Raw genomic sequence first — 55,259 nt, forward strand, 5'->3', positions numbered from 1 at the left:
TTCCTGGACGTGCTGGCCGACGGCAACAACACGGCCGTGCGCTGACGCGTCCCCCCCCTTTCCCTCCGCTTTCCCACCCGCCCCACCGCCATGCACCACCGACCCTTCGCCCTGCGCCTTCCCGCCCTGCTGCTCGGCAGCCTCGTCCTGGCCACGGCCTGCGGCGGGGGCGGCGGGGACGGCGCGGCCTTCGTTGCGGCCAGCACGCCCGCATCCACCACCTCCACGACTTCCTCCGACAGCAACACCCCGGCCGGCACCAGCGCCGCGGCGTCCCCCGAGGACGCGCCGCCGGTCACGCCCGCAATGAGCTTCGACGTGCAGGCCGCGGGCAGCCAGAGCCTGATGCCGGCAGACCCCAGCACCGCGCAGGATCCGACCAACCCCGCCAACAGCCCCTCGGGCACGACGCCCTACTTCGTCGCCCGCACCGGCATCACGGTGGACACGCTCAAGGCGCTGATGGCCGATGCCACCACCTTCCCGGTGGCGGAAAGCCCGGTCACGGTGAAGGTGGGCCCCGACAGCTACACCGGCTTCCGCCTGGCGGACGTGGTGGTGCGCGCCACCCGGTTCCGACCGGCCGACTACAACACCGGCGCCTTCGGCGTCACCACCGCGGTGATCGCCAGTGGCGCAGGCGGCGACAAGGCCGTGTTCAGCTTCACCGAGCTGATCCGCACCACCAACGGCAACGCCACCGTGGTGGCCTACCTCAAGAACGGCGCCACCCTGCCCGATGCCGAAGGCCGCATGGCAGTGCTCGCCGCCAACGACACCGACCCGGCGCTGCGCAAGGTGGCACGCCTGCAGACGATCGGCGTGCGAAAAGAGTACGCGGCCACCAGCTACACGCTGTCTTCCCCCGCCTCGGCCGCGGCGGTGACGCCCGACGCCATCGCCTTCCAGGTGAGCGGGCGGGTGAAGCGGCCCATCGCCGTTACATCGCCGGCCCTGTCCACCAGTTCCAGCCAGGGCTACTACGCCGTCACCATGGTGGGCGACAAGGACGCCGCCAGCCTGCCCACCTACTACTTCCACACCTACGGCCCGCGCCACACGGTCTACCTGTGGGGCCAGGGCGTGCGGCTGACCGACGTGCTGGACGCGGCCGGCCTGGAACTGCCGGCGCAGAAGAACCGCTGCTTCGTGGTGCTGACCAGTGCCAACAACCAGCCGGCGCTGTTCTCGTGCGGCGAGCTCTACAACTCCGTGGTGGGTACCGGCGGCGGCAGCCCCGGCAGTGCGAACCGCAGCCGCCACCAGGGCGTGCTGCTGGTCACCGACGACCTGCGTGCGGGCTCCGGCAACAACATGATGATGAATTGCTGGGTCAGCCTGGACAACTGCACCAAGACCAACAGCGCCGACCCCACGACCTACACCAGCGCCATGGACGCCAACGGCGACAAGGTCAACTACATGTCCGTGGCGCTGGTCTCCACCGAGGACGCCCAGCCCTTCATCCCCTTCGGCCGCTGGTATCCCATGCCCGCCACCTGTGCCAGCACGGTCTGGCCATGCAATGCCTGGATCGACGTCGGCGAGCGGCTGCAGCAGAACATCAAGAGCCTGGCCGTGTACTACGCCGACTGACCCGTGCCCGGGCGCGCGTCATCCCGCTTTCGACGCTTTCACCGCTTTCCCTGCCATCCCCACCAGGAGTGCACCATGAACCCCCAGCCCTCATCCCCCGCCTGGCCGGGCCCCGGCCCGATGTGCGGACATGGCCTGCGGCGCCCCGCGCCGCCGCCACGGCCACAGGTCCACATCGGCGGCTGGGTCCGCCGGTCCGTGGCCCTGGATGCCCAGGCCCTGGAGGCCATGGGCGCCGAGGACGTGCCGGGCTTCGTCGTCCGTTGCACGCTCGACGGCGCGCACGGCGGTCCGCGGCCCATGCGCGGCGTGCCGCTGCGCCGGCTGATCGAGCATGCCGAGCCCGCCTTCGGCGAGCGCACCGACTTCAAGCGCACGGCCGTGGTGGCCGAAAGCGCGGACGGCTACCGGGCCCTGTTCTCGTGGGGCGAGCTGTTCCACACGCAGGTCGGCGAGGGCGTGTACCTGGCCTTCGACTGCGCCCGCGCGCCGCTGGACGCCCACACCGCCCCCTTCGCGCTGCTGAGCCTGCACGACACCCACACCGGCCCGCGCTTCGTGCGCCAGTTGGCGTCGGTGGACCTGCACCGGCTGTGGTGAGACCCTGGCGAAGGACCGTTCCATGCCCCGCATCGACCTCTCCCGGCGCCTTCGCGGCGCCGCCGCCATCGCCCTGCTGGGCCTGTCCACGCTGGCCGGCGCTGCACGCGCCGTCGAGCTGGTGGACGACCTGGGCCATCGCCTGGACCTGCCCGCGCCCGCGCAGCGCGTCTACGGCAGCGCGCCGCCCTTCATGGTGCTGCTGGCCAGCCTGGCGCCCGAGCGCGCCATCGGCCTCAACTTCGCGCTGCCGCCCGGGGCGGCGGCCTATGCGCCCCCCGGATTCGCCGCGCTGCCCGTGCTCGGCGGCGTGGCCGGGCACGGCCTGCTCGCCGACCCCGAGGCCCTGATCGTCCTCAAGCCCGACCTGGTCCTGGGCTGGCACTTCAGCCTCTCCAACGACGAGGAGACGCTGGCCCTGGGCCGCCGCACCGGCGCCCCGGTGCTGATGCTGCGGCTGGAGCAGCTGACCGACTGGCCGCGCGCCTATGCCCTGGCCGGTCGGGCGCTGGGCCTGGACGAGCGCGCCCGCCTGCTGGGCGACTACATCCGCGACGCCCTGGCCCGCGTGCAGGGCGCGGTGGCCGGCGTGCCGCCCGCGCACCGCGTGCGGGTGTACTACGCCGAGCAGACTGACGGCCTGGCCACCGAATGCGACCAGTCCTTCCACGCCGAAGCCATCGCCCTGGCCGGCGGCGTCAACGTGCACCGCTGCCTGCAGTCCTCCGTCCAGGGCCTGGAACGGGTGAGCCTGGAGCAGGTGATGCAGTACGACCCCGACGTGATCGTGGTGCAGGAGCCGGCCTTCATGGCCCGCCTGCAGGAGGACGCGCGCTGGCGCGGACTGCGCGCGGTGCGCGAGGGCCGCGTGCACCTGGTGCCGCGCCTGCCCTTCAACTGGATCGACCGCCCGCCCTCGGCCACGCGCGCGCTGGGCATCCAGTGGCTGGCAGGCCTGTTCTATCCGCAGCGCTTCGCCTTCGACGCGCAGCAGGCGGTGCCGGCCTTCTACCGGCTCTTCTTCGGCATCCCGCTCGATGCGCAGCAGGTGCGTGCGCTCATGGCGGCCTCGTCGTCCGCGCCGGCCGAGGCGCCGCCCCACATGCACCATGGCGGCATGGCGGCGCCATCCAGGCCATAGCCGCGTGCTGCCATGTTCACCGGCTGGACCCATGAGGACGCCGTGTGCGACCCGCAGGCACCCGAGGGCGCGGCGGCCCGTCGCCCTGCATGGCCTGAAGCCGGCGCGCCCGCGGCCTGTGCCGCGCTGGCCCTGGCCGCCGCCCTGTTCGCGCTGGGCAGCGGGCGCTACCCGCTACCGCTCGCGGACGTGCTGCGGGGCCTGGGCGCGGCCCTGGGCCTGGTGCAGCTGCCGGACATGCAGGCGCAGTTGCTGCACCGGCTGCTGATCGACATCCGCCTGCCGCGCGTGCTGGCGGCGCTGGCGGTGGGCGGGGCGCTGGGCCTGTCGGGCGCGGCCTACCAGAGCGTGTTCCGCAACCCGCTGGTCTCGCCCGACCTGCTGGGCGTGATGGCGGGCGCCAGCGCCGGCGCCGCCCTGGGCCTGGTGGCCGGCTGGCCCTGGCCGGTGGTGCAGGGCCTGGCCTTCGGCGGCGGGCTGCTGGCGGTGGGCCTGGGCGTGGCCATCGCCCAGGCCTTCGGCGGGGCCACGGTGCTGATGCTGGTGCTGGGCGGCATCGTCAGCGGCGCCCTGTTCACCGCCCTGCTCTCGCTGGCCAAGGTGCTGGCCGATCCCTACAACCAGCTGCCGGGCATCGTCTACTGGCTGATGGGCAGCCTGGGTCACGCCGGCCTGGGCGAGCTGGCCCTGGCCGCGCCCCTGCTGCTGCCGTGCGCGCTGCTGCTGTGCCTGGCCGGCCCCTGGCTGGACGCCCTGGCCATGGGCGACGACGAGGCGCGCAGCCTGGGCCTGCCGGCCCCTGCGCTGCGGCTGGCGGTGATCGCGCTGGCCACGCTGCTGTCGGCACTCACCGTGGCGCTGGCCGGCATGATCGGCTGGGTGGGCCTGGTGGTGCCGCATGCGGCGCGCCTGCTGGCCGGCCCGACCAACGCCCGACTGCTGCCGGCCTCGGCCTGCCTGGGCGCTGCCTTCCTGGTGGGCTGCGACAGCCTGGCGCGCAGCAGCCTGCGCGCCGAGGTGCCGATCGGCATCGTCACGCAGCTGCTGGGCATTCCGCTCTTCCTGGCCGTACTGGGCCGGGCCCGCCGGGGTTGGAACGGATGAGCACCCGACCGCCCCCGAGCGCGCCTGCCGACGGCCGCGACGCGGATGCCGAGGCCCGGGATGCGGATGCCGAGGGCCGTGGGAGCGCCGGCCCGCTGCTGCAGGCCAGCGGCCTGCGCTGGTCCCGGCGCGAGGGCCTGTGGGGCCCGCGCCGCGAGGTGCTGCGCGGCGTGGACCTGCAGGTGGCGACCGGCGAGGTGCTGGCTCTGATGGGTCCCAACGGCGCCGGCAAGAGCACGCTGCTGCGCCTGCTGCTGGGCCTGCTGCCGCTGCAGGCCGGCATGCTGCAGCTGGAAGGCCGGCCGCTGGCGCAATGGACGCGCCGCGAGCTCGCGCGCCGCGTGGCCTACGTGCCGCAGCAGCACGAGCCGCCCTTTCCCTATACCGTGCATGACGTGGCCGCCCTAGGCGTGCTGCCGCATGCCGGCACGCCGGGTGCGGCCCGGGCGCGCGGGCGCATCGGCCCGGTGCTCGCGGAACTGGGCCTGGCCGATCTGGCGCAACGGCCCTACACCCGCCTGTCGGGCGGACAGCGCCAGCGGGTGCTGATCGCCCGGGCGCTGGTGCAGGGCGCCCGCCTGCTGCTGTGCGACGAACCCGACAGCGGCCTGGACCCGGGCCAGCAGCAGCGGCTGCTGCAGATCCTGCGCGGTCTGGCCGCGCAGGGCCGTGCCGTCGTGCTGTGCACCCACCACCCGGCGCATGCGCGCGCCATCGCCGGGCGGACGCTGCTGCTGCGCGACGGCCGCGTCATGGCCCAGGGCAGGACGGAACAGGTGATTGCGGACGACTGGATGCGACGGACTTACGGGTAGCGTCCCGGGCCGCTTCGCGGCGCGCGCGGGCCTGCCGCCGGGGTCGCGTCAGGGCACCATCTGGAACAGCTCGGGCTGCCCCTGCCGGTACACGCGCAGCCACAGCAGCGTGGCCGGCAGCACGGCCTCGCAGCCGAAGGCCAGGGCCTCGTCCAGCGCCGGCCCGGGCGGAAGGGCCAGGCGCTGCGCGAGCGACTGCCAGCCGTCCCAGTCCAGCTCGGGCATGCGGGCGCGCACGCCCGGGGCCAGGGTGCCCAGCGCCGCCGCCATCTGGCCCAGCAGGCGCTGTACCTCCTGTCGGGTCAGGCGAGAGCGCAGCAGCTCGTCGCGGGTGAGGCCCTCGACGAGCGTGGCGATGCCGGTGCCGGCCTGCTCCACGATGCCCAGCAGGGCGCCGGTCTCGATGCCGCCGCCCGCCGCCTGTACGCCCTCTTCGGGCACGGCGCTGGAAGGCCCCGGCGAGGCATTCATGCCAGGCACTCCCCCGCGGCCTCGGCGGCGGCGCACAGGCGCGCGTTGAGCTCCAGCGCAAAGGCCTGCCAGGCCGCGGCCAGCGCGCGGGCGATGGCACGCCGGTCCTCGTCGTCGGGCCGGTGCTCGTGCGGCAGGTTGGACAGCGCGCAGGAGCGCGCGTTGAAGCCCAGCGCCTCGTCGACCAGCGACTGGCTCCAGCCCGAGAAGGCGGCCAGCAGCGGCGGTGTGAGCGGATGCCGCCCCTGCGCCGGCACCCCGGCCTCGGCCGCCAGCACGGGCAGCAGCGCGTCGAGGCAGGCCAGCGCCTCGCCGTAGCACTGTTCGGCACTCGCGCGCAGCGCGCGGGCGCTCAGGCCGCCCTGCAGCTCCGCGCCCTCGGCCGTGCCGGACAGCATCCGCACCAGATGGCGGCGGTAGTGATCGGGGCCCTGGGCGCGCAGGCCCTGCACGGCCTGGCAGAAGGCGGCGACGGCGGCCGGCGCGTCCACCGCCGCGGCGAAGACGGTGCCATCCGGCTGCAGCAGCTGGTGCGAAACGCGTTGCGCACTATCCAGCGCGCCTTCCATGTGGCCGGCGCCGTGCAGGGCGGTCTCGGTGCCGGCGAAGAACAGCCGACTACCCCACCAGGGCTGGCGCAGCCGCGCGTCGGCCCGCGGCGGCTCGGCGGGGCCGGCGCGGTCGGCCTGCGCACAGGTCCAGGGCTCTTCGGCCCAGTCCTGCAGGTGAAGCTCGCCGTCCTGCGCCTCGGCGCCGTAGAGCTGGCTGAGCTGGCTGTGCACCAGCAGCGGCAGGCCGCGGCGGAAGTCCTGGCGCTGCTGCGCATCCAGTGCCACGAAGCCGGCCAGCGTGCCCTGCGGCCCGGTGCCCGCGTCGAACACCTCGCCCAGCACGGCCTGCGGATGGCGCACGAAGGCATTGCCGGAATGGCCGGCCTCGCGCCAGAAGGGCCGGCCGAAGGCGCTCGCCGCCTTGGCCTGCGCAGCCATCCAGGTGGGCACGGCCGCCAGGGCATCCGCCAGCGCATCCGGCAGGGCCGGCACGAAGCGGATGCGCTCGGCGGCCAGCCTCGGCGGCAGGGCCAGCACCAGCTGCGCGACGTGCAGGCGCTGGCCATCGGCCAGTTGCAGCAGCACGCCGCCGCCTTCCGCCCGGTGCACTTCGCACACCGCGGCCGTCAGGCACAGGGCCTGCGGCGGCAGGGCGTCGGCCAGCGTCTGCGCCAGCCGCGCGCTGCCGCCCTCGATGCGGCGCGCGCCCTGGTGCACCTGGCCGGGGGCGGCATCGTGCCGTTCGGGGGCGCGCTCGGGATCGTCCAGCCAGAGCGCGTCGCCCGGGTCGTGCTGGGGCACGCTGGCCAGGCCCAACTCGGCCAGCAGCGCCACGACGCCGGGCTCGGTGGCGGGCCAGAACCACGCGGCGCCCAGGTCCAGCGGCTGGCTGGTGGCGGTGCTGACGCGCGTGAGCAACCGGCCGCCGATGCGCTCGCGTGCCTCCAGCACGCGGACCTGGCGGCCGGCCAGGTGCAGGCGGCGCGCCAGCGCCAGCCCGGCCAGGCCGGCGCCGACGATGGCGACGTCGCAGAAGAGAGGGCCGGCAGCGCCAGCCTCGGAAGTCCTGGCGTGCATGGCAGTCAGGGATGACAGACGCCCAGGGGCGGGACTCAGACGAAGCTGAGCACTTCCACCGTCACCGGCTGGTCGCCCAGCACGGCGCGGCAGGCCAGGCGCGACTTGGCGCCGACGCCGACGATGGCGTCCAGGCGCTCGTTCTCCTCGCGCGTGGTCTTCGACAGGCTCTTGCGGCCTTCGAGCACGAAGAGGTGGCAGGCGTCGCTGCACTTGGCGCCACCGTCGCATTCGTGCGTGAGCACGCCGGCGCGGCGCAGGGCCTCCAGCAGCGTGATGCCAGTCTCGGCGTCGAAGGTCTTGCCGCTGGGCATGACGGTGAGGGGAACGGTGGTGGTGACGGTGTCGCTCATGGCGGGTCTCGTGGTGGTGGTGGTGGTGAAAAAGGGATGGCTGGACGCTCAGAAGGTGTGAATGAATCCGGCGTGGCCGAGCGGACTGCGAAAACGCGGCCAATCAAGGCGCAAAGCGCAGCCATAGCTCGGGCTATGGCGAGCATTTGCAACGCAGAGTGGGCGTGTTTTGGCAGGACGAGCGGGCATGACGGGTTCGTTCACACCTTCTCAGGCCGCCAGTGCCGCAGGCGCCAGGGCCTGCACCAGCGCATCGGCGAAGTCCGGCAACGGCATGGCGATGCGCTCGATGCCCTGCTCTTCCAGGAAGCGCGCCTCCATGCGCGTGGGCGGCTCGGCCAGCACGGCCCAGTGCCGGTCGCCGGAGCGCTTCATGATCTGCCGCGCGAAGCTGCGCGTGAGCTGGTCGTCGAAGCGGCAGCCCACGAACAGGAAGCCGCGCCCCGCGCGCTGCTGCTGCACGATGGCGGGGATGGGTGTCTGGATGTCGATCTCGGTCAGCACCTCGACGTAGTCGCTGTCCGAGACCAGGTAGTTGCTGGCCGGCCGGCGGCTGCCGATGGGCTGGTAGAGCACGCGGACAGGCTCGGCGGGCAGCTCCGCCAGGTGCTCGCCATCGTCGGCATAGACGCCCGTCCACTGGCCGAAATGTTCGGACTGCGACAGGCCCTGGATGCGCACCCAGCCGCCCTCGGGCCGGGCCATGGCGAGCGCGCGGCCGAAGGTGTCGTCGTACCAGGTGGCGATCCACAGGGGCGCACCGCTGGCGGCCAGCGCCGAATGCAGGGCCGAGGGCTGGGGTGTCGCGGCGAAGGCCTCGTCCATGATCGACACCAGCGACTTGCGGTGCTTGAAGTTCTCGATGAACTGCGCCGCCTGCGTGAGCCGCTTGCGGATCTTGTGCGGCACGCTGACCTTGGCGGTCATGATCTCGGCCAGGGCGAGCGAGGTGCCGGGCACCTTCGCGTCGTTGCACAGGGCGAGCATGCCGGGGCCCATGTAGGGAATCAGCCCACCGGCGTCGAGGCGGCGGGCGAGGTCGTGGATCAGGTCGGTCATGGGTGTCCTCTTCAGAGATAGATCGCCGCTCCGGCACCCACGTTGGTGGCGGTGTCCTTGAGCGTCTTGACGATGTACTTGACCTGGTCCGCATCCAGCTGCGTGTGCAGGGGCAGCGCCAGGGCGCGGTCGCCGATGCGGTCGGTGTCGGGCAGCACGCCGCGCTTGCGGCCGATGGCGTCGCCCGCGTTCATGTAGAAGAACTGCTGGTGCAGCGGATGGCTGTAGGCCGCGGTTTCGATGCCGCAGGCCGCCAGGTCCTCGATCATCTGGGTGCGGGCGCTGGCGGTGAAGCGCTTGCCCAGGTGCACGACGTAGAGCATCCAGTGCACCTCGTCCACGTCCTCGCCCAGGTAGGGCGGCTTGATGCCCTCGAAGCTCTGCATCTGCTCGTGGTACCAGGCTTCCACCCGCTTGCGCACGGCCAGCCGGTCGTCCAGGCCCGCCAGCTGCGCCAGGCCCAGCGCGGCCGTGAGTTCGCTCATGCCGGCCTGCAGCGGCACGCGCGCGCCCACCGACACCGAACCCCGGTCGGACAGCCGGCGCTGGCGCAGGTAGCGCAGCTCGTGCGCCAGGCGCTCGTCGTCGGTGACCAGCATGGCGCCCTCGCCCGTGCACAGGGCCGAGGGTGCGGAGAAGTCGAACACCGCCACATCGCCGAAGCTGCCCACCGCCTGGCCGCGATAGCGCGAGCCCAGGGCCTCGGTGCTGTCCTCGATCAGAGCGATGCCGTGCGCCGCGGCCAGCTCGCGCAGCGGCCCCCATGCGGCGGGGTGGCCGTTGGTGTTGCCGGCCAGCAGCGCGCGGGTCTTCGGGCCGATGCGCGCCGCCGCCTTCTCGGGGCTGAGGCAGCCGCTCCAGTAGTCGATGTCGGCGAAGACGGGCGTGGCCCCGGCGAGCGTGATGGCCTGGGCGATCTGGTGCCAGGTGTGGGCGGCGCACACCACCTCGTCGCCGGGGCCGATGCCCTGCGCCCGCAGCACCATCCACAGCCCCAGCGTGCCGCTGGCCACGCCCACCGCGTGGTCGCGGCCGGCCCAGCCGGCAAAGGCCTGCTCGAAGGAGGCGAGCATGGGACCGTCGCCCCAGCGGGCGGCCTCGAGCACGGCGTTGACCAGCTCGATCTCGCGCGGGCCGCAGTCGGGTTCGGCCAGGCCGATGGCTTCCATGTCCATGGCGGTGCTCCTGCGAGGTTCAGCTTTGCGTGAGGATCAGCACCGTGGCCTCCTCGGGCCGGGCGGTGACATGCCAGCAATGGCCCTGGCTGGCGGCCAGGTAGACGTTGCGCGCGCCCAGCTGCAGGGCCGGCGTCTCGTCGCGCATGTCCAGCGCATCGACCACGATGGCACGCACCTCCGGATGGCGGGCGCGCCAGAGCGCCGCGGCGTCGCGCACCGTCGGCGCTGCGCCCACCACCTCGCAGGCTGTGCGCAGTTGTTCGCTGGTGAGGGCCATGGCCGCCTCACTCGTCCGCGGCGATGCGGCGGGCTTCCACCGTCACCGGCAGCGTGGTGCCCTCGGGCATGGCCGGCAGGTCCAGCTGCCAGCCGTTGCCCAGCGTGACCAGGCCGCCCCATAGGCCGGGCTGAACCATCGACACGATGGGTTCTTCCAGATCCTTCTTGGGGACATAGGCCGAGAGCAGGCCCTTGCTGTCTTTGCGGATCATGACTTTCATCGGTGAGCTTCCAGGTTCGGTGAGGGACGGGATTCGGTGTCAGGCCGCAGCGGCCTGCGCTTCCTGCAGCAGGGGGCGCAGCAGGCGCGGCAGGCCGGCGAGCAATGCATGGATGTCGTGCGCCTGGCTGCCCTGGCCCAGCGACAGGCGCACGGCGGCCAGGGCCTCGTCGGCCGGCACGCCCATGGCGCGCAGCACATGCGAGGGTTCGCTGCCGCCGGAGGAGCAGGCCGCGCCGGAGGAGGCGGCGATGCCCAGGCGCTCCAGGCGCTGCAGCAACACCTCGGCCGACAGGCGGCCCACGCGCAAATAGCTGGTGCCCGGCAGGCGCGGCAGGCCGCGGCCCCACACGTGCACGGCGTCCGGCAGCGCGGCCATCAGGCCGGCCTCCAGCGTGTCGCGCAGGGCGGCCTGGCGTGCGGCCTCGGCCTGGATCGCCGCGTCGTCGCCCAGCCGCTCCAGGGCGGCGGCCAGGCCCACGATGCCGGGCAGGTTCTCGGTGCCGCCGCGCCGGCCGCGCTCCTGGCTGCCGAGGGTCTGCGGCGCGAACGGCGCACCCTGGCGCAGCAGCAGCGCGCCCACGCCCTTGGGGCCGTGGAACTTGTGGGCCGAGAAGGAGACGGCGTCGGCACCGCAGGCATCGAAGCCGAAGGGCAGCTTGCCGACGAACTGGGTGGCGTCCACATGCAGCCGCGCGCCTGCAGCGCCGGCCAGCGCGGCCACCTCGGCCACGGGCATGAGCAGACCGGTCTCGTTGTTGGCGGCCATCAGAGACACCAGCGCCACGTCGGGGCCGATGCGTTCGGCGGCGGCCTGCAGGTCGAGGCGGCCGTCGGGCAGAACGGGCAGCAGTTCGACCGGCACGCCGGCCTCGGCCAGGGCCCGGGCCAGCCGCAGATGACCGGCATGCTCGATGGCGCTGAACAGCACCCGCGTGCGCCCGACGGGCGCTGCGGCCAGCAGGCCGCGCACGGCCAGGTGGTTGGCCTCCGTGGCGCCGCTGGTGAAGATCACCTCGGCCGGCTTGCTGCGCAACACCCGCGCCACCGTGGCGCGGGCGGCGGCCAGCGCACGCCGTGCGTCCTGCCCCGGCGCATGCTGCGACGAGGCATTGGCCCAGAGCCGCTCGTAAACGGGCCACATGGCGGAGAGCACCTCGGGTGCCGGAGCCGTCGTGGCGTTGTGGTCCAGGTAGATCGTCACTGACAACCTCCGGCTTCGCCTGCGGTGCGAGCGCCCTTCGGAACGGCCGGGCGGGCGCTCATGGCCAGTACACCCGTTCGGTGTCGGCGCACAGCTGCGCCAGCAGTTCCGGCAGCGGCGCGGCCGGGCCGGGTTCTGCCCAGCAGCCAGCGGCATGGTCGCGGGCCTGCAGCTGCCACAGGGCCTGGCCCCTGTGCGCGAGGGCCAGGCCGGACGCATCCGCTGCGGGCTGCAGCCGGGCGATGTCGATCACGCCGCCGTTTGCATCCACGTTGCGCGAGCAGCAGGGGCTCTCGATTCGGTAGCCCAGTCCGTCGCGTAGCACGCTCGGGCGCACGTAGCGGTAGCGCACCCGCTCGCGCAGCGCCCGCTCCAGTCGGTGCAGGAGAAAGTCGGCCACCCCGCCACGGGGCGGTGTCGGGCTCTCGGGCATGGGCAGGCTGCAGGCCATGGATGGGCTCATGGCTGAGGTGAAGTCGCGGCGGCAGCGGCTTCGGAGGGCTCGTCGTCCTCCGGCAGCAGGCCGGCCGGCGCGGGCGCGATCTCTTCCTCGAAGCAGCCCACCACGCGACGGCCAAACTCGACCAGATAGATGGGCTCGTTGGTCTCGGTGGAGTGGCCGATGTTGACGATCTCGCCCACCGCGCCCTGCGGCGCCAGCACGGCGCCCTCGTCCAGTTCGGGATGGCTGCCGTCGTTGAGCAGGTCGTCCAGCGCCACCACGCGCAGGCCCCAGCCGTATTCGGGCGCGCGGGGTTCGGCGAAGGCGGCGACGTCGGCGGGCAGCGTGTTCATGGGGCGTTCTCCGGAAGGGACGAGGGGTCGGTGTGGCCTGTGGGCTGCTGCGGGCGGCCGAGCGCGTGCAGGGTCTGGGCATCCACGCCCAGGCGGGCCAGCACGTCCTCGGGCAGGTGGTCCAGCGTGCACAGCTCCTTGGCGCGCATGCCCACGCGGTGGCCCGTGTCCACGAAGTCCACCGCGTAGATGTAGAACTGCTGCAGGAAGGTGTTGATGCTGGTCACGTAGCCGATGTCGCCCTTGTTGACCAGCACTTCACCGATGTCCTTGCCGTTGTAGGTGCCGTCGTTGCGGATCACGCTGCGGGCGATGACGCGCTCGCCGTAGTTGAAGCGGGGCGGAAAGGCGACCTCGATGAGGTCGTCGTCGCGGTTGATGTCAGCCATGGGCAGCTCCCTGGGCCGGCGCCTGGGCCAGCCGGTCGATGGCGGCGCGGCGCACCTCGGGGTCCGCGTCGTCCAGCAGGCGGCGCACCGCCTCGGGTGCGGCGCGCAGGGCCACCTCCCAGCGCACGCGCCAGTCCTCGTCGTCCACCAGCCGCGCCAGCAGCGGCGCGGGCAGGCGCTCGGCCACGATGCGGCGCACCTCGGGCTCGGCATCGCTGGCCAGGGTCAGCAGGGCCGGCATCTCCAGCCTCTGGGCGACCCGCATGCGCACGCTGCGGTCGGTGTCGTGCGCCAGGGTGGCCAGCAGTGCCAGCGGCAGGCGGCGGGCGACCAGCTCGCGCACGCCGTAGTCCGGGTCGTGGCGCATGGCGGCCAGGGCGCTGCCTTCGAGCCGCTGCGCGACGCGGATGCGCACCTCGCGGTGCGGGTCGTGCATCAGCCGGATCAGCTGGCCCTGGGGCAGGCGCAGGGCCACCTGCAGCCGCACGGTCTCGTCGGGGTCGCCGATCAGCGCCGTCAGCCGGAACAGGCTGGCATGGCGGGCGGCGATGGCGCGCACCTCGAAGTAGGGATGGGTCAGTTCGCCATCGGCCAGTCCCGGATGCCAGCGGAAGAAGCGGTCGATGCGGCGCGCATAGGCATCCTGCATGCAGGCGTGGCCGGGTTCGCAGCCGTGCGGCTCGGGCCGGCCACGCAGGGCCTGGTGGGGGCAACGGCCGCAGTCGACGGGACCGCCGCGCCAGTACAGCGGCGCGATGTCGCCGGCGGGGGCGCGCGCGGCCGGGCTGGCGGCGTTGGTCACGGACGTGCCTCCGGCCCCCAGCCGTAGGCGGGATAGGCGCCAGGCCCTTCGGCAGGGTCGACCAGGCCGGCGGCCAGCGCCTCGTGCCGCTGCAGCACATGCGCCAGCAGGGCCCCGCCGACGCGGTCGCCCGGGTCGAGCCGGCGCAGCTCGCCCAGCATCAGTCGGGCCTCCTCCAGCTCGCCCAGCCGCAGGTTGAGGTAGGCCAGGCCCTTGAGGGTGAAGAGGTAGAAGCGCACCGCGGCGTCGTGGCGCGCCTCGTCGTCGGTGGGTGGCCGGTCGCCGAAGTCGGGGCCGAGGGCGGTGCGGGCGACGGCGAGCGCGTCTTCGCCCGCCGCCTTGGCGCGCTCCAGGTCGTGGCCGTAGAAATGGAAGCGGTAGAGCGCAATCAGCGGCACCGGATGGCGCGGTGCCAGCGCGCGGGCGCGCTCCAGCAGCGGCAGTGCCTGCTCGGGCCGGTGGCGCAGCAGGCCGGCGCTGGCGATGAGCGCAGCAGGCTCGGCCGGCAGGCCATGGCCCAGTGCCGAATCGGCAAAGGCGGCCATCCCGCCATCGTCGAAGCCCAGGCCCATGGCATTCATCGCCGCTGCTCCGCTGCCTCGCCTCGGGTCATGCTCAGTGCGTCAGCGTGACCGGGCGGCCACGGCCGATGGAGCCCACGTCGATGCGGGCCACGCCGGGCGGCGTGGCGGCGGCATCGCCACTGCTGCTGCAGGCGCAGGGCGCCTGCTTGGGGTCGATGAAGGCCAGACCCGACTTGGTGGGCGTGTCCACGAAGTCCATGGTCACGCCGTCGAGCAGCAGCCGGCTTTCGGCGGGCAGGAACAGGCGCAGGCCCTCCCCCACCTCCCCCACCTCCAGCACCGACTCGCCCGGCTGGGGCGCGGCCTCGGCGCTGAACTCCGAGTTGAAGCCCGAGCAGCCGCCGGCGCTGACGACCAGCCGGAAGCCCGCCGTGGCCGGCAGGCCCGAAAAGCGCAGGATGCGCCGCACGAACTTCTCGGCGGCGGGCGTGAGGGTGAGGCTGGGAACCATGGTCAAAGGTCTCTGTGGTGGATGAAGAAAAAAGGACAGGCGACGTGGGCGAGCGCGCAACGCACAGGCCGCGCCGATGCGCCGGCAAGACCGCGGCAAGCGTTATCCGCACTGCCCGCACTACCCGCAGCACCCGCATCGCCGGCACCACGCGCACTACCCGCGGCACCCGCACCACGCGCACGACCCGCATCGAACGGCCGCGGAGCAGGCCATGCGGGAACGTCCGCGGAACCGGCTTTGCCGGGCCGCTGGATGTGCCCCCCTGGGGGGGGTGGGCGGAGCGCGAAGCGCGCAGCCTGGGGGGGTTTAGGCTTTCGTTATGCAGCCGTCCACGGGGCACACGGCGATGCACTGCGGCTCGTCGTAGTGGCCCTCGCACTCGGTGCACTTCTTGGGGTCGATGACGAAGATGCCGCCCTTCTCGCGGATGGCGACGTTGGGGCATTCGGGCTCGCAGGCGGAGCAGCCGGTGCAGGTGGAGGCGATGATCTTCAGCGACATGGCTTTCCTCGTGGATTGCTAGCTAGTGGGGGGGTGGATGAAGCGGCGTGCGGCGCCTCGCTCAGGCGGCCTGCGCCGCGGTGTAGGCACCCTGGCGGATGGCGGCGTCGCCGCGGTCCTGGTGCACCAGCGCGCCGCTGGCGATGCGGGCGCGGTAGTCGTTGAACCAGGCCAGCGCCGCCTTCTCGATGAACTCGCCGACGTACTGGTCCACCGGCTCGATGCCGGCGGCCGACAGCTCGTCCTTGGGGCAGGCGCCGATCTTGGCGACCAGCACGGCATGGCAGTCGTTGATGGCGCGCACCACCGAGGGCAGCTGCTCGTCGTCGCCGAAGCCGCCCTGGCAGTACAGGTCCACCCGGCGGTGGCCGACGAACAGGGCCTCGCTGCGGCTGACCTCGAAGATCTGGAACTCGGTCACATGGCCGAAGTGCTCGTTGACGCGACCGCCACCCTTGGTGGCCACGGCCACGAGCACCTTCAGGTCGTCGGCCACGCCCAGGTTGGCGGCCTCGGCGAGGGCTTCCTGCTTGGCATCGTGCTGGGCCTGGCGCTCGGTTTCCACCTTCTCCTGGTAGGCGCGGCGGCGGTCGAGGTCGTACACGACCTCCATCTCCTCGATCTTGTCGAGGGTAAATTCCTCGCTGCGGTCCTCGCCCAGCAGGCCCACCGCGTCGGCGCGGCACTGGCGGCAGTGGCGCATGAGGTTGGCGCCGCCGGCGCAGGCGTCCTGCACGGCCTTGAGTTCCTGGGCCGTGGGACCACGCTGGCCGGTGAGGCCGAACACGGTGCCGTGCTCGGGCTCGGAGATCAGCGGCATGATGTTGTGCAGGAAGGCACCGCGCTTCTTCACTTCGCGGTTGACCTCGATCAGGTGCTCGTCGTTGATGCCGGGGATGAGCACCGAGTTGATCTTGGTGAGCACGCCGCGGGCCGTGAGCATCTCCAGGCCCTTCATCTGCTGCTCGTGCAGGATCTTCGCGGCCTCGTAGCCGGTGACGCGCTTGTGCTTCCAGAAGATCCAGGGGTAGATCTTCTCGCCCACGGCCGGGTCCACCATGTTGATGGTGATGGTGACGTGGTCGATGTTGTACTTGACGATCTCGTCCACCTGCTCGGGCAGGGCCAGGCCGTTGGTGGACAGGCACAGCTTGATGTCGGGCGCCTGCTCGTGGAGCATGCGCATGGTGTCGAAGGTCTTGGCCGGGTTGGCCAGGCTGTCGCCGGGGCCGGCGATGCCCAGCACGGTCATCTGCGGGATCTCGCTGGCGACGGCCAGCACCTTCTTGACGGCCTGGTCGGGCGTGAGCTTCTGGCTGACGACGCCGGGGCGGCTCTCGTTGCTGCAGTCGTACTTGCGATTGCAGTAGTTGCACTGGATGTTGCAGGCGGGCGCCACGGCCACGTGCATGCGGGCATAGTGGTGGTGGGCCTCTTCGGAATAGCAGGGATGGTTCTTGACCTTGTCCCAGATCTCGGCGGGCATGTCGTCCGGCCCGCCCGACGAGCCGCAGCTGGCCTTTCCTTCGCCCCCGTGGGTGCCGCAGCCCCCGCCCGCATCGGGCAGTTCGAACTTGGCGCCGAGTGGCTTGATCTGCCCGATGCCGACGTAGGTGGTGGCGGGCATGGTGCTGGCTGGGCTGGCTTGCTGCATGGATGTACCTCGCGGGGTGGCGGCACGACGGGGCCGCGTACGGGGTCTCTACTGCCAAAAACATGCCACGCGGTTGTGGCGCTCCAGCGTTGGGTTTCATGCGGTTTCGCGTTGGTTTTGGAGCGTTTGTCTGGCGGGGTTGCGACAGGGCTCGATGTGTGTCGCGTTGGGTATGTTGGCGTTGCGACAAAGGGGTGTTGGTTGCTTGCGTGTGTGGTTCGACCGTTGACGCCTGACGAACGTCTGGCTGGCTTGGGTCGCGGCCTTTACCGTTGACGCTGGATGAGCGCCTGGCTGACCCCGGCGCCCAGGGCGGCCCCACATGCTGCGTCCCTCGCTGAACGCTCGGGCAACCTGCGGTGCTCGCCGGATGAGCGCATGGCGTAACTCGCTACGCGCTTACGCGCTCCGCTCAAACAAACGCCATGAGTCAGTCACAACCGGCCCGCGGGGGCCGCGGGCCTCGCTCATCCGGCTGCGCTCCTCGGCGCAGCCTGAGGGGCCGCCCTGGGCGCCGGGGCCAGCCAGGCTTGGGGTTTGGCATGACCTTCGCCCATTACCGCCCGCTCGAGAGACATGGCCGCCACACAACACTGCTCGCGGGTCAGCGACCGCAGTCGCGCACTGCGCCACCGCCCCCACGCCCACCTCTACCCCCTACCCCTACCCCCGCACCTGCACCTGCACCTGCACCTGCACCTGCACCTGCATACGACTCTGTGCGTGTGCGTCTGCCTGTGGCGCGGCCGGGCCCGTGCGTTCGCTATGCCATTGCTGATGCCGCTGTTCTGGCTTCTGCGGCCTTGAGCTGAGGAGCCAGCGACGAACGCGGGTGACTGCCAAGAGCGGGCGTGACGGTCACCTCCCCACAAGCCCGGCCTGGGGTGTGCGGCCTGGGCGCCCTGTGGACGCGCCGAGGAGCGCAGCCGGATGAGCGAGGCCCGCGGCCCCCGCGGGCCGGTTGTGACTGACTCATGGCGTTTGTTTGAGCGGAGCGCGTAAGCGCGTAGCGAGTTACGCCATGCGCTCATCCGGCGAGCACCGCAGGTTGCCCGAGCGTTCAGCGAGGGACGCGGCCGCTGGGCGCCCAGGCCGCACACCCCAGGCCGGGCGCTTCGTCCACGGCCCACGGCCAGCACCACCACTACGGCCGCTACCAACAAGCCTCACGCGTCAGAGTCGAGAGTCCGCACCAGTGCAAGACGTTGCGCCACGGCCCGAGCCGCTCAGAACTTCCTCACCTCGATCCCATGCTTGCGCAGCGCATAGCCCATCTGGCGCGGCGTGATCTTGAGCAACCGCGCCGCCTTCGCCTGGACCCATCCGCAATGCTCCATGGCCCAGATCAGGCGCGCATGCTCGCCCTCGGGCTTGTCGCTGAGCCCCGACGGACCCGCCGCCGCGGCCTCAGCCGGCATCGGGGCCGAGGACGCAGCCGCCGCCGCCGGCTCGGCCGGCAGCACCGGCTGCGGCGGCAGCGCCGGCTTCGGCGGCAGGCCCGGGACCTCGGTGATCGGAATGTCCACCGGCCGCCCAGGCCGCACCGCGTCCTCGCGCTCGATGTGGTGCAGCACCTGCGTCAGGCAGCGGTTGCCCTGGCAGGGGAAGGCCAGGTCGCTGATCACCTCGGCATGGGTCATCGTCGCCGTGCGCTCCACGCAGTTCTCCAGCTCGCGCACATTGCCCGGCCAGTAGCAACTGCTCAGCACCCGCATGGCACCCGGGTCGAAGCGCATGCGCCGGCCGTTCTCGCGGTTGAATCGGTCCAGGAAATGCTGCGCCATCGCCGGGATGTCCTCGCGCCGCTCCCGCAGCGGCGGCAGCTGGATGCTCACCACGTTGATGCGGTAGTACAGGTCGGCGCGGAACTCGCCGGCCTGCACCATGCGCTCGAGATTGCGGTTGGTCGCCAGGATCAGCCGCACGTCCACCTTCACCGGCGTGCCGCCGCCCACCCGCTCGAACTGCCGCTCCTGCAGCACCCGCAGCAGCTTGGCCTGGAACGAGGCCGAGATGTCGCCGATCTCGTCGAGGAAGAGCGTGCCGCCATGCGCCATCTCGAAGCGGCCCTTGCGCTGGCCCTGGGCGCCGGTGAAGGAGCCCTTCTCGTGGCCGAAGAGCTCGCTCTCCAGCAGCGACTCGGTCAGCGCCGCACAGTTGACGCAGACGAAGGGCGCCTCGCTCCGGGGCGACAGGCTGTGGATGGCACGCGCGATCACCTCCTTGCCCGTGCCGCTCTCGCCGCGCAGCAGCACCGTGGTGCGAGCGGGCGCCACCTGGTGCACCTGTTCGAACACCGACTGGATCGGCGCCGACACGCCCACCACATGGTCGATGCGGTGCTGCGGCTTGAGCGCCTTCTGGATGCGCCGTACCTCGTCCTGCATGCTGTCGTGGCCGGCGGCCACACTGCGCTGCAGAAGCAGCGCCTGGCCCATCAGCGTGGCCACCATACGCAGCAGCTGCAGGTCTTCGGCGAACACGCGTGTGCCCCCGTTGTTGACGCACTGCATGGCCACCACGCCCAGCGTGCGGCGGTCGGCGCGGATGGGCATGGCCAGCATGGCGATGCTGTCGAGCCCGTCGCCGCCGCCCGTGCGGTTGAGGAACAGCGGCTCCGCATGCACGTCGGGCACGATGGCCGGCACCCCGCTGGCGAACACGCGGCCCACGATGCCCTCGCCCACGCGGAACACCAGGCGCTGCCGCTCCTCCTGCGACAGCCCGGCCGAGCACAGCCCCCGCAGCGGCCCGCCCGACTCACCGAGCACCACGAAGGCGCGGCGCCAGTCGAAGGCGTGCAGCAGGTAGTTGAGCGCCTCGCGGAACGTCTTGCCCACGTCGAGCGAGGCCGACAGCGTCTTGCTGACCTCGTAGACCGCATCCAGCTCGCGGCGAGTCTGGGCTTCCTTGGAACGTGCAATCACCATCATGGGGAACCTCGCTTTCCGCCGCCCGCACCACCCGCCGGGTGCCCCCGGCACAGGCCGGTGCAGGCACGTCGGCTTTGTCGGCTTCTTCGCAAGAAACATACCTATTCGTCAACGCTGTGACAGCCCCGAATGCACCGTCGCGGCGCCGGCCGGACATTCGCGACAAACAGGACATGCCCCACCGCGGCATACCTTGATCCCGCTCACAAATCCAACAAAAAAACGCGCGCGGACCCCATCGGGAGTGGGCTTTCGAGCGATTCGGGTGTGGCACCGATGTTGCAGAAGCAGTGGCGTCTAGCCCACCAGGAGCCCGCCATGTCCGACCTGCCCCGCGACACAGCCACCGCCCGCCCCGCGCGCCCCATCTACCTGGACTACGCCGCCACCACGCCGGTGGACCGCCGCGTGGCCACGCGCATGCTGCCCTACCTCAGCGAGATCTACGGCAACCCCGCCAGCCGCTCGCACGCCTACGGCTGGGCCGCCGAGGAGGCGGTGGAGCTGGCCCGCGAACAGGTGTGCGCCCTGGTCAATGCCGACCCGCGCGAGATCGTGTGGACCTCCGGCGCCACCGAGTCCAACAACCTCGCCATCAAGGGCGTCGCCCACTTCTACGCCGGCAAGGGCCGCCACCTGGTGACCGTGGCCACCGAGCACAAGGCCGTGCTCGACAGCATGCGCGAGCTGGAGCGCGAGGGTTATGAAGTGACGGTGCTACCGGTCGACGCCGACGGCCTGGTGGACCTGGAGCGCTTCGCCGCCGCGCTGCGGCCCGACACGCTGCTGGCCTCGGTCATGGCCGTCAACAACGAGACCGGCGTGGTGCAGGACATCGAGGCGCTGGGCACGCTGTGCCGCGAGCGCGGGGTGTTCTTCCACGTCGACGCCGCGCAGGCCGCCGGCAAGATCGCCATCGACCTGGCGCAATGGCCGGTGGACCTGATGTCGCTGTCGGCCCACAAGCTCTATGGCCCCAAGGGCATCGGCGCGCTGTATGTGCGCCGCAAGCCGCGCGTGCGGCTCGACGCCCAGATGCACGGCGGCGGCCACGAGCGCGGCATGCGCTCGGGCACCCTGCCCGTGCACCAGATCGTGGGCATGGGCGAGGCCTTCTGGCTGGCGCGCGAGCAGATGGCGGCCGACAACGCCCGCATCCTGCGCCTGCGCGAGCGGCTGTGGAACGGGCTGTGCACGCTGGAGGCCGTGGCGCTGAACGGCCACGCCGAGCGGCGCGCGCCCGGCTACCTCAACGTGAGCTTCAACTACGTCGAAGGCGAATCGCTGCTGATGGGCATCAAGGGCGTGGCCGTGTCCTCGGGCTCGGCCTGCACCTCCGCCAGCCTGGAGCCCAGCTACGTCCTGCGCGCCATGGGCCGCAGCGACGAGCTGGCCCACAGCTCGGTGCGCTTCTCCATCGGCCGCTTCACCACCGAGGCCGACATCGACGCCACCATCGCCCAGGTGCGCGAGGTGGTGCAACGCCTGCGCGCCATGAGCCCGCTGTGGGACCTGGTGCAGGCCGGCGTGGACCTCGACTCCATCCAGTGGGCCGAGCACTGAGCAGCGGCCGGCCCCGATCCCTCTTCTTCCAACCTTCGACACGGAGCAAGGCTTCATGGCATACAGCGACAAGGTCATCGACCACTACGAGAACCCCCGCAACGTCGGCGCCTTCGAGGCCGGCGACGAGAACGTCGGCACCGGCATGGTGGGCGCGCCCGCCTGCGGCGACGTGATGCGCCTGCAGATCCGCGTGAACGCTGACGGCGTGATCGAGGACGCCAAGTTCAAGACCTACGGCTGCGGCTCGGCCATCGCCTCCAGTTCGCTGGTGACCGAGTGGGTGCGCGGCCGCACGCTGGACGAGGCGCTGGCCATCAAGAACGCGCAGATCGCCGAAGAGCTGGCGCTGCCGCCGGTCAAGATCCACTGCTCGATCCTGGCCGAGGACGCCATCAAGGCCGCCGTGGCCGACTTCCGCGCCCGCCAGGCCACACGCCAGGCCGCCACGGCCGAGGCCCAGGTGCTGGCCGAGCAGCCCGCCTGCGCCAGCACCGGCAGCCACTGATTCCCCCCTCTTTCCGCCCATCTCCAAGGAGCACCCGATGTCCGAAGCCATCGCCCTCAATCCTGCGATCGAACCGATCGCCATGCCCGCCCTGCTCGAATTCACGTCCCGCGCCGCCGCCAAGGTGGCCTCGCTGATCGAAGAAGAAGGCAATCCCGCCCTGAAGCTGCGCCTGTACGTCACGGGCGGCGGCTGCTCGGGCTTCCAGTACGGCTTCGCCTTCGACGACCAGGTGGCCGAGGACGACACCACCGTGGTCACCGAGGGTGTGGCCCTGGTGGTGGACGCGATGAGCCAGCAGTACCTGCTGGGCGCCCAGGTGGACTACGAGGAAGGGCTGGAAGGCTCGCGCTTCGTGATCCACAACCCCAACGCCCAGAGCACCTGCGGCTGCGGCTCGTCCTTCTCCGTCTGAGCGGGAGGCCCCGGCGATGACCGTCTCCCTGACCCCCTCCGCCGCACGGCATGTGGCCCGCTCCCTGGTCAAGCGCGGTGGCGGCATCGGCCTGCGCCTGGCCGTCAAGACCAGCGGCTGCTCGGGCTATGCCTATGCCCTGGAGTTCGTCGACCGGCTCAACGAGGACGACCAGTGCTTCGAGAGCGAGGGCGTGAACGTGGTCATCGACGCACGCAGCCTGGCCATGCTGGACGGCACCGAGCTGGACTTCGTGCGCGAAGGCCTGAACGAGGGCTTCAAGTTCAACAACCCGAACGCCAAGGCCAATTGCGGTTGCGGCGAGAGCTTCGCGGTCTAGAGGGGCTCCCCCCCATGCCGCTTCGCGGCTCCCCCCCTCTCTGGCGCCTTCGGCTTGGAGGGGGGGCGCACCCAGCGGCCTGGCAAAGCCAGTTCCGCGGGTGCTCCCGCGTGGCCTGCTCCGCGGCCTTTTGATCTGTGGCGGTGAGGCAGTTTCATGCGCCGTTGGTGGCGCGCAGCATCCGAAGACATTGACATGGCCCTCCTTCAGATTTCCGAACCCGGCCAGAGCGCCGCGCCGCACCAGCATCGGCTGGCGGCGGGCATCGATCTGGGCACCACCCATTCGCTGATCGCCACGGTGCAGAGCGCGCAGGCGCGCTGCCTGCCCGACGACGAGGGGCGGCTGCTGTTGCCTTCGGTGGTGCGCTACCTGCCCGGGGGCGGACTGGCGCTGGGGCACGAGGCGCGGGATCAGCAGGCCGAGGATCCGCGCAACACCATCGTGTCGGTCAAGCGCTTCATGGGGCGGCGGCTGGCCGACCTGCCCGAGGCCGCCGGGCTGCCCTACGACTTCGTCGACGGCCCGGGCATGGTGGGCCTGGCGACCGTGGCCGGCGAACGCTCGCCGGTGCAGGTGTCGGCCGAGATCCTCACGGCCCTGCGCGAGCGGGCCGAGTTCACGCTGGGCGGCCCGCTGGCCGGCGTGGTGATCACCGTGCCCGCGTACTTCGACGACGCCCAGCGTCAGGCCACCAAGGACGCCGCCCGGCTGGCCGGCCTCCATGTGCTGCGTCTGCTGAACGAGCCCACGGCCGCCGCCATCGCCTACGGACTGGACGAGGGCAGCGAAGGCACCTTCGCCATCTACGACCTGGGCGGCGGCACCTTCGACATCTCGGTGCTGCACTTGTCGCGCGGCGTGTTCGAGGTGCTGGCCACCGGCGGCGACTCTGCCCTGGGCGGGGACGACTTCGACCGCGCCATTGCCGAGTGGTTCTGCGGCGAGCACGGGCTCGGCGGCCTCTCGGCGCTGCCGCCCGCCGCGCAGCGCGCATTGCTGGCAGAAGCGCGCCGCGCCAAGGAGGCGCTGAGCGACACACCCGAGACCGACATGGTCCTGGCCGTGCAGGATGGCCGCCGCTGGCAGGCCCGGCTCACGCATGCACACCTCGCCGAACTGGGCCAGCCGCTCATCGCCCGCACGCTGACGGCGTGCCGGCGCGCCCTGCGCGATGCACGGCTCGGCGCGCAGGAGCTCAGCGGCGTGGTGCTGGTCGGCGGCTCCACCCGCATGCCGCTGGTGCGCGAGGCCGTGCGCCAGCACTTCGGCCATGAGCCGCTGTGCAGCATCGACCCCGACCAGGTCGTGGCCCTGGGCGCCGCCCTGCAGGCCGACGCGCTGGCGGGCAACGGCCGCGGCGATGAATGGCTGCTGCTGGACGTGTGCCCGCTGTCGCTGGGCCTGGAGACCATGGGCGGGCTGGTGGAAAAGGTCATTCCCCGCAACACCACCCTGCCGTCTGCGCGGGCACAGGAGTTCACCACCTTCAAGGACGGCCAGACCGCGATGGCCGTGCACGTGCTGCAGGGCGAGCGCGAATCGGTGGCCGACTGCCGCTCGCTGGCGCGCTTCACGCTGCACGGCATTCCGCCGGCGGCCGCGGGCGCGGCACGCATCCGCGTCACCTTCCAGATCGATGCCGACGGCCTGCTGTCGGTGAGCGCGCGCGAACTGACCACGGGCGTCGAGGCGCATGTGGAGGTCAAGCCCACCTACGGCCTGGCCGACGCGCAGATCGCCGGCATGCTGCAGGAGGCCATCGGCGCCTCGCAGGCCGACATGCAGCTGCGCATGCTGCGCGAGGCGCAGGTGGATGCACGCCGCCTGCTCGACGCGACGGAATCGGCCCTGGCGCAGGATGCGGCGCTGCTGTCGCCGGCCGAGCTGGCGGCGATCCGGCAGGCCATGTTCACGGTGGCCGATGCGCTGGAGACGCAGGCCGCCGTGGCCGAGCTCAAGGCCGCATCCACAGCCCTGTCGGCCGCGACCGAATCCTTTGCGGCCCAGCGCATGAACGCGTCGATCCAGCGCGCGCTGGCGGGCCGTGCGCTGGACACGCTGGCCTGATCCCACCAAGGCCTTCTGCCATGCCCCAGGTTCGCGTCCTGCCCCATCCCGATCTGTGCCCCGAGGGCCGGATCCTCGAACTCAAGCGCGGCGCCTCGCTGTGCGAAGGCCTGCTGTCGGCCGGCATCGCCATCGAGCATGCCTGCGAGATGGTGGCGGCCTGCGCCACCTGCCACGTCTATGTGCGCGAAGGCGCTGCGTCGCTGGCGCCGCCGGACGACGAAGAGAACGACCAGCTCGACAACGCCTGGGGCGTCGAGGCCCAGTCGCGCCTGGCCTGCTGCGTGAAGCTGCGGGATGCAGACGTGACCATCGAGCTGCCACGGCATACGCGCAACCACGCGCGGGAGAAGTAGAGAAGCACCCCCCATGCCGCTTCGCGGCTCCCCCTCTCTGGCGCCTTCGGCTTGGAGGGGGGCGCACCCCGAGGCCTGGCAAAGCCAGTTCCTCGGGTGCCCTGGTATGGCCTGCTCCGCGGCCATTCGATCCTGGCGCCGCACCGGTTGCATGCGATGCGCGCGCGGCGCTGAAGTGAAAAGGCACCCCCATGCCGCTTCGCGGCTCCGGGCGGCCGCCAGAGGCGGCTGCTCTTCGGGCACGTCCAAGCCTGCACTCGCAGGCTCGGAGCCGCGGCCCTCAGCCCCTCCCTCTCTTGCGCCTTCGGCTTGGAGGGTGGCGCAGCCCGAGGCCTGGCAGAGCCAGTTCCTCGGGTGCCATGGCATGGCCTGCTCCGCGGCCATTCGAACCTGGCGCCGCACCGGCTTCATGCCATGCGGATGGCGCGCGGCGCCATGGAAAACTGGCAAGGCATGAACGGACCCGCTTCCTGTCCGAAACAGCACATTCTCGACAGGCAAAGAGTCCTCGTCGTCGCAGCCATCGCGACAAAACCGCACTGTGCAGACTATCTCCGCGTGGCACGCGCTTTGCGAAGACACCCGCAAGGACCCACGACATGCCACATCCCCCCGTCATCAACGACACCACCCTGCGCGATGGCGAGCAGACCGCCGGCGTCGCCTTCACGGTGCAGGAGAAGTGCGCCATCGCGCATGCGCTGGCCGCGGCCGGCGTGCCCGAGATGGAGATCGGCATTCCCATCATGGGCGAGGACGAGATCGCCTGCATCAACGCCATCGCGGCGCAGGCCCGCCCCGCCACCCTGATGGTGTGGGGCCGCCTGACCGAGGCCGACCTCGCCGCCGCGCTGCGCTGCGACGCCGACATCGTGCACCTGTCGATCTCGGTGTCGGACATCCAGCTACAGCACAAGCTGGGCCGCTCGCGCGACTGGGTGCTGCAGGAGATCGGCCGCATCATCGGCGCCGCCGCGCGCACGGGCCGCAGCATCTCCTTCGGTGCCGAGGACGCCTCGCGCGCCGACCCCGCCTTCCTGGCTGCCGCCGCCAGCCAGGCCCGTGACCACGGCGCGCGCCGCGTGCGCTATGCCGACACGCTGGGCGTGCTCGACCCCTTCTCCACGCACGCGGCCATCGCCCACCTGCGCGCGGCGGTGGGCGATGCGATGGAGATCGAGATCCATGCCCACAACGACCTGGGCCTGGCCACGGCCAACACCCTGGCCGCGCTGCGCGCCGGTGCCACCCACGCCAGCACCACCGTCAACGGACTGGGCGAGCGGGCAGGCAATGCCGCGCTCGAAGAGGTGGTGATGGCCGCCCGCCACCTGCAGCAGGGCGAGACCGGCGTGGACACACGCCAGCTCGTCGGCATTTCGCAGCTGGTGGAGCAGGCCTCGGGCCGGCGCGTGGCCTTCAACAAGAGCATCGTGGGCGAGGCCGTGTTCACCCACGAGTCCGGCATCCATGTGGACGGGCTGCTGAAGAACGCGGCCACCTACGAGGCCTTCGACCCCGCCGAGGTGGGCCGCGAACGGCGCACGGTGCTGGGCAAGCATTCGGGCTCGCAGGCCGTGCGCCACGCCTACCGCGCGCTGGGTGTGGCCCTGGACGACGACGGGCTGACGCGCCGCCTGCTGGCACGCATCCGCCATCATGCGGTGCAGGCCAAGCGCGCGCCCACGCAGGACGAGCTGCACGCCTTCCTGCGCGCCTCCCAGCAGGGCGGTGCCAGCGTGCTGGCCGCATGACGAACGACCGACACGAGGAGCCCGCCATGCCACCCAGCGCCGACGCCCTGACTGCCTCGCCGGCCGAGGCCGCGCCGGCTTCGTGGTTCGTGCTGCTGCGCGGGGACGTGCGTTGCGTGCTGCAGCGCGATCCGGCGGCACGCAGCCTGCTGGAGGTGTGGACGATCTACCCCGGCGTGCAGGCCATTGCCCTGCACCGCATCGCGCATGCGCTGTGGCGCCGCGGCTGGCGCTACCTGCCGCGCTGGATCTCCTTCGCGGCGCGCTGGTTCACGCAGGTGGACATCCATCCCGGCGCGCGCATCGGCCAGCGCTTCTTCATCGACCATGGCTGCGGCGTCGTGATCGGCGAGACGGCCGAGATCGGCGACGACGTCACGCTCTATCACGGCGTCACGCTGGGCGGCACCAGCGGCTCGCCGGGCAAGCGGCATCCCACGGTGGGCAGCGGCGTGATCGTGGGTGCTGGCGCCAAGGTGCTCGGACCCATCGCCATTGGCGACCGGGCGCGCATCGCGGCCAACTCGGTGGTTATCGAGCCGGTGCCCGCGGATGCCACGGTGGTGGGCATCCCCGGCCGCGTGGTGGCGCGCGGACGCCGGCCGCGCCATGGCTTCGACCTGGACCATCACCTCATCCCCGACCCCGTGGGCAAGGCCATCGCCTGCCTGCTCGACCGCGTGGCCCAGCTCGAGCGCGAGCGCGGCCTCGGCACCGACGACGCCGCCTGCAACGACTGCGACGCCGTATGTGCCGCCCCCCAATCCCAACCCGCCTGCGAGGCATAAGCAGCCATGGAAAACTTCCTCCAGCAACTCAAGGCCCTCTCGTCGGCCGAGGACTTCCTGCAGTTCTTCGGCGTGCCCTTCGAACAGAAGGTCGTCAACGTGAGCCGGCTGCACATCCTCAAGCGCTTCTTCCAGTACATCCGGCAGGAACAGTCGCTGGACCCGTCCGACGAGCTGCAGATGTTCACCGCCTACCGCGGCCTGCTGCAGCGCGCGTATGGCGACTTCGTCAGCTCCACGCCTGCGCAGGAAAAGGTGTTCAAGGTCTTCCAGGACGTGGACGGCAAGCAGCACGTCACGCTCGAAAGCCTCAAGCGCACGCTGCCCATGCGGGCTGCGGCCTGAGGCGCGGAGACCCGACATGCACATCGTCGTCTGCATCAAGCAGGTGCCGGACTCGGCGCAGATCCGCGTCCATCCGGTGACCAACACCATCATGCGCCAGGGGGTGCCGGCCATCGTCAACCCCTACGACCTGTTCTCGCTCGAAGAGGCGCTGCGACTCAAGGACCGGTTCGGCGGCAAGGTCACCGTGCTGTGCATGGGCCCGCCGCAGGCCGAAGAGGCGCTGCGCAAATGCATCAGCTACGGCGCCGACGACGCGGTGCTGGTGACCGACCGCGCCTTCGCCGGTGCCGACACGCTGGCCACCTCGTACGCGCTGGCGGCCGGCATCCGGCAGATCGGCCGCGAACAGGCGGTGGACATCGTCTTCACCGGCAAGCAGACCATCGACGGCGACACGGCCCAGGTGGGCCCCGGCATCGCCAAGCGGATGGGGCTGCAGCTGCTGACCTACGTCTCGCGCATCGTCGAGACCGACCTGGACGGCCGCACCATCACCGTCGAGCGCCGGGCCGAAGGCGGCGTGCAGCAGCTGCGCACCGCCCTGCCCTGCCTGATCACCATGCTGGAGAACACCAACGAGCTGCGCTTCGCCTCGCTGCCGGCCATGATCCACGCCGCCGGCTACCCCGTGCGCAAGTGGAACAAGGAGCAGGCCGGCATCGAGGACCTCGACAAGATCGGCCTCAAGGGCTCGCCTACCGTGGTCAGCAAGGTCTTCGGTCCGACGCCGCGCAGCGAGAAGGCCGAGATGCTGGCGCTGGAGGACTCCAACCTGCGGGATGTCTCGCTGAACCTGCTGCAGAAGATCTTCACCCGGCATCCCACACTGGAAGCCGACCTCGCGATGAAGGAAGACGCATGAACGCCGCCGCCACCCCCGCCACGCCTGCCGCCAAGCGCCCCGCCGGACGCGGCCGCAACCTCGAGCTGCCCGAGCACCTGAAGGCCTACAAGGGCGTCTGGGTGTTCATCGAGCACGACCGCGGCCATGTGCACAGCGTCTCGTGGGAGCTGCTGGGCGAAGCCCGCAAGCTCGCCGACAAGCTGGGCAGCAGCGTGGGCGTCGCCATCCTGGGCGGTCCCGACGAGAAGCTGGAAGCCTTCGCCGCCGAGGCCTTCGGCTACGGCGCCGACAAGGCCTACATCGTGCACGACCCGGTGCTGCTGGGCTACCGCAGCGAGCCCTTCACCAAGGGCCTGACGGACCTGGTCAACAAGTACCAGCCGGAGATCCTGCTGCTGGGTGCCACCTCCATGGGCCGCGACCTGGCGGGCTCGGTGGCCACCACGCTGCTGACCGGCCTGACGGCGGACTGCACCGAGCTGAACATCGACCCGACCTCGCGCGCCCTGGCGGCCACGCGGCCCACCTTCGGCGGCTCGCTGCTGTGCACGATCATGACGCTGGCCTACCGGCCGCAGATGGCCACTGTGCGCCCGCGCGTGATGGCCATGCCGCGTGCCGAGGAAGGCCGCAGCGGCGAGGTGGTGCAGGAAGCGCTGGGCATGGTGGAAAGCAGCATCGTCACCAAGCTGCTGGACTTCCTGCCCGATGCGACCAGCAACCAGATCAACCTGCCCTATGCCGACGTCATCGTCAGCGGCGGCAAGGGCCTGAAGAACCCCGAGAACTTCAAGCTGGTGTTCGAACTGGCCCGTGTGCTCGGCGGCGAGGTGGGCGCCACCCGCCCCTGTGTGCAGGCCGGCTGGGTGGAGGCCGACCGCCAGGTGGGCCAGACCGGCAAGACGGTGCGGCCCAAGCTCTACATCGCGGCGGGCATCTCCGGTGCCATCCAGCACCGGGTGGGCATGGAGAGCTCGGACGTGATCGTCGCCATCAACACCGACCCCAACGCGCCCATCTTCGACTTTGCGCACTACGGCATCGTGGGCAACGCGCTGCAGGTGCTGCCCGCGCTCACGGCCGCCTTCGCCGAGCACCTGGGCAAGCGCCGGCGCCTGGTCGCCTGACACCCCGAGGAGCACGCCCCATGAGAAAGCCATCCCAGTTCGACGCCATCGTCGTCGGTGCCGGCCCGTCCGGCAACGCAGCCGCCTACACGCTGGCCAAGGCCGGCCTGAAGGTGCTGCAGATCGAGCGCGGGGAATACCCCGGCAGCAAGAACGTGCAGGGTGCCATCCTGTACGCCAATGCGCTGGAACAGATCATTCCCGACTTCCGCGAGGACGCGCCGCTGGAGCGCCACATCATCGAACAGCGCCTTTGGGTGCTGGACGACACCAGCTTCGTCGGCACCCATGTGCGCAGCAGCGACTACGACAAGCCGCCCTACAACCGCTACACCATCATCCGTGCGCAGTTCGACAAGTGGTTCAGCGCGAAGGTGCGCGAGGCCGGTGCGCTGCTGATCTGCGAGACCACCGTCCAGCAGCTCATCATGGACGGCGACCAGGTGGTGGGCGTGCAGTGCGACCGCGAGGCCGGCGACGTGTACGCCGACGTGGTGATCCTGGCCGACGGCGTCAACTCCACGCTGGCGCGCAAGGCGGGCTTCCATGGCGAGATCCAGGCCGGCAACGTGGCCCTGGCGGTCAAGGAGATCCTCTTCATGCCCGAAGAGACCATCCGCCAGCGCTTCAACATCGGCGAGGAGTCGGGCGTGGTCATCGAGATGGTGGGCCGCATCACCGACGGCATGATGGGCACCGGCTTCCTCTACACCAACAAGGAGTCGCTGACCATCGGCGTGGGCTGCATGCTGGGCGATTTCAAGGCCAACCCCAGCCGCACCAGCCCCTACGTGCTGCTCGAGCAGATGAAGCGCCACCCCGCCATCGCCCCGCTGATCGAGGGCGGCGAGATGAAGGAATACTGCGCCCACCTCATTCCCGAGGGCGGCTTCCACGCCATCCCGCAGGTCTACGGCAACGGCTGGATGATCGTGGGCGACTCGGGCGGCTTCGTCAACGCGGCGCACCGCGAGGGCTCCAACCTGGCCATGACCACAGGCCGCCTGGCCGCCGAGACCGTGATCGCCGCCAAGGCCGCGGGCCAGGGCTACCGGGCCGACCGGCTCAAGGCCTACAAGACCGCGCTGGACGAGTCCTTCGTGATGAAGGACCTGCACAAGTACCGCGACATGCCCGGCGTGCTGCACAGGAACCCGCAGTTCTTCACCACCTACCCCGATCTCGTCGCGCAGGCCGCCCGCACCATGATCACCGTGGACGGGGTGGACAAGAAGACCAAGGAGCGCGAGATCTTCGCCAGCTTCCGCAAGACCCGCCGCTGGAGCGGCCTGATGGGCGACGCCTACAAACTCTGGAGAGCCTTCCGATGAACGCCATTGCCGTCAATGTGGAAGAGAAGCTCTTCCAGAACCGCTACCGCGTCGATGCGGGCCGCCCGCACATCCGCATCAAGGACAGCGATGTCTGCACCAACGAGTGCCGCTCGCAGAGCTGCACCTTCGTGTGCCCGGCCTCCTGCTACAAGGCCGAGGGCAATGGGCGGGTGACGCTGATCACCGACGGCTGCCTCGAATGCGGCAGCTGCCGGATCATCTGCAGCGAGCACGCCAACGTGGAGTGGGAATATCCCCGCGGCGGCCACGGCATCCTCTTCAAGTTCGGCTGATGATCGACGACATCGAGACCTTCCTGGTCCACGCCATCACGCTGGAGCGCGACGCCGCGCGCCGCTACGAGGACCTGGCCCAGGTGATGCGCACCGCCGGCAACGACGAGGTGCGCAAGCTCTTCGAGCGCATGGCGCACTTCTCGCGCCTGCACCTGAACGAGGCCATGGAGCGCGGCGGCTTCCGCGAGCTGCCCGTGCTGGCGCCGGCCGACTTCCAGTGGCCCGGCAGCGACAGCCCCGAGGCTGCCAGCTGGCACGGCATCGACGGCCTGATCGACGTGCCGGCCGCGCTGGAGATCGCGCTCGAGGGCGAACGCGCCGGCACCGCCTTCTACGAGGGCGTGGCCGACGCCGCCAACGACCCCGAGGTCGTGCGCATGGCGCGCGAGTTCGCCAGCGAGGAAGCCGGCCACGTCTGCGAGCTGCAGCGCTGGATCGCGCACATCGCGACTGCCTGAGCACCGCCCGCGCGGCCACGTCGGCGCGGCCGCGCCCTTCACTGTCCCACCCCCACGACCAGGAGGCCCGCATGGCCCGCCCCGAACGACATGTCTTCGTCTGCACCCAGAACCGTCCGCCGCAGCACCCGCGCGGCTCCTGCGGCGCCAAGGGCTCGACCGCCGTGCTGCAGGCCTTCTGGGCCGAACTGCAGAAGCGCCAGGCCTACGAGAAGGTGGCCATCACCTATTCCGGCTGCATCGGCCCCTGCGACCAGGGCGTGAACGTGCTGGTCTACCCCGAGGCGGTGCTCTACAGCCGCGTGACGCCCGAGGACGTGCAGGAGATCTTCGACAGCCACCTCGAAAAGGGCGAGCCTGTCGAACGGCTGCGCGCCGCCGAGGCGGTCTGGTGAATCTCTTCACCGGCGAGGAGGCCGACGCCTTCTTCGGCGGCGAGGTGCCGCCGGCCGTGCGGCACCTGGTGGACGAAGCGCGCCGCAAGCCGCGCGAGGAGGCGGCCGCGGCGCTGTGGACCGCCGTGCTGGCCTCGCCGCAGGCGCTGCCGGTGTACTACCTGCTCTACAAGCTGCATGCCGGCCAGGGTGAGCTGGAGCAGGCGCAGCGCGCCGCTGAGCGCGGGCTCAGCGCCGCGGCCGAGGTCGCCGGCCTGCCCTCCGACTGGCGGCAGGTGCGGCCCGGCATGGCGGACTTCCTGCAACCCGGCGCCGCGCGCTTCTGGCTGTTCACGCTCAAGGCCCAGGCCTTCATCCTTTTGCGGCGCGGCGAGCCGGCCCAGGCCGCCGAACGGCTGGACCACCTGCGCCTGCTGGACCCCGCCGACCACATGGGCGCCAGCGTCGTCGCGCAGTTGCTTGCGCAGCACGATGTCGGTGTGCGACCGACGACGTCGGGTTGCTGATCCAGTGCGCGGACGGAGCCCGCCGCCTTTAAAAAAAGACCTCGCAGCGCGCTGCAGAATTGCGGAATAAATTCCGCTGTTCCATCTTTTATTCGATTCCACGCCTCCGACCCAATTTTCAGAGGCCGCAACAACATTACCGAATCGCAATGCTCCGGTCACGCGGTGGCGTGGCTTTCCTCCCTACCATTTCCCGACCACCCCGCGGGGGCCGGCATTGTGCGGTTGCAATGGCGGAGACAAGGAAATTCATGAAACACAGAGACACGCACGACCTGATCGGCGGTATTGCACTGACGGTCGTCGGCGTATTTTTTGGCCTGTACGCCAGCCGCTACACCATGGGAACGGCCGCCCGCATGGGCCCGGGGTATTTCCCCATCGTGCTGGGCTGGCTGCTGGCCGTGCTCGGCCTGCTGGTGGCGCTGCCGGCCTGGTGGCGGCAGGGCAACCCCATCAAGGTGCAATGGCGGAACCTGGCCACTGCCACCGCCTGCCTGGTCCTGTTCGCCGCACTCCTGCAGGCCGCAGGCGTGTTGGTCGCCGCTTTTGCGGCCTCGATGGTGGCCCTGGTGCCGGCGCGCACCTCGGTGCGACAGAAACTGGTGATCTCCGCCGCGGTGTCTGCATTGACTGTGGGGATCTTCGTGTTCGGTCTGCAGATGAACGTTCGCACGTTCCCCTGGTGAAGCAGCGTCATGGATCTCGCAAACAATCTTCTTCTCGGGCTCCAGGTTGCCATGGAGCCAATGACGCTGGCGTATTGCTTTTTCGGCGTATTGCTGGGCACCGTCGTCGGCGTGCTGCCGGGCATCGGCGCACTGGCGGCCATTTCGCTCCTGCTGCCCATTACCTACCATATTGAACCGACCGCCGCCATCATCATGCTGGCGGGCGTCTATTACGGCGCGCAATATGGGGGCTCGACGGCGGCCATTCTGCTCAATCTTCCCGGCACGCCCTCTTCGGCGGTGACCTGTCTGGACGGTTATCCCATGGCGCAGAAAGGGCGCGCCGGCCTGGCCTTGTTCATCACGACCATCGCCTCGTTGGTGGGCGCCATGACCGGGCTGGTATTGCTGGTGCTTTTTTCGCCGGCCATTGCCGAAATCGGATTGAAATTCGGCCCCGCCGAATTCTTTTCCATGATGGTGCTCGGGCTGGTGGCGGCTTCTTCCATGAGCATCGGATCGGCGGCCAAGGGCCTGGCCATGGTGGTGCTGGGCCTCCTGCTCGGCATGGTGGGGACGGACGTGAATTCGGGCGTCTCGCGCTTCGACTTCGGCATCATCGAACTCACCGACGGCATCAACCTTGTGGCGCTGGCCATGGGACTGTTCGGCGTCGCCGAGGTGGTGCGATGCATCAATTCCCCCGACATGGAACGCAAGCCCGAGCCCGTCACGATGCGGTCCATGGTTCCCTCGCGCGCCGAGTTCCGTGAAAGCGTCGCGCCCATGCTGCGCGGCTCCGCCCTCGGTTCCGCCCTGGGTGCGCTTCCCGGGGTCGGCCCTTCGATCGCGGCATTCATGTCCTATGCCATCGAAAAGCGGGTGGCACGCGACGCTCGCAAATTCGGCAAGGGCGCCATCGCCGGCGTCAGCGCCCCCGAATCGGCGAACAACGCCGCGGCGCAGACCGCGTTCGTGCCTTCGCTTTCACTGGGCATTCCCGGCGACGCCGTCATGGCGGTGATGCTGGGCGCCCTGATCATTCACGGCATCCAGCCGGGGCCCTTGCTGATCAGCGAGCAGCCCGCGCTCTTCTGGGGCCTGGTGGTGAGTTTCGCGATCGGCAACATCATGCTGGTGATCCTCAACCTGCCCACCATCGGCATCTGGGTCGCGTTGCTGCGAATTCCCTTCGCGTGGATGTATCCGGCGATCCTCGTGTTCGTGGCGTTGGGCGTCTACAGCGTCAACAGCAACGAATTCGACATCTACATGGTGGCCGTGCTGGGGGTGATGGGCTACGCGCTGATGGTTCTGAAGTTCGAGCCCGCACCTCTCCTGCTGGGCTACATCCTGGGCCCGATGCTGGAAGAAAACCTGCGGCGCACGATGCTGCTGTCCCGCGGCGATCCCATGGTGTTCATCGAACGGCCCATCAGCGCCAGCCTGCTGGCGGTGACCGCGCTCATGCTCGTCTGGACCATCTGGAGCACCGTCCGCAAGTCCATCGCGGAAAAGCGGAAGCTGGACCTCGCGGAAGCCGCGGCGTGATGCAAGCGGCGGCTTGGCTGCCGCATCGCGGCGGCGGGATGGAGAAGACCTGAGGGGAGTGGAGCGGGTGAAGGGAATCGAACCCTCGTATGAAGCTTGGGAAGCTGCCGTTCTGCCATTGAACTACACCCGCCTGGCGGCCCGCGGAGGGCCTGGAGGCTGTCTCGCCTGCTCCGGCAAAGACAGCGCGGGAGTGTAGCACCGGGGTTGCGCCCTTCCCCCGGCGCCGCACCCCTCGCGCCCTCAGCGGCGCTCGTCCACGGCCTCGTCCTCGACCGCCGCCGGCGCCGCGCCGGCCAGGCCTTCCACCTCGCGCACCCAGCGCTGGCGCATGCGCAGGATGCGCGGCAGCGCGCGCAGGAAGGCGTCGACCAGCCGAGGCTCGAAGGCGGCGCCGGCACCGGCGCGGATCTGGGCCACGGCCGCCTCTTCGCTCAAGGCCTCGCGATAGGGGCGCGGCGAGGTCATGGCGTCGAAGCTGTCGGCAATGGCGACGATGCGCGCCGCCAGCGGAATCTGCTCGCCCGCCAGGCCCGACGGATAGCCGGTGCCGTCCCAGCGCTCGTGGTGGCACAGCGCGATGTCGCGGGCCATGCCCAGTACGTCCGACGGGTCGTCGCCGATGAGCTGGGCGCCCAGCAGCGGATGGGCACGCATCACGGTCCATTCGTCCGCATCCAGCGGACCGGGCTTGCGCAGCACCGCATCGGGCACGGCCACGATGCCCAGGTCGTGCAGCGGGGCCGAGCTCTGCAGCATGGCGCACCAGTCGGCGCGGGCGCCCGCCTCCAGCGCGATCTCGTGCGCGGTCTGGCTCATGCGCTGGATGTGCGAGGTGCTCACGTTGGCCCGCATGGCGGCCGCATCGCACAGGCGCTGCAACTGGCGCAGGCTGGACTGCTGCGCGGCCAGCATGCCCAGCGCCGCCAGGTGCGTGCGCACGCGCGCCGCCACCACATGCGGATAGAAGGGCTTGGTGATGTAGTCGGCCGCGCCCAGACGCAGCGCCTTGGCCTCGGCGTCGCCGTCGTGCACGGCGGTGCAGAAGACGATGGGGATGTGCGCGGTGCCCGGATCGGCCTTCAGCGCCTCGCACACGGCGTAGCCATCCACGCCCGGCATCATCAGGTCGAGCAGGATCAGGTCGGGCCGGCGCTCGCGGGCCAGTTCGATGGCGCGCCGACCCTCGGTGGCGAAGATGAGGTGGTAGTCCGCCTGCAGCGACAGGCGCAGCAGCTGCAGGTTGCTGGGTTCGTCGTCCACCAGCAGCAGGCTCTGGCGGCGCACCTCGGGCGGCGGCGGCAGGGCGGCGTCGGGGACGGCCGGCCCGTCCTGCGCGCCGCTCCCCTTCTCCATGCAGATGGCACTCAACTGCGCGGCGGGCAGCGGCCGCAGGAAGGCCGCGCGCTCCTCGCCCTGCGCCAGCAGCCAGGCCCGGCCCAGGCCGCGCGGCAGGACGACCGGCATGCGACGCGGCTTGCCCGGCGGGCCATAGTTGCCCATCAGCGGATGGCCCGCGGCGTCCACGGTGAGCAGGCCCACGCTCAGGCGGCGCACGCCGTTCTCGTCGGCCCAGCTGTTCCACAGGCCGGCCAGGTACAGGGGACCGTCGTCCCGGCGCGCGATGCGGGTGAGCCACGGCTCGCCCTCGGGATTGCGGTGATCGGGCACATGCAGGGCCGCCACGGGCACCAGGCACTGCTGGGCACCCTGCCAGGCGCTTCGCACGGCCAGCTTGCCCAGCTCGTCGTCGCGGATCAGGGCCGTGCGGGCACGCAGCGCCGCGGGCAGGCCGGCGCGCAGGGTCTCGCGCGTGACCAGGCCCCAACGGCCGGCAGCGATGGCGATCTCGCTGCCACGGCGGACGACGAAGGACAGTTCGCCACCCGGCAGGACGGGGGCGGTGCCGGCCTCGGGGAAGGTCCAGTCGCCCGCCCGAAGGTCGCGGCGCAGGGCCTCCCAATGATGGGGCCGCGCAGATTCAAGACTTGAAATCATGGAGGCACAGCGCCAGGACATTCGCACGCGATCACGACGCAGCGATCCCCGGACGACGAATGCGGGGCGTTTGGGAGGCCGGTCCCATCCGGGTCCCGGCCAGGGCGTCCCGGCACTCTATTAACAATTATTTGCAGTCTATCGTGTGAAAGCGGGATCCGCTTCGATTTCGGCACCCATCAACCACTGCTGTGCCTCGTCATCGAAGCCGGCCACGGGCTGGGCCTTGGCCAGCGCCATCCACACGCCGAAGGGCAGGCGCTCGACCGGCCGGTGCACGGCGGCGCGGGCGACCGTGAGCCGCGTTCCCTCCAGCAGCATCACGCCGCATTCGGCGGGCACGTCCTCCGGCCCGCCGACGGGCCGGCCGCGGGCATCGTTGCCCAGCACGTACCAGCACTCGCCGCCCAGGTCGAGGTAGGCGGCGCGCTTGTCGGGGCGGCGCAGATCGCCCAGCAGGTCGGCGCGGCTGACCTTGACCTCGTGCACGACGGGATGGGCGTAGGCCTCGACGGTGGTGTTGCGGATCGAGAAGACATCGGGCCGGGCGATGCACCAGCGGGCCGGGCCGTCGGGCTCCAGCGGCGCCAGGCGGGCCCGCAGGCTCAGGCCGCGCCAGGCGATGCGGCCGCCGCGGGTCATCTCGCGCGCCACCTGCTCGACGAGCGACTCGTGGGCCGACATCGCGCCGCGGTTGCCGGCCAGGGCGCCGGCCAGCCGGGCCAGGCCGGCATCGCTCAGGCGCACGGTCTCGTGGCCCAGGGCCGAGCGCACCCGCTCCAGCAGGCCCGCGGCCAGCAGGTCGACCTCGATGGCATCGAAGCAGGGCCAGCCGGCCGAGCGGTACACCTCGCGCAGTCGGCGCATGTGCACCCGCCCCAGCGCGGCCACGGGCCGGGGCGGGTCGCCCACGGGCGGCGGGGGTGGCGGGTCGGTGACGGGCAGTTCGTGCGGCGGCGGATCGCCGGCCGGCGGCGGCACGATGATGGGCGGCGACGCTGGTGGCTGCCCCGGCGCCGGCGGTGGCGGGTTGGAAGGCAGGGGCGCCGCCCGCACGTCGGTCGAGAAAGGAAGGGCGGACATGCACCAAGGCTAACGCCAAGGCGGCAACCCTGGCCGCGGGTGCGATGTTGGGCCGTCCTACGCCCTTTGGCCGACGCGCGGCCATGTCACACTGCCGCGGCCTTTCACCCCCCCGAGCGCCGATGACCGTCTCCGAAGTCTTCCTGATCGCGATGCTGATCGTCTTCACCCTGCCCTACCTGCTGTGGCGGCTGGGGCGCACCGACTACTTCGCGCCGCTGGTGGTGGTGCAGATCATCATGGGCATCCTGCTGGGCCCGGGCGCGCTCGGCGCGGTGTTCCCCGATTACTACAGGTTCGTGTTCAGCGCACCGGTGATCCAGTCGCTCAACGGCGTGGCGCAGTGGGCGGTGATGCTCTTCGTGTGGATCGCCGGCATCGAGCTGGACCTGCGCAAGGCCTGGACCCACCGCGGCGAAAGCAGCGTGACCGCCGGCCTGGCGCTGGGCGTGCCGCTGCTGCTGGGCAGTGCCGCGGCGCTGGTGCTGCTGATGCAACCCGGCTGGATGGGCGCCAAGGCCCAGCACTGGCAATTCGTGCTGGGCATCGGCATGGCCTGCGCGGTGACGGCCCTGCCGATCCTGATCCTGCTGATGGAAAAGCTGGAAATCCTTCGTCAGCCGCTGGGCCAGCGCATCCTGCGCTACGCCAGCCTGGACGACATCGCCATCTGGGGCGTGCTGGCCGTGATCCTGACCGACTGGGAGCGCGTGGGCCGGCAGGTGGGCTTCCTGCTGGTGTTTGCGGTGGCCTCGGTGCTGTTCCGGCGCCTGATGCGCCGCGTGCCCGAGCGCGACCGTTGGTACCTGGGCCTGATCTGGCTGGCGGCCTGCGGCCTGGGCGCCGACTGGTCCGGCCTGCACTACATGGTGGGCGCCTTCATCGCCGGTGTGGTGATGGACGGCGACTGGTTCGACCAGGAACACATGGACCTGCTGCGCCACCATGTGCTGCTGGTGGTGATGCCGGTGTTCTTCCTGAGCACGGGGCTGCGCACCAGCTGGCAGGTGGGCGGCTTTGCCGTCTTCGGGGCGGCCGCCCTGCTGCTCGCGGCCTCGGTGGCCGGCAAGCTGGCGGGGCTGGGCCTGGCCGGCCGCATCCTGGGCTGGGCCCGCGGCGAAGGGATGCTGATCGGCTGGCTGCTGCAGACCAAGGCGCTGATCATGATCATCTTTGCCAACGTGCTGCTGGACAAGGCCATCATCACCAACGCCACCTTCACGGCCCTGCTGCTGATGGCGGTGGCCAGCACCATGCTGACGGTGCCCATGGTCACGCCGCGGCTGCGGCGCATGGCTCAGGCGACTGGGGAGCGCTGACGGCCCCCGGGGCCGGCGCGCCCGCAAGGCGGCGCGCCAGTCACGCGAGGCGTCAGGGCAGCACGGCGCTTGCCTGGGCGCGGGCGATCAGCGCGTCGGCGTCGGCTTGCAGCAGCAGTCGCTCGCCCACCAGCGACTGGGCCGCGGCACGCACGGCCGCCACATAGCCAGCCTGGTCGCCATAAAGCTCCTCCAGCGAAGGACGCCCGTCGCCGGCCGCCAGCCGCGCCGCACGCGTCTTGTGGAAGGGGATGTAGCTGCCCGTGAGGTTGGACAGGTCGACGATGCCCGGCATGGCGACGTAGTTGAACTCCAGGCTGGTGCCCAGCGGTACCTGCGCCTCCACCGCGCGGATGCCGGCCCGCGTGAGGCCAGTGGACGCATCCACTTGCGGCACCAGGATGGCGTAGCTGCGGCCCTGATAGCGCGGCGGCTGCAGCGTGGCGATGCCGCTCTCGTCCTGCGGCACGTACTGCGGGCCGAAGTCCAGCAGCGGGAAGTCGTTGTAGCGTGCCAAGTAGTTGAAGTCGGGGATTGCCGTCGGCGTGGCGCCGACGTTCCAGCTCAGGCCGCGCATCGTCGGGAAGGCCAGCTGCGCCGGCCGCACCAGCGTGCCGTCGTCGATGCGGGGCACGCGGCTCGCGGGCGGCGTGGTACCGCGCATCACCCAGTCTTCCAGCGCCACGAAGAGCGCGCGGAAGGTGTCGTTGAAGTGCACCACCGTGCCCGCCGGGTACACGTTGCGCGTGGGCGCATAGCTGATGCTGGCCGTGCCACCCGCGCCGCCGTGCTGTGTGCTGGCGTAGTAGTAGATGCGGGCGTTGTCGGGCTGGGCCAGGTCGCGAAGACCATAGGTGTCGGTGAGCACCGGCGATCCCTGCAACTGCCAGAACTCGGTGCCCGACAGGCCCAGGAAGAACTTGGGGCAGGTACCCGTGGCGCTGCAGCGGCGCATGACGCCGCCGCTGCGGCCGGCCAGCTCGTCGCTGTAGTCGGCCGCCAGACCGCGGGGGGCGGTCTGGCCGAAGGCCGTGTGGTCGGTGCGCAGGCCGCCGCCGCCGCCCGGCACCGCAAAGCGGGTGTTGATGTTCGTCTGCCGCGCCGCCACGTGGGCATAGATGCCGTCGAACACCTTGCTGCCGTCCAGTGCCTGGTTGAAGCCCAGGTGCAGGAAGGTCTTCATGGCATTGCCCGACTGCGAGGTGCCCTGGCCGATGGCATGCGTCAACCGGCCAGCGACCGGATTGGCACGGCCGAAATCGTCCGTGCTGCGCTTGCGAAAGAAGCTGACCGTGTCGCGCAATGCCGCCAGGCCCACGCCCATGACCTTCGGGTCCTTGGCGACGTAGACCAGCTCGTACAGGTACTGCGGGTCGAAGCCGCCGGCAAGGCACACGCTGGTGGGGCTGGCCGTGCCCGGGAACGGCGTGGCCGTATCGCAGGTGGCGAACTTCCACTGGGACGGCGAGATGGGCTCGCGCGGGTCGGTCTCGTTGCGCCGGCGGGTGAGCGAATAGCCCGGCTGCGTGTTGTCCAGGCTGGCCGGCTCGTAGGGGATCATGGTGCCGTTGAAGACACCGCCCGGCAGCGTCATGGACGGCGTGGCGGCGCTGGGCACGAGCTCGGTGCGGTAGGGGCCGGTGATGCTGCTGCCGTCCGGGTTGCGGGCCACGGGCACGGTGGCCGTGAGGCGGGCCGGGCTGCTCTTGGGCACGTCGCCCTGCCAGGCCGAATACAGCACCGTATAGCCGCGCTGCAGGTAGACGGCATCGCCGGGCGTGGCCGTCGGATTGAGCAGCGTGAGCATGTTGCCGCGGTTGGGCGCGTCATAGCGCAGCAGGCCGTTGGCCTTGGTCATGTCCTTGGGCTTGAGCAAGACGAAGTCTGCGCTGTAGTCGACCAACCCCCGTGCGTTGACCGGGGCGAGGGCCAGGTCCTGAATGACGGCGTTGTGCGGATCCTTCGGGTCCAGCTCGCCCTGCAGCGTGCCCGTGAGCTTCTCGTAGGCGCCGACGCTGCCGTAGCTGCCGGGGAAATCCTCGGTGGCGGTGATGGTCAGGCGCATCTGCGGCTGAGCCGGGGCGGGTGCCGGCGCCGGGCTGGGCGCCGGCGCGGGGGCAGGTGCCGCCGCGACGGGCACGAAGCCGCTGCCGCCGGAACCGCCGCACGCTGCCAGCAGCAGGCTCGCGCCCAGGCTGCAGGCACCCATGGCATGGCGCACGGGGCGCCGGGTGATGCAAAGCTCTCTCATGGTTGTCTCCATCGTTGTGGTGCAGGAACAGGGGCCTGGGGCCACGCGGACGAACGCCCTCCTCCGGTCGTCGACGGATGAATGGAAGGCGCGGGCCGTGCCCGCAGGGTGGAGGGAATGGACCGGAACGGGGGCACGCGGCGCGCGCGGCCCACCACCGGTACGGGCGGCTATTCGGCCTCGATGCCCGCCGCCTTGATCACCTGGCCCCACTTGCGCGTCTCGCCGGCCTGGAACTTGGCCAGCTCCTCGGGCGTCGTGGTCCAGGCCTCGGAGCCGGCGCCATCGAAGAAGCTTTTGGCGGCGGCGCTCTTCGTGGCCTTGCCCAGCACCTCGTTGAGCCTGGCGACCACCGATGCGGGCGTGCCGGCCGGCGCGTAGGCGGCGAACCAGTAGCCCATGTCGTAGCCCTTGACCCCGGCCTCGTCCAGCGTGGGCACATCGGGCAGCTGCGTGCTGCGCTTCTGCGTGGAATAGCCCAGCGCGCGCAGCTTGCCCGCCTTGATCTGCGGCACGCCGGTGGAGGTGTCGGTGATCATCATGTCGATCTGACCGCCCAGCAGGTCGGTGATGGCCAGCGGGTTGCTCTTGTAGGGCACATGCAGGATGTCGACATGGGCCATCTGCTTGAGCATCTCGCCCGCCACGCGGCTGGACGAGCTGCCGCTGCCGAAGCTCATCTTGCCGGGGTTCTTCTTCGCGGCGGCCAGCAGCTCGGCGACGTTCTTGTACGGCGCGCTGGCGTTGACCACCAGCACCTGCCCGCCCTTGCCCAGGCCGGTGACGGGCGCGAAGTCCTTCACCGGGTCATAGGGCAGCTTGCGGTAGAGGTGCTCGTTGGCCGCATGCGTGGTGTTGGTGGTGATGAGCACCATGTAGCCGTCGGCCGGCGCCTTGGCCACGTACTGCGCCGCGATCATGCCGCTGGCGCCGGCGCGGTTGTCCACCACCACCGACTGGCCGGTCTGCTCGGTGAAGGACTGGCCCAGCGCCCGCGCCAGTTGGTCGGTGGCGCTGCCGGCCGCAAAGGGCACGACGAAGGTGACGGGCTTGGCCGGATAGGCCGGGGACTGCGCCTGGGCCAGGCCGGGCAGCGTGGCGGCGGCGGCCAGGGCGGCGGCGAGCCAGGTGCGTCGGTGCAGAGGCGGGAATCGGTTCATGTCTCTTGTCTCCTCGGGTCAGGGTGGATGAAGGAAGGTCGTCAGTCGATGGGTGGACCGGCCAGATGCCCGCACAGCGCGGCAGGCACCCGCACCGGCAGGTCGAGCAGCAGGTACGACAGCGCCTTGCCATGGCTGTCGAGGTTGAGGGCGTCGTTGACGCCGCCATCCAGCACGTCGTCGAGCACGAAGTTCATCGCCTGCAGCCTGGGCAGCAGGTGGCGCGTGACGCGGCTGGGCCGGCGATGGGCGAACAGCGCGCCAACGGCTTCTTCCGTCACCTGTTCGACCAGCAGCGGCCACAGGTCCGCATGCCAGGCGATCACGCTGATGTTGGAGCGGTTGCCCTTGTCGCCAGTGCGGCCGTGGGCCAGCCGATGGAGGGGCACGACCCGGTCGGCATCGGCGTGCGGGGCGGAGGGGAAAGGCGTGGGATTCATCGTCGGCCTCCTCAGTCGGCCATGAAGTAACCGGTGCTCACGGCTTCGCGCGGGACCAGGCAGGACAGCGTGCCCAGGCGGGGCCGCATGCCGGTGCGCACGCCGCCGCCACCGGCGGGCCCGCAGCAGTACAGCGCCGTGACCTCGCGCACCAGGCGGCGCGCAACGGCCGCATCGGGATGCTGCAGAGCCACGCGCAGGCGGATGTCGCGCAGGGCATCGTCCGGCGCAGCGGGGGCCGCATCGAGCGTCGCCGCCAGGGCGCGACCCGCGTCGTCACCAAAGATGCTGCAGGCGCCGATCAGGTCCACCCGCAGCGCGCCGGCATCGCGCAGGCGCTCGCGCAGCACCTCGCCGGCCAAGCGGGCCCGGCCCAGCGCGCGGGCGCCCGCGTAGCTGATCTCGCCCTCGGCGAACCAGCCGGTGGCATGGCACACGTTGACCTTGAGCGTGGCCGGCCGCACATGACCGCGGACGCCCTGCAGCCGCACACCGCCGGCCGTCTGCAGCACCTCGGCCTCCCGGATGTCGGCCACCACATCGGGCGTGAGGTAGGCGCCGGGATCGTGCAACTCGTAGAGCAGCTGCTCCTTGACGGTATGCAGGTCCAGCCGGCCGCCGGTGCCCCGGGGCTTGAAGAGGGTGCAGCTGCCGTCGGCCTCGATCTCGGCGATGGGATAGCCCAGCTCGGCCAGGCCGGGCACGTCCTTGTAGCCGGGGTCGGCGAAGTAGCCGCCGGTGACCTGCGCGCCGCATTCCAGCAGGTGGCCCGCCATGGTGGCGCCCGCCAGGCGATCCCAGTCGTTCAGGGCCCAGCCGTAATGCGCCAGCGCCGGGCCCAGGGCCAGCGCCGGGTCGGCCACGCGACCGGCGACGACGATGTCGGCACCGGCGCGCAGGGCGTTGGCGATGGCCTCGGCGCCGATGTACGCGTTGGCGCTGACCGGCGGCTCGGCCGGCATGGCGGCGCCCAGGCACCGGGCCAGCAGGTCGTGGTGTTCCGGGCCGGAGAGATCGTCGCCATGCACGACGGCAATGCGCGGCGCGCGCAGGCCCAGGCCGCGCGCCAGTTGCTGGATGCGCCGCGCCGCGCCGTGCGGATTGGCCGCGCCGAAGTTGCTGACGATGCGCACGCCGTGGGCCAGGCAGTCGGCCAGCACGGGGCGCAGCAGCTCGTCCAGCAGCGGCTCGAAGCCGGCATCGGGGTCGTCGCGACGGGCGAGCTGGGCCAGCGCCAGGGTGCGCTCGGCCAGGGTCTCGAAGATCAGCACGGCGCTCTGGCCGCGGGCGATCAGCTCGCGCACCACGGGCGCGGCGGCGTCCACCCGGTCGCCCGAGAAGCCGGCGGCGCAGCCGATCAGCAGTCGTTCCTTCAGTGCCATGCGTGTCTCCTGCGACGGCACTCTAGGCGCGGAGCGTTATTCTGTGAAATAGATTGTCAGGATCAATTCATCCGCATCACCAATGAATCTGAGCAGCCGCCAGCTCGATGCCTTCCTGGCGCTGGCCACCGAGCGCCACTTCACCCGCGCGGCCGAGCAGTGCCACCTGTCGCAGCCGGCCTTCAGCGCGCTGATCCGCACGCTGGAGGAAGGCTTGGGGCTGCGCCTGTTCGACCGCAGCACGCGCCATGTGGCGCTGACCGACGAGGGCCGCAACTTCATGGCGGCGGCCGAGCGCATCCGCGCCGAGATCGACGCGGCGCTCGATGCCGCGCGCGACAGCGCCCAGCTGCGGCGCGGGCGCGTCTCGCTGGCGCTGCTGCCCTCGCTGGCCGCGGGCTGGCTGCCGCAGGTGCTGGCCGAATTCCGCGAGGCCCATCCTGGCATCGTGCTGGAGATCGCGGACGTCCTCTCCGAGCCCTGCATAGAGCGCGTGGCCGGCGGCCAGGCCGACCTGGCGCTGGCCGCCATCCGCGCCGACACCCCGCTCTTGCAGGCCGAGCCCTTCTGCAGCGACGACTTCCACCTGGTCTGCCGCGACGACCATCCGCTGGTGCGGCGCCGCAAGCTCACGGCCGCCGACCTGGGCGACTGGCCCTTCATCCACCTGGCGCGCACGAGCAGCGTGCGGCAGTACCTGGAGGCGGCCCTGCATCCGCAGCCGCTGCGCACGCTGATGGAGGTGGAGCAGCTGGCCACCGTGATGGGCATGGTGCGCGCGGGCCTGGGCATCAGCGTGGTGCCGACGCTGACGCTGTTCCACTTCCAGCAGGCCGGGCTGCACACCCGGCCGCTGCCCTTGCCCGGGCTCAGCCGGCAGGTCTACCTGGTGCGGCGGCGGGACCGGTCGCTGTCGCCGGCGGCGCAGGCGCTGCTGACGCTGATCCGGCAGCGGCGGCCCTGAGCGCCAGCGCCCTGATCGTGCTGCGCGGAAGGCGGCAGGTCGATGGTCTCACCGCCCCGCCACCAGCCCCCGGAGAACACGCCGCGCCCGGCGCAGCGCACGCCGGGGCAGGCTGGCTGGCGGCGGCGGCACCACGGCCGGCGCCGCCGCTTCCACGGGGGCAGCCGAATCGGCCGGAGCCGGGGCCGGCGCGGGTTCGACCCGCGCTTCGCAGCGGGCCAGCGCTTCCAGCAGCGCGTCGGCCACCGCCGCCGGTTCGATGGCGTGCCGGATGTGCTGGGCCGCCATGGCACCGCGCCGCGCCGCCTCGGCGGGGTTGGCCGCCACGGCCCGCAGCGCGGCGACGGCCGCGGCGATGTCCGGCTCGGCCCAGTGCTGGTCGGGGGTGTAGCTGCCATTGGCCTCGCCGGGCTGCACGGGCACCCGCCGGCTCTCGACGAAATAGGCCGCATCCGGCCGCAGGAAGGCCGTGGGCCCGCCCCAGCCGGTGATGATCACCGGCCGCCCGGCCTGCGCCGCCTCGAAGGCGCCCAGACCCCAGCCTTCGGCCCGGCACAGCGAGACGAAGCAGTCACCCAGTTCGTGCAGGGCATGCAGCTCGCCGTCGGGCAGTTCGTCGGTGATCAGGCAGATGGGCGGCGGCAGGCGGCCATGGCGCAGCACGGCGCGGCCCACCATGGCCTCGAACTGGGGCAGCACCGGCACGCTTTCGCCCTCGTGGCCCGGATCGCGGCGCACCCGCTCCAGGTCGTGCGCGGTGGTCTTGATGACCAGCGCGACCGGGTCGTCATGGCGGAAGGCCTCGGCGAAGGCCTCGACCAGCGGCCCGATGGACTTGCGCTCCAGCCAGGTCGACACCGTGTAGAAGATGCGCCGGCCCTGCAGCGGCGGCAGGCGCTGGAGGAGCCGCTCCCGGTCCGCCGCCGTTGCGGCGCGCGCGGGCCGGGGCAGGTGCGGCACCACCCAGATCGGGATCGTCACGCCACTGTCGCGGAACACCTGGCGGTTCCACCCGGTCGGCACGATCACGGCGTCGAGCCGGTTGATGAGCGCGGGCCAGTGGCGCGGCAGCCGGTCGGTCTCCCATACCGTGTGGCCGACCACGCAGCGGGTGCCGCGGGCGCGCTCGCGGGCGATGAAGTGCGGGTAGTACTCGGGCACGAAGTGCACGATGGCGATGTCGCACTCGCGCGCGTCGTCGCGCAGGGGCCAGAGGTCCTGGGGCCCGGCCTCCGGCGAGGCGGCCGGCGCATAGCCCAGGCCCAGCGCGCCACCAGGCAGCATGGGTTCCCACGCGATGGCGGTGCCCGCGTCCCGCAGCGCGCGCACCAGCGCCGCGGCCGCGACGGCATAGCCGCTGGTATCGCCAAGGCCGATGTAGCGCAGCGCCCGGCGGGGCGTGGGAGGACTGGGGCTCATTGCAAAAAACCGTCGTGTATATTTGACGAAACATAACAAATCGACTCAGGGGCTCCCCAAGCGGCAGCTGGGTGGTGCGCCCCGAGTGCATGGCCGCCTGCCGCCCTTTCGCGACCGCAGCCACCTTGACCGCCACTTCGCCTCCCGCGCCGGCGCGCCCCGCGCGCATCCCCAACACCTACCACTTCGTCTTCGGCCTGCGGCCGCAGACCGAGCCCTTCCACCTGCTGCACTACCTGTGCCTGGCCTCGTGCCTGCAGGTCAACCGGCCGGACCGCGTGGTGGTGCACCTGCACAACCAGCCGCACGGGCCGCTGTGGGAGCGCATCCGCCCGCGCATCGAGGTGCAGCAGATTCCCGAGCACGAGCTGCGCATCGACCTGGACTACCAGGACGACTACATCCGGCGCTTCGCCTACGCGCATGTGTCCGACTTCATCCGCCTGCGCGTACTGCATGAGCAGGGCGGCATCTATGCGGACATGGACACCCTGTTCGTGGCGCCGCCGCCGGCCGCCCTGTTCGACGAATCCTGCGTGATGGGCCGTGAGCGCGTCGACGTGGGCGCGCCCTCCTCGCCCGAGGGCTCGCTGTGCAATGCGCTGATCATGGCCGAGCCCGGCTCGCCCTTCGTGCGGACCTGGATCGAGCGCATGCCGGGCGCCTTCGACGGCAGCTGGAGCAACCACTCCACCTTCCTGCCGTACCGGCTCAGCCGCGAGTTCCCGGAATGGATCCGCGTCGAGCCGGAAAGCCGCTTCTTCTCGCTCGACTGGACGCGCGACGGCATCGCCGGCCTGTTCGAGCAGGACCGCACGCTGCCGCCGGACGCCACCAGCCTGCACCTGTGGGCGCACCTCTGGTGGGATGTGGACCGGCGCGACATGTCCGACTTCGACCACACGCAGCTCACGCCCGAGTACGTGGCGCAGGCGCGCACCACCTACGCCCGCCTGGCACGGCCGCACCTGCCGCCCGGCCTCGCGCCGTCGGCCCTGGGCCAGTGGTTGCGCCGGCTGTGGGGGTCGAGGGCCTCGTGAGCGACGCGCAGGTCCCGCGCAGCCGGGCCATCCTGCTGACCCATGTGCTGCCCGACCCGCAGGGCGTGGGCCTGATGCGCCGGGGATGGCGCTGGGCCTGCGAGCTGGCGGCCACGCATGCACTCGACATCGTGCTGGTGACCCGCCATGCCGAGACGCCCGTGCCGCGCACGCCGCTGCCCGGCCGGCTGCATGTGGTGCACTGCACCGGCCCCGCCCTGGCGCCGCGCGCGCTGGCGGACTGGTTCGAGCCGGACGCGGGCGCCGCCGCGGCGCTGGCTGCCCTGCCCGGCCCGGCGCCGGGGCGCGTGCTCGTCTTCCGCTTCTACATGCACGACCTGGCGGCCCATCTGCCTGCCGCGTGGCGCGCCGTCGCCGAGATGGACTGCGACGACTGGGAGTCGGCCACGCGCCGCAGCCTGGCCGGCCTGGCCCTGCGCCACGGGCGCTGGCGTGCCGCGGCGCAGGGTCTGCTGCAGGCGCGGCGCTATGCCCAGCTGGAGCGGCAACTGCTGCCCGCCTACCGCACCGTCCACCTCTCGGCCTTCGAGGACGCCGCCCGTGTGGCCCGCCTGCCGGGCATGCGCGAGGTGCGCGCCAGCCCCAACCGGCTGGTGCCCGATCCGGGGCCCGACCTGCCACCACCGCCGAAGGACGGGCGCACGCTGCTCTTCGTGGGCGCGCTGTTCTATCCGCCGAACGAGGATGCGCTGCTGTGGTTCGCCCGCGCCGTGCTGCCCCGCCTGCGCCGAAGGGTGCCCGATGTGCAGGTCGTCGCGGCCGGCCGGGCCGAGGCGTCGCTGCGACAGCAGCTGGCAGCGCACGGCATCGCCTATGCGCACGAGCCCGCCGACCTGCGACCGCTCTACGCCCAGGCCACGGCCGTCATCGCCCCGGTGCGCGGCGGCGGCGGCACCAAGCTCAAGGTGCTGGAGGCCTGGCAGTACGGACGGCCCGTGGTGGCCACCTCGCATGCCGCCCGCGGGCTGGCGGTCGAGCCCGGCCGCCACCTGCTCGTGGCCGACCGCGCGGACCGCTTTGCACGGCACTGCGCCGCCCTGCTGAACGATCCGGTGCTGGCCGAGCGCCTCGCGCGCGAGGCCGGGCGCCTGCTGCATGCCGAGTACTGCCTCGCGTCGCCTTCCTCCCTCTCCTGCCCTGCGCCCGAATGACGCAGCAAGCCGCCTTGCCCGACACCCGCCCGACCGCGGCCCGACCGCCCCTGCTCATCCTCTCGGTCGCCACCGGCTACGGCGGTGCCGAGCGCAACATCGAGACCCTGCTGCCCTTGCTCCTGGCCGAACGGCCGGTGACGGTCTTCGCCTGCAACCCGCTGCACCTGCAGCGGCTGCGGCACCTGGCGCATCCCGCGCTGGAGATCCACGCGGTGGACGCCGGCCGCGAAGACTTCGCCGACGGCGCCGCCAGGCTGCTTGTGCAGCGCTTCCTGGCGCTGCGGCACTCGGCCATCCTGAGCAACACGATGGACTCGCTGCGCATCCTGGCGCGGGCCGGCGGCTGGCTGCCCGGGCTGGACGTCATCGCCTGCGTCGCCGTGCACGACTTCCTGTGGTTCGACCATGCGCAGCTGCTGCCCCAGGTGCCCCGGGCCACGCTGCTGGTGCCCGACCGCGCGGTGCTCGAAAAACCCGACTACCTCGCCCGCCATGTCTGGCCGCACGGCCCCATGCGGGCGCTGGTCATGCCCAACCCGGTCGACATTCCGCCGGTGCCCGCGACCGCACTGGCGGCCGACGCGCCCTTCCTGCACCTGGCCACGGTCAACCCCTTCAAGGGCCATGCCCTGCTGGTGCAGGCCGCCGCACTGCTGGGGCCGCGCTGCCCGGACCTGCGCATCGCATCGGTGGGCCACCGGCCCATCCCCGAGCTGTACCGCGAACTGCAGGCACAGATGGCCGAGGCCGGCGCCGCGCCCACCCTGGCCCTGCACGACCATGTGGACGATCCGTCGACGCTGCTGCGCGGGGCGCGGGCCGTGCTCGTCACCTCGGTCTCGGCCCATGGCGGACCGGAGACCTTCGGCCGCTCGATCATCGAGGCCTGGGCCCTGGGCCGGCCCGTCATCGCCTTCGCCTGCGGCGCGCCGGCGCAGCTGATCCGGCACGAGGTCGATGGCCTGCTCGTCGACGAAGGCGACGTGACGGGCCTGGCCGCCGCCATCGAGCGACTGCACCGTGACACCGCCCTGGCCGACCGGCTGGGGCAGGCCGGGCGCGATCGGGCCCGGCGCGACTTCGCCACGCCCCGGGTGCTGGCCCAGCTCACGGCCGTGCTGGACGGCGCCTGGTGCCCCCGCCCCCACGCGCCCCCGGCCGGTGCCGGCCGGCCCGGCCCGGGGCTGCTGTTCGACGTCTCCGTCAGCCTCGAAAAGGGCTGGCACTCGCCCGTGGGCATCTCGCGGGTGGAGCACCACACCGGCGATCTGCTGGCCGCGCAGCCCGTGCCCGTTCAGCTGGTGCGTCGCGGAGCCGACGACGGCGGCTATCGGCGGCTCACCGGACAGGAGCTGGAGTTCCTGGCCAACACGCCCGACGGCATCGGCCGGCTGGCTGCCGCCGAACTGGCCAACACGCCATTGCCGCCGCCGCGCGTGCCGCAGTCGGTGGGGCGCAGCCTGCGCGCGCTGGGCGCTTTCCAGGGCGGCAGGGCGCGCCTGCGCCGGCTGGCGGACAGCCGCCTCGGCCGCTGGCTGCATGGCCGTGCACTGGCCAATGTGCGCATCGCCCCCATCAGCGCGGGACCCTACGGGCCCGGCCCGGGCGATGTGCTGCTGAGCGTCTCCAACCCCTGGGACTATGTGAGCGTCCCGATCTTCCAGGCGCTGCGCGCGCGCGGCGTGCGTGTGGTGCTGGCCGTGCACGACCTGATGGTGTGGGAGACGCCGCAGTGGACCGCCGGCCGCGATCCGCGCCAATACACGGCCGACATGCTCGGCGTCATCGCCGAGGCGGACCAGCTGGTGGCCGTCTCGCGCCACACGGCGCGCCAGGTACAACGCGCGATGGCGGAGGCGGGCCGCGCCGCGCCGCCCCTGCGCGTGGCAGCCCCCGCCGGCCTGGACACCGGCCCCGCGCGGCCGGGCGCGCCACCGCCGGGCCTGGACCTGGACCGGCCCTTCGTCCTGTACTGCTCGACCCTCGAGATCCGCAAGAACCACATCCTGCTGCTGCATGTGTGGGAGCAGTTGCGGCAGCGGCTGCCGGCCGGGCGCCTGCCGATGCTGGTGCTCGCCGGCCGCTGGGGCTGGGGCGTGGACGCCGCCCGGCTGGCGGTGGAACGCAACTGGCGGCTGGTGCCCGATGTGCGGGTGGTGGAATCGCCGCGGGACGAGCATCTGCAGTGGCTGTACCGGCATGCCCGCTTCGCCGTCTTCCCGTCCTTCACCGAAGGCTTCGGCCTGCCGGTGGCCGAGAGCCTGGCGGCGGGCACGCCGGTGGTGCTGTCGGACCATCCGGCCATCGTGGAAGCCTCGGCCGGCCTGATGCCCGCGCTCGACCCGGACGACGGGCCCGCCTGGCGCCGCGAGATCGAGCGCCTGTGCATGGACGATGCCTACCTGGCCCAGCTGCGCGGCCGGGCCCGCGCGTACCGCGCCGCGCCGGCGGACGGCCTGCCGCGCGCCCTGCTCGACGCCACCGGCCTGATGCCGGGCCGGCGCGCCGAGGTCGCGGAACGGTCAGGCCCCCAGGAAGCACCGGTGCTGTGGCCATGAACACCTCATCGGCCGATCGGAACGAAGCCCACCGGCCGGGCGATACGCAGGAGGCAGCACGGCCCGCCCAGGCCCTGCGCGCGGCCCTGCAGCATCTGCAAAGCCGCCTGCAGGCGCAGGAAGCGCAACTCGACCTGCACCGCCGCGAACTCGACGCGCGGGCGGCCGAACTGGCCGAACGCCACGCCGCGCTGACCGACCGGCAGGCCGAGGTGGCCCGTCTGAACGAGGAACTGGCCCGACGGGACGCAGAGATTGCGGGGCTGCGCCATGCCGCCGCACTGGCGGCCGCCCGGCAGCCCTTCGCCCGCCGTGTGCTGCGCCGGCTGGCGCGCGACCTTCGCCGACTGCTGCGCCACGCGGTCCCGGCCCCGGCGGCGGTCGCTCCTGCCGCTGCGCCGGCCGCCACGCCAGCGGAGTCGCCTCCACCGCCCACCGAACAGGCCGCGCCGGCGCCCGTGCAGGACTACCGCACCCGCATGCGGGCGTTGCGCGCCTCGGGGCAGCTCGCGGCCGTGCGCACGGTGAGGCTCGTCGCCCCGGCCCTGTGGCAGGACATCGCCTCGGCCGTGGCGGGCCTGCTGGAGGCCCTGTCGCTGCAGTGCACGGTGCACGCCGCCATGCCGGCCGATTTCACCGACGACCTGTACCTGGTGCTGGACCCGCGCGCCTTCACGGTGCTGCCGCCGGCCGACCGGCGCATCCTGTGGCAGGTGCCGGACGAGCAAGGCGTGGCCGGCGACGCCGACCCGCTGCAGGCCCGGCTGCAGGAGTCGCTCGCGGTGTTCGAGGCCGTGCAGCCGCGCATTGCCAGGCTGCTGGCCGACGGGCTGGTGCAGCACCAGATCTTCCATGTGCCGCTGCCACCGGCCGACGCGGCCCCGGCCGCGCTGGACGACCGCACGCCCTTCGGCCTGCCGCACCTGCTGGCCCGGGCACTGCATGGCTGTGGCGTGCTGGACGACGCCGCCTTCGAGGCCGCCACCGCCAGCACCCGCCTGGACGGCGAGGCCGTGGTGCTCTGCCTGCCCGAGGCGCCGGAGCGCTTCGCCCATGCGCGCGAAAGCCTGCGCCACGGCGCCGTGCTCTTTCCGGGACTTCGCCATGTGGACGGCTGGAAGGGCACGGCGCTCAGCTACCGCGACCTGGCGCGCCGCACGCTGCAGGCCGGGCGCGACAGGCTGCTGGTGTGGGAGGACGACGCCCGGCTGCCGACGGACTTCGACACCCGTCTGCCCGCGCTGCTGGCACAGCTGGATGCGCACCCCGAGCGCTGGGACCTGTTCTCGGGCCTGCTCACCGACCTCTCGCCCCAGGCGCGGGTGCTGGACGTGCAGCCCTACGGCAGCGACCTGCTCATCCGGCTCGACTCGGTGATCGGCATGGTCTTCGGCCTCTACGGCCCGCGGGCCCTGCGAGCCCTGGCCGACTACCGCTTCGAGGGCGAGGACGTGATGAAGAACACCATCGACCGCTACCTCGAAGCGCTGGGCCTGCGCTGCTGCACGCTGTTTCCGCCCCTGGTCGGGCACGACGACCACCTGGCCTCCACGCTGTGGGCACCCAACGGCGTGCGCTTTGCCAGCAATGCCTCCATGAACGCCATGATCGACCGCAGCCAGGTGCGGCTGCTGTCGAAGGTGGCGGACTTCCTGGACGGCGGCCATGCGCCGCAGGAACCTCAGCGCCAGTAGTCGCGCCCCTGCGCGCCCCAGAGCGCGCGCGATGCCGCCTCGGCCTCGGCGCAGACGGTGTCCATGTCCACTTTGGTGGGCAGGCCGTCCTCCACCAGCAGCTCGCCCTGCACCGCCACATGGCGCACGTCCCGGCCCTGGCCGCAGTGCACCAGGGCGCCCAGCGGATTCACGTGCGGCCGCAGGTGCGGGCGGCGGCCGTCGACGACCACGAAGTCGGCCGACTTGCCCACGGCCAGGCTGCCGATCTCGGCCTCCAGGCCCAGCGCCCGGGCACCGCCCATCGTGGCCATGTCGAAGACATGGTGCGGCTGCCAGCCGTCGTCGACGCCGCCTTCCTGCACCCGGGCCGTGGCCAGCGCCCAGCGCATCAGCTCGACCATGTCGCCATGCTGCGTGTCGGTGGCCAGCGCCATGTTCACGCCCGCGCGCTGGAGCATGGGGGTGGGCGCCAGCCGGCCCGAGGCGGCGTTGCACTTGGGGATGTGCACCGCATGCGCGCCGGCCTCGGCCATGCGGGCGGCATCGGCCTCGCTCACGTAGATGCAGTGCCCGCCCATCAGCCGCTCGTTGAGCAGGCCGGTGTCGGCCAGCACCTCGGTGGAGCTGCGGCCGGTGCGCGCGCGCACGCGCTCGACCTCCACCTTGCTCTGGCCCAGGTGGGTGCTGACGCGCAGCCCGCGTGCGGCGGCGGCCTCGCCCACCTCGCGCAGGAAGGCGTCGGAGCAGGTGTCCACCGCATGCGCCGCCAGATTCACATGCACGCGCGGATGGTTCTGCCAGCGCGCATGCAGCGCCAGCCCGGCGCCCAGTGTGGCCTCGCCGATGGCGGCGCTGTGGTGCCAGTCGCCATGGGCCACGCGCGCGAAGTCCACATCGTGGATGCGCCAGCTCGGCGCCAGGCGAAGGCCCAGTTCGGCCATCGCCTCGGTGCAGATGTCGGCATGCACGAAGTTGTCGCCCACCAGGGTGGAGCCGGCCAGCAGCGCCTCCAGCGCGCCCAGACGGGCCAGGGCGCGGGCCTGCGCCTCGTCGACCTGCGTGCCCTTGGGAATGCCCGGCGTGTACGAAGGCGCAAAGCCCAGGTCGGCCGCCACGCCGCGCACCATGCTGAGGATGCTGTGGGTGTGGACGTTCACGAAGCCGGGCGTCACGAAATGGTCGGTCAGCTGCAGCGTGCGGTCGGCGGTGTACTGCGCGGGGGGCTGGGCATCCAGCCAGGCGATGCGGCCATCGCGCACGCCAAGGGCGGCGCCGCGGATCTCGGGGCGGGCGGGGTCGGCCGTCAGCGCGATGGCATCGAGCAGCAGCAGGTCGAAGTGGAGGGGTTCGGTCATGGGCACTTTCGGGCCGGTTTGGTGCACCGGCGGGAGGGATGCCGAAGCGCAAGCAATCGACGTGCCATTTTGTATCCAATCCATGTCCAGTTTGTGGACACTCAGGCCGCGGCGGCCCAGCTCTTCCCCTTGCCGGCCGCGCTGGCGCTCAGCCGCGGTGGTCGTCGGGCGCCTGCAGCCCCCGCACGGCCGGCGTGCCCACCGCCATCACCGCGCCCACCACCCAGAACACGCCGGCCACGCCGATCAGCGCGCCCAGCGAGCCGAAGAGCAGCGGCATCACCACGCTCGACGCATTGATGGTCATGAGCCGCAGCCCCAGCGCCTCACCCTGGCGGTGATGCGGCGTGATCTG

56 protein-coding genes and 1 tRNA gene (2 of these 57 running past the window's edge) are annotated in these 55,259 nt (G+C 71.6%); 30 read left to right on the plus strand and 27 right to left on the minus strand.

Features of this window, described 5'->3' with window-relative positions; genetic code table 11:
• From ACT54X_RS23190 to ACT54X_RS23215, 6 genes are all read left to right on the plus strand, one after another.
• Positions 1–45, plus strand: partial view of a cytochrome-c peroxidase gene (locus tag ACT54X_RS23190; protein ID WP_476348848.1) — the 3' portion only. 1,410 nt of this gene lie to the left of the window's left edge; only the last 45 of its 1,455 coding nucleotides appear in the window; the start codon falls outside the window, past its left edge; its stop codon occupies positions 43–45.
• A 45-nt stretch (positions 46–90) separates the two neighbouring features.
• Positions 91–1,596, plus strand: a complete 1,506-nt coding sequence (locus ACT54X_RS23195; protein ID WP_476348850.1) for a hypothetical protein — start codon at positions 91–93, stop codon at positions 1,594–1,596.
• A 75-nt stretch (positions 1,597–1,671) separates the two neighbouring features.
• Positions 1,672–2,196 carry a hypothetical protein gene (locus ACT54X_RS23200; RefSeq protein ID WP_294368721.1) on the plus strand — a complete coding sequence of 175 codons (525 nt, stop codon included), beginning with the start codon at positions 1,672–1,674 and terminating at the stop codon, positions 2,194–2,196.
• 22 nt (positions 2,197–2,218) lie between these two features.
• A complete protein-coding gene (locus ACT54X_RS23205) occupies positions 2,219–3,337 on the plus strand; it encodes an ABC transporter substrate-binding protein (RefSeq protein ID WP_294368723.1) in 1,119 nt (372 codons plus the stop codon).
• A 12-nt stretch (positions 3,338–3,349) separates the two neighbouring features.
• Positions 3,350–4,441 carry a FecCD family ABC transporter permease gene (locus tag ACT54X_RS23210; protein WP_476348853.1) on the plus strand — a complete coding sequence of 364 codons (1,092 nt, stop codon included), beginning with the start codon at positions 3,350–3,352 and terminating at the stop codon, positions 4,439–4,441.
• Positions 4,438–5,256: an ABC transporter ATP-binding protein gene (locus ACT54X_RS23215; protein WP_294368730.1), complete on the plus strand. Its 819-nt coding sequence runs from the start codon at positions 4,438–4,440 to the stop codon at positions 5,254–5,256. The genes ACT54X_RS23210 and ACT54X_RS23215 overlap by 4 nt, the downstream gene beginning before the upstream one ends.
• A 48-nt stretch (positions 5,257–5,304) precedes the next feature.
• On the opposite strand, the gene ACT54X_RS23220 is transcribed toward ACT54X_RS23215, so the two are convergent.
• The 17 genes from ACT54X_RS23220 to nifA all read right to left on the minus strand — a co-directional run bounded on the left by ACT54X_RS23220 (position 5,305) and on the right by nifA (position 19,760).
• On the minus strand, positions 5,305–5,727 hold the full coding sequence (locus ACT54X_RS23220; protein ID WP_294368733.1) for a hypothetical protein: 423 nt from the start codon (positions 5,725–5,727) through the stop codon (positions 5,305–5,307).
• On the minus strand, positions 5,724–7,355 hold the full coding sequence (locus tag ACT54X_RS23225; RefSeq protein WP_476348855.1) for a flavin monoamine oxidase family protein: 1,632 nt from the start codon (positions 7,353–7,355) through the stop codon (positions 5,724–5,726). The genes ACT54X_RS23220 and ACT54X_RS23225 overlap by 4 nt, the downstream gene beginning before the upstream one ends.
• A gap of 35 nt (positions 7,356–7,390) precedes the next feature.
• Entirely contained in the window at positions 7,391–7,708 is a 318-nt protein-coding gene (locus tag ACT54X_RS23230) for a 2Fe-2S iron-sulfur cluster-binding protein (RefSeq protein ID WP_294368738.1), read from the minus strand.
• A gap of 210 nt (positions 7,709–7,918) precedes the next feature.
• Entirely contained in the window at positions 7,919–8,767 is an 849-nt protein-coding gene (locus ACT54X_RS23235; protein ID WP_476348857.1) for an SIR2 family NAD-dependent protein deacylase, read from the minus strand.
• Positions 8,768–8,778: 11 nt separating this feature from the next.
• Positions 8,779–9,942, minus strand: coding sequence for a DegT/DnrJ/EryC1/StrS family aminotransferase (locus ACT54X_RS23240; protein WP_476348859.1), 1,164 nt, complete (start codon positions 9,940–9,942; stop codon positions 8,779–8,781).
• Between the two features lie 19 nt (positions 9,943–9,961).
• A complete protein-coding gene (locus tag ACT54X_RS23245; protein ID WP_294368743.1) occupies positions 9,962–10,222 on the minus strand; it encodes a hypothetical protein in 261 nt (86 codons plus the stop codon).
• 7 nt (positions 10,223–10,229) lie between these two features.
• Entirely contained in the window at positions 10,230–10,445 is a 216-nt protein-coding gene (gene nifT / locus ACT54X_RS23250) for a putative nitrogen fixation protein NifT (protein WP_294368747.1), read from the minus strand.
• Positions 10,446–10,484: 39 nt separating this feature from the next.
• Positions 10,485–11,648 (minus strand): cysteine desulfurase family protein, encoded by a 1,164-nt coding sequence (locus tag ACT54X_RS23255; protein ID WP_476348861.1) that lies wholly within the window; start codon positions 11,646–11,648, stop codon positions 10,485–10,487.
• Positions 11,649–11,706: 58 nt separating this feature from the next.
• Positions 11,707–12,111, minus strand: coding sequence for a DUF3024 domain-containing protein (locus ACT54X_RS23260; protein ID WP_476348863.1), 405 nt, complete (start codon positions 12,109–12,111; stop codon positions 11,707–11,709).
• Entirely contained in the window at positions 12,108–12,443 is a 336-nt protein-coding gene (locus ACT54X_RS23265; protein WP_114803508.1) for a nitrogen fixation protein NifZ, read from the minus strand. Before ACT54X_RS23265 ends, ACT54X_RS23260 begins: the two co-directional genes overlap by 4 nt.
• Positions 12,440–12,832, minus strand: a complete 393-nt coding sequence (locus tag ACT54X_RS23270) for a nitrogen fixation protein NifZ (RefSeq protein ID WP_354319892.1) — start codon at positions 12,830–12,832, stop codon at positions 12,440–12,442. The genes ACT54X_RS23265 and ACT54X_RS23270 overlap by 4 nt, the downstream gene beginning before the upstream one ends.
• Positions 12,825–13,634 carry a 4Fe4S-binding leucine-rich repeat protein gene (locus tag ACT54X_RS23275; protein ID WP_476348866.1) on the minus strand — a complete coding sequence of 270 codons (810 nt, stop codon included), beginning with the start codon at positions 13,632–13,634 and terminating at the stop codon, positions 12,825–12,827. The genes ACT54X_RS23270 and ACT54X_RS23275 overlap by 8 nt, the downstream gene beginning before the upstream one ends.
• Entirely contained in the window at positions 13,631–14,215 is a 585-nt protein-coding gene (locus ACT54X_RS23280; RefSeq protein WP_476348868.1) for a hypothetical protein, read from the minus strand. Before ACT54X_RS23280 ends, ACT54X_RS23275 begins: the two co-directional genes overlap by 4 nt.
• Positions 14,216–14,249: 34 nt before the next feature.
• Positions 14,250–14,669: a HesB/IscA family protein gene (locus tag ACT54X_RS23285; protein WP_476348870.1), complete on the minus strand. Its 420-nt coding sequence runs from the start codon at positions 14,667–14,669 to the stop codon at positions 14,250–14,252.
• 309 nt (positions 14,670–14,978) lie between these two features.
• Entirely contained in the window at positions 14,979–15,173 is a 195-nt protein-coding gene (locus ACT54X_RS23290) for a 4Fe-4S binding protein (RefSeq protein WP_294368764.1), read from the minus strand.
• 61 nt (positions 15,174–15,234) lie between these two features.
• Positions 15,235–16,827 (minus strand): nitrogenase cofactor biosynthesis protein NifB, encoded by a 1,593-nt coding sequence (gene nifB / locus ACT54X_RS23295; RefSeq protein ID WP_476348872.1) that lies wholly within the window; start codon positions 16,825–16,827, stop codon positions 15,235–15,237.
• Positions 16,828–18,053: 1,226 nt separating this feature from the next.
• Positions 18,054–19,760: a nif-specific transcriptional activator NifA gene (gene nifA, locus ACT54X_RS23300; protein ID WP_476348874.1), complete on the minus strand. Its 1,707-nt coding sequence runs from the start codon at positions 19,758–19,760 to the stop codon at positions 18,054–18,056.
• Positions 19,761–20,078: 318 nt separating this feature from the next.
• Here nifA and ACT54X_RS23305 point away from each other — a divergent pair, with 318 nt between their 5' ends.
• The 18 genes from ACT54X_RS23305 to ACT54X_RS23390 all read left to right on the plus strand — a co-directional run bounded on the left by ACT54X_RS23305 (position 20,079) and on the right by ACT54X_RS23390 (position 35,084).
• Positions 20,079–21,323 carry an IscS subfamily cysteine desulfurase gene (locus tag ACT54X_RS23305; RefSeq protein ID WP_354319887.1) on the plus strand — a complete coding sequence of 415 codons (1,245 nt, stop codon included), beginning with the start codon at positions 20,079–20,081 and terminating at the stop codon, positions 21,321–21,323.
• A 55-nt stretch (positions 21,324–21,378) separates the two neighbouring features.
• Positions 21,379–21,831 (plus strand): Fe-S cluster assembly scaffold IscU, encoded by a 453-nt coding sequence (iscU, locus tag ACT54X_RS23310; protein ID WP_476348876.1) that lies wholly within the window; start codon positions 21,379–21,381, stop codon positions 21,829–21,831.
• Positions 21,832–21,868: 37 nt separating this feature from the next.
• Positions 21,869–22,246, plus strand: coding sequence for an iron-sulfur cluster insertion protein ErpA (gene erpA / locus ACT54X_RS23315; RefSeq protein WP_294368778.1), 378 nt, complete (start codon positions 21,869–21,871; stop codon positions 22,244–22,246).
• 16 nt (positions 22,247–22,262) lie between these two features.
• Entirely contained in the window at positions 22,263–22,586 is a 324-nt protein-coding gene (gene iscA, locus ACT54X_RS23320) for an iron-sulfur cluster assembly protein IscA (RefSeq protein ID WP_294368780.1), read from the plus strand.
• Between the two features lie 195 nt (positions 22,587–22,781).
• A complete protein-coding gene (gene hscA, locus ACT54X_RS23325) occupies positions 22,782–24,656 on the plus strand; it encodes a Fe-S protein assembly chaperone HscA (RefSeq protein ID WP_294368783.1) in 1,875 nt (624 codons plus the stop codon).
• Positions 24,657–24,676: 20 nt separating this feature from the next.
• Entirely contained in the window at positions 24,677–25,012 is a 336-nt protein-coding gene (fdx, locus tag ACT54X_RS23330; RefSeq protein ID WP_294368785.1) for an ISC system 2Fe-2S type ferredoxin, read from the plus strand.
• 599 nt (positions 25,013–25,611) lie between these two features.
• A complete protein-coding gene (gene nifV / locus ACT54X_RS23335; RefSeq protein ID WP_476348879.1) occupies positions 25,612–26,766 on the plus strand; it encodes a homocitrate synthase in 1,155 nt (384 codons plus the stop codon).
• 26 nt (positions 26,767–26,792) lie between these two features.
• Positions 26,793–27,554, plus strand: a complete 762-nt coding sequence (gene cysE, locus ACT54X_RS23340) for a serine O-acetyltransferase (RefSeq protein WP_476348935.1) — start codon at positions 26,793–26,795, stop codon at positions 27,552–27,554.
• A 6-nt stretch (positions 27,555–27,560) separates the two neighbouring features.
• Positions 27,561–27,899 (plus strand): nitrogenase stabilizing/protective protein NifW, encoded by a 339-nt coding sequence (gene nifW, locus ACT54X_RS23345; RefSeq protein WP_114803496.1) that lies wholly within the window; start codon positions 27,561–27,563, stop codon positions 27,897–27,899.
• A gap of 16 nt (positions 27,900–27,915) precedes the next feature.
• The gene (locus ACT54X_RS23350; protein WP_017758436.1) at positions 27,916–28,764 is read left to right on the plus strand and encodes an electron transfer flavoprotein subunit beta/FixA family protein; all 849 of its coding nucleotides are present in this window, start codon (positions 27,916–27,918) and stop codon (positions 28,762–28,764) included.
• Positions 28,761–29,873, plus strand: coding sequence for an electron transfer flavoprotein subunit alpha/FixB family protein (locus ACT54X_RS23355; protein ID WP_476348881.1), 1,113 nt, complete (start codon positions 28,761–28,763; stop codon positions 29,871–29,873). Before ACT54X_RS23350 ends, ACT54X_RS23355 begins: the two co-directional genes overlap by 4 nt.
• Positions 29,874–29,893: 20 nt before the next feature.
• Positions 29,894–31,204, plus strand: a complete 1,311-nt coding sequence (locus tag ACT54X_RS23360; RefSeq protein ID WP_354319881.1) for an FAD-dependent monooxygenase — start codon at positions 29,894–29,896, stop codon at positions 31,202–31,204.
• Positions 31,201–31,500 carry a ferredoxin family protein gene (locus tag ACT54X_RS23365; protein WP_294368807.1) on the plus strand — a complete coding sequence of 100 codons (300 nt, stop codon included), beginning with the start codon at positions 31,201–31,203 and terminating at the stop codon, positions 31,498–31,500. The genes ACT54X_RS23360 and ACT54X_RS23365 overlap by 4 nt, the downstream gene beginning before the upstream one ends.
• Positions 31,500–31,961, plus strand: a complete 462-nt coding sequence (locus ACT54X_RS23370) for a ferritin-like domain-containing protein (RefSeq protein ID WP_476348884.1) — start codon at positions 31,500–31,502, stop codon at positions 31,959–31,961. Before ACT54X_RS23365 ends, ACT54X_RS23370 begins: the two co-directional genes overlap by 1 nt.
• A 71-nt stretch (positions 31,962–32,032) precedes the next feature.
• Positions 32,033–32,356, plus strand: coding sequence for a (2Fe-2S) ferredoxin domain-containing protein (locus ACT54X_RS23375; RefSeq protein ID WP_294368812.1), 324 nt, complete (start codon positions 32,033–32,035; stop codon positions 32,354–32,356).
• Positions 32,353–32,862: a hypothetical protein gene (locus ACT54X_RS23380; protein WP_476348886.1), complete on the plus strand. Its 510-nt coding sequence runs from the start codon at positions 32,353–32,355 to the stop codon at positions 32,860–32,862. Before ACT54X_RS23375 ends, ACT54X_RS23380 begins: the two co-directional genes overlap by 4 nt.
• Positions 32,863–33,113: 251 nt before the next feature.
• A complete protein-coding gene (locus ACT54X_RS23385) occupies positions 33,114–33,551 on the plus strand; it encodes a tripartite tricarboxylate transporter TctB family protein (protein WP_294368817.1) in 438 nt (145 codons plus the stop codon).
• Between the two features lie 9 nt (positions 33,552–33,560).
• Positions 33,561–35,084: a tripartite tricarboxylate transporter permease gene (locus ACT54X_RS23390; protein WP_043115300.1), complete on the plus strand. Its 1,524-nt coding sequence runs from the start codon at positions 33,561–33,563 to the stop codon at positions 35,082–35,084.
• Positions 35,085–35,143: 59 nt separating this feature from the next.
• On the opposite strand, the gene ACT54X_RS23395 is transcribed toward ACT54X_RS23390, so the two are convergent.
• The 3 genes from ACT54X_RS23395 to ACT54X_RS23405 form a co-directional block, all read right to left on the minus strand.
• A tRNA-Gly gene (locus ACT54X_RS23395) sits at positions 35,144–35,217 on the minus strand.
• 110 nt (positions 35,218–35,327) lie between these two features.
• The gene (locus ACT54X_RS23400) at positions 35,328–37,082 is read right to left on the minus strand and encodes an HD domain-containing phosphohydrolase (protein WP_476348889.1); all 1,755 of its coding nucleotides are present in this window, start codon (positions 37,080–37,082) and stop codon (positions 35,328–35,330) included.
• 138 nt (positions 37,083–37,220) lie between these two features.
• Complete coding sequence (locus ACT54X_RS23405) at positions 37,221–38,165, minus strand: hypothetical protein (protein WP_476348891.1); 945 nt, start codon at positions 38,163–38,165, stop codon at positions 37,221–37,223.
• Between the two features lie 122 nt (positions 38,166–38,287).
• Between ACT54X_RS23405 and ACT54X_RS23410 the strand changes: the two genes are divergently transcribed.
• Positions 38,288–39,484: a cation:proton antiporter gene (locus tag ACT54X_RS23410; protein WP_476348893.1), complete on the plus strand. Its 1,197-nt coding sequence runs from the start codon at positions 38,288–38,290 to the stop codon at positions 39,482–39,484.
• Between the two features lie 52 nt (positions 39,485–39,536).
• Here the strand turns inward: ACT54X_RS23410 and ACT54X_RS23415 are convergent, their stop codons facing one another.
• From ACT54X_RS23415 to ACT54X_RS23430, 4 genes are all read right to left on the minus strand, one after another.
• Positions 39,537–41,735 (minus strand): alpha/beta hydrolase domain-containing protein, encoded by a 2,199-nt coding sequence (locus ACT54X_RS23415; protein WP_294368830.1) that lies wholly within the window; start codon positions 41,733–41,735, stop codon positions 39,537–39,539.
• 170 nt (positions 41,736–41,905) lie between these two features.
• The gene (locus ACT54X_RS23420; protein ID WP_294368832.1) at positions 41,906–42,895 is read right to left on the minus strand and encodes a Bug family tripartite tricarboxylate transporter substrate binding protein; all 990 of its coding nucleotides are present in this window, start codon (positions 42,893–42,895) and stop codon (positions 41,906–41,908) included.
• A 41-nt stretch (positions 42,896–42,936) separates the two neighbouring features.
• Entirely contained in the window at positions 42,937–43,335 is a 399-nt protein-coding gene (locus ACT54X_RS23425) for an AtuA-related protein (protein ID WP_476348895.1), read from the minus strand.
• A gap of 11 nt (positions 43,336–43,346) precedes the next feature.
• Positions 43,347–44,717, minus strand: coding sequence for an acyclic terpene utilization AtuA family protein (locus ACT54X_RS23430; RefSeq protein ID WP_476348897.1), 1,371 nt, complete (start codon positions 44,715–44,717; stop codon positions 43,347–43,349).
• A gap of 82 nt (positions 44,718–44,799) precedes the next feature.
• Between ACT54X_RS23430 and ACT54X_RS23435 the strand changes: the two genes are divergently transcribed.
• Entirely contained in the window at positions 44,800–45,681 is an 882-nt protein-coding gene (locus ACT54X_RS23435; protein ID WP_234192587.1) for a LysR family transcriptional regulator, read from the plus strand.
• A 48-nt stretch (positions 45,682–45,729) separates the two neighbouring features.
• On the opposite strand, the gene ACT54X_RS23440 is transcribed toward ACT54X_RS23435, so the two are convergent.
• Positions 45,730–47,100: a glycosyltransferase family protein gene (locus tag ACT54X_RS23440; protein WP_476348898.1), complete on the minus strand. Its 1,371-nt coding sequence runs from the start codon at positions 47,098–47,100 to the stop codon at positions 45,730–45,732.
• A 125-nt stretch (positions 47,101–47,225) separates the two neighbouring features.
• Here ACT54X_RS23440 and ACT54X_RS23445 point away from each other — a divergent pair, with 125 nt between their 5' ends.
• From ACT54X_RS23445 to ACT54X_RS23460, 4 genes are read left to right on the plus strand one after another with little or no spacing between them, the layout of a single operon-like run.
• Positions 47,226–48,140: a glycosyltransferase family 32 protein gene (locus ACT54X_RS23445; RefSeq protein WP_294368846.1), complete on the plus strand. Its 915-nt coding sequence runs from the start codon at positions 47,226–47,228 to the stop codon at positions 48,138–48,140.
• Positions 48,137–49,312, plus strand: a complete 1,176-nt coding sequence (locus ACT54X_RS23450) for a glycosyltransferase family 4 protein (protein ID WP_294368847.1) — start codon at positions 48,137–48,139, stop codon at positions 49,310–49,312. The genes ACT54X_RS23445 and ACT54X_RS23450 overlap by 4 nt, the downstream gene beginning before the upstream one ends.
• On the plus strand, positions 49,309–51,873 hold the full coding sequence (locus ACT54X_RS23455) for a glycosyltransferase (protein WP_476348901.1): 2,565 nt from the start codon (positions 49,309–49,311) through the stop codon (positions 51,871–51,873). Before ACT54X_RS23450 ends, ACT54X_RS23455 begins: the two co-directional genes overlap by 4 nt.
• Positions 51,870–53,567, plus strand: a complete 1,698-nt coding sequence (locus ACT54X_RS23460) for a hypothetical protein (RefSeq protein WP_476348903.1) — start codon at positions 51,870–51,872, stop codon at positions 53,565–53,567. The genes ACT54X_RS23455 and ACT54X_RS23460 overlap by 4 nt, the downstream gene beginning before the upstream one ends.
• On the opposite strand, the gene ACT54X_RS23465 is transcribed toward ACT54X_RS23460, so the two are convergent.
• The gene (locus ACT54X_RS23465) at positions 53,555–54,904 is read right to left on the minus strand and encodes an amidohydrolase family protein (protein ID WP_476348905.1); all 1,350 of its coding nucleotides are present in this window, start codon (positions 54,902–54,904) and stop codon (positions 53,555–53,557) included. The two genes, ACT54X_RS23460 and ACT54X_RS23465, sit on opposite strands and share 13 nt — an antisense overlap.
• Positions 54,905–55,052: 148 nt before the next feature.
• A protein-coding gene (locus ACT54X_RS23470; RefSeq protein WP_294368859.1) for an MFS transporter crosses the window boundary here: on the minus strand, positions 55,053–55,259 show its end. 975 nt of this gene lie beyond the right edge of the window; 207 of the gene's 1,182 nt are visible here — the last part of the coding sequence; its start codon lies off the right edge, out of view — the gene reads right to left on this strand; the stop codon is at positions 55,053–55,055.

The sequence above is a fragment of the Pseudacidovorax sp. DMC4 genome, from assembly GCF_056314265.1.

Coding starts and splice junctions, on each gene's coding strand:
- ACT54X_RS23370 (WP_476348884.1), top strand. CDS start 31,500: ATGATCGACGACATCGAGACCTTCCTGGTCCACGCCATCACGCTGGAG.
- cysE (WP_476348935.1), top strand. CDS start 26,793: ATGCCACCCAGCGCCGACGCCCTGACTGCCTCGCCGGCCGAGGCCGCG.
- ACT54X_RS23375 (WP_294368812.1), top strand. CDS start 32,033: ATGGCCCGCCCCGAACGACATGTCTTCGTCTGCACCCAGAACCGTCCG.
- iscU (WP_476348876.1), top strand. CDS start 21,379: ATGGCATACAGCGACAAGGTCATCGACCACTACGAGAACCCCCGCAAC.
- ACT54X_RS23230 (WP_294368738.1), bottom strand. CDS start 7,708: ATGAGCGACACCGTCACCACCACCGTTCCCCTCACCGTCATGCCCAGC.
- ACT54X_RS23365 (WP_294368807.1), top strand. CDS start 31,201: ATGAACGCCATTGCCGTCAATGTGGAAGAGAAGCTCTTCCAGAACCGC.
- ACT54X_RS23265 (WP_114803508.1), bottom strand. CDS start 12,443: ATGAACACGCTGCCCGCCGACGTCGCCGCCTTCGCCGAACCCCGCGCG.
- ACT54X_RS23460 (WP_476348903.1), top strand. CDS start 51,870: ATGAACACCTCATCGGCCGATCGGAACGAAGCCCACCGGCCGGGCGAT.
- ACT54X_RS23405 (WP_476348891.1), bottom strand. CDS start 38,165: ATGTCCGCCCTTCCTTTCTCGACCGACGTGCGGGCGGCGCCCCTGCCT.
- ACT54X_RS23455 (WP_476348901.1), top strand. CDS start 49,309: ATGACGCAGCAAGCCGCCTTGCCCGACACCCGCCCGACCGCGGCCCGA.
- ACT54X_RS23435 (WP_234192587.1), top strand. CDS start 44,800: ATGAATCTGAGCAGCCGCCAGCTCGATGCCTTCCTGGCGCTGGCCACC.
- ACT54X_RS23305 (WP_354319887.1), top strand. CDS start 20,079: ATGTCCGACCTGCCCCGCGACACAGCCACCGCCCGCCCCGCGCGCCCC.
- nifA (WP_476348874.1), bottom strand. CDS start 19,760: ATGATGGTGATTGCACGTTCCAAGGAAGCCCAGACTCGCCGCGAGCTG.
- ACT54X_RS23200 (WP_294368721.1), top strand. CDS start 1,672: ATGAACCCCCAGCCCTCATCCCCCGCCTGGCCGGGCCCCGGCCCGATG.
- ACT54X_RS23355 (WP_476348881.1), top strand. CDS start 28,761: ATGAACGCCGCCGCCACCCCCGCCACGCCTGCCGCCAAGCGCCCCGCC.
- nifV (WP_476348879.1), top strand. CDS start 25,612: ATGCCACATCCCCCCGTCATCAACGACACCACCCTGCGCGATGGCGAG.
- ACT54X_RS23415 (WP_294368830.1), bottom strand. CDS start 41,735: ATGAGAGAGCTTTGCATCACCCGGCGCCCCGTGCGCCATGCCATGGGT.
- ACT54X_RS23285 (WP_476348870.1), bottom strand. CDS start 14,669: ATGGTTCCCAGCCTCACCCTCACGCCCGCCGCCGAGAAGTTCGTGCGG.
- ACT54X_RS23465 (WP_476348905.1), bottom strand. CDS start 54,904: ATGACCGAACCCCTCCACTTCGACCTGCTGCTGCTCGATGCCATCGCG.
- ACT54X_RS23270 (WP_354319892.1), bottom strand. CDS start 12,832: ATGGCTGACATCAACCGCGACGACGACCTCATCGAGGTCGCCTTTCCG.
- ACT54X_RS23410 (WP_476348893.1), top strand. CDS start 38,288: ATGACCGTCTCCGAAGTCTTCCTGATCGCGATGCTGATCGTCTTCACC.
- ACT54X_RS23245 (WP_294368743.1), bottom strand. CDS start 10,222: ATGGCCCTCACCAGCGAACAACTGCGCACAGCCTGCGAGGTGGTGGGC.
- ACT54X_RS23385 (WP_294368817.1), top strand. CDS start 33,114: ATGAAACACAGAGACACGCACGACCTGATCGGCGGTATTGCACTGACG.
- ACT54X_RS23235 (WP_476348857.1), bottom strand. CDS start 8,767: ATGACCGACCTGATCCACGACCTCGCCCGCCGCCTCGACGCCGGTGGG.
- ACT54X_RS23420 (WP_294368832.1), bottom strand. CDS start 42,895: ATGAACCGATTCCCGCCTCTGCACCGACGCACCTGGCTCGCCGCCGCC.
- ACT54X_RS23280 (WP_476348868.1), bottom strand. CDS start 14,215: ATGAATGCCATGGGCCTGGGCTTCGACGATGGCGGGATGGCCGCCTTT.
- ACT54X_RS23260 (WP_476348863.1), bottom strand. CDS start 12,111: ATGAGCCCATCCATGGCCTGCAGCCTGCCCATGCCCGAGAGCCCGACA.
- ACT54X_RS23240 (WP_476348859.1), bottom strand. CDS start 9,942: ATGGACATGGAAGCCATCGGCCTGGCCGAACCCGACTGCGGCCCGCGC.
- fdx (WP_294368785.1), top strand. CDS start 24,677: ATGCCCCAGGTTCGCGTCCTGCCCCATCCCGATCTGTGCCCCGAGGGC.
- ACT54X_RS23400 (WP_476348889.1), bottom strand. CDS start 37,082: ATGATTTCAAGTCTTGAATCTGCGCGGCCCCATCATTGGGAGGCCCTG.
- iscA (WP_294368780.1), top strand. CDS start 22,263: ATGACCGTCTCCCTGACCCCCTCCGCCGCACGGCATGTGGCCCGCTCC.
- nifT (WP_294368747.1), bottom strand. CDS start 10,445: ATGAAAGTCATGATCCGCAAAGACAGCAAGGGCCTGCTCTCGGCCTAT.
- ACT54X_RS23210 (WP_476348853.1), top strand. CDS start 3,350: ATGTTCACCGGCTGGACCCATGAGGACGCCGTGTGCGACCCGCAGGCA.
- ACT54X_RS23360 (WP_354319881.1), top strand. CDS start 29,894: ATGAGAAAGCCATCCCAGTTCGACGCCATCGTCGTCGGTGCCGGCCCG.
- ACT54X_RS23425 (WP_476348895.1), bottom strand. CDS start 43,335: ATGAATCCCACGCCTTTCCCCTCCGCCCCGCACGCCGATGCCGACCGG.
- ACT54X_RS23195 (WP_476348850.1), top strand. CDS start 91: ATGCACCACCGACCCTTCGCCCTGCGCCTTCCCGCCCTGCTGCTCGGC.
- ACT54X_RS23430 (WP_476348897.1), bottom strand. CDS start 44,717: ATGGCACTGAAGGAACGACTGCTGATCGGCTGCGCCGCCGGCTTCTCG.
- ACT54X_RS23390 (WP_043115300.1), top strand. CDS start 33,561: ATGGATCTCGCAAACAATCTTCTTCTCGGGCTCCAGGTTGCCATGGAG.
- ACT54X_RS23350 (WP_017758436.1), top strand. CDS start 27,916: ATGCACATCGTCGTCTGCATCAAGCAGGTGCCGGACTCGGCGCAGATC.
- hscA (WP_294368783.1), top strand. CDS start 22,782: ATGGCCCTCCTTCAGATTTCCGAACCCGGCCAGAGCGCCGCGCCGCAC.
- ACT54X_RS23225 (WP_476348855.1), bottom strand. CDS start 7,355: ATGCACGCCAGGACTTCCGAGGCTGGCGCTGCCGGCCCTCTCTTCTGC.
- ACT54X_RS23220 (WP_294368733.1), bottom strand. CDS start 5,727: ATGAATGCCTCGCCGGGGCCTTCCAGCGCCGTGCCCGAAGAGGGCGTA.
- ACT54X_RS23205 (WP_294368723.1), top strand. CDS start 2,219: ATGCCCCGCATCGACCTCTCCCGGCGCCTTCGCGGCGCCGCCGCCATC.
- nifB (WP_476348872.1), bottom strand. CDS start 16,827: ATGCAGCAAGCCAGCCCAGCCAGCACCATGCCCGCCACCACCTACGTC.
- erpA (WP_294368778.1), top strand. CDS start 21,869: ATGTCCGAAGCCATCGCCCTCAATCCTGCGATCGAACCGATCGCCATG.
- ACT54X_RS23440 (WP_476348898.1), bottom strand. CDS start 47,100: ATGAGCCCCAGTCCTCCCACGCCCCGCCGGGCGCTGCGCTACATCGGC.
- ACT54X_RS23215 (WP_294368730.1), top strand. CDS start 4,438: ATGAGCACCCGACCGCCCCCGAGCGCGCCTGCCGACGGCCGCGACGCG.
- ACT54X_RS23290 (WP_294368764.1), bottom strand. CDS start 15,173: ATGTCGCTGAAGATCATCGCCTCCACCTGCACCGGCTGCTCCGCCTGC.
- nifW (WP_114803496.1), top strand. CDS start 27,561: ATGGAAAACTTCCTCCAGCAACTCAAGGCCCTCTCGTCGGCCGAGGAC.